Annotated in this window: 54 protein-coding genes (2 of these 54 only partly in view); 28 read left to right on the top strand and 26 right to left on the bottom strand. The window is 71.5% G+C overall.

What is annotated here, in order from left to right:
* Positions 1-72 carry the 5' portion of an ATP-binding protein gene (locus IE108_RS02390; RefSeq protein WP_064728744.1) on the bottom strand. It extends 393 nt beyond the left edge of the window, so only the first 72 of its 465 coding nucleotides appear in the window; the start codon lies at positions 70-72; its stop codon lies off the left edge, out of view.
* Positions 73-327: 255 nt separating this feature from the next.
* On the opposite strand from IE108_RS02390, the gene IE108_RS02385 reads away from it, so the two are divergent.
* The 9 genes from IE108_RS02385 (at position 328) to IE108_RS02345 (ending at position 10,400) form a co-directional block, all read left to right on the top strand.
* Complete coding sequence (locus IE108_RS02385; protein ID WP_064728745.1) at positions 328-1,155, top strand: hypothetical protein; 828 nt, start codon at positions 328-330, stop codon at positions 1,153-1,155.
* A gap of 141 nt (positions 1,156-1,296) precedes the next feature.
* Entirely contained in the window at positions 1,297-2,058 is a 762-nt protein-coding gene (locus IE108_RS02380; protein ID WP_064728746.1) for a YcnI family copper-binding membrane protein, read from the top strand.
* A gap of 132 nt (positions 2,059-2,190) precedes the next feature.
* Positions 2,191-2,841: an SCO family protein gene (locus IE108_RS02375; protein ID WP_064728747.1), complete on the top strand. Its 651-nt coding sequence runs from the start codon at positions 2,191-2,193 to the stop codon at positions 2,839-2,841.
* Positions 2,838-3,344, top strand: coding sequence for a copper chaperone PCu(A)C (locus tag IE108_RS02370; protein WP_064728748.1), 507 nt, complete (start codon positions 2,838-2,840; stop codon positions 3,342-3,344). Before IE108_RS02375 ends, IE108_RS02370 begins: the two co-directional genes overlap by 4 nt.
* A 24-nt stretch (positions 3,345-3,368) precedes the next feature.
* A complete protein-coding gene (locus tag IE108_RS02365) occupies positions 3,369-5,453 on the top strand; it encodes a copper resistance CopC/CopD family protein (protein ID WP_064728749.1) in 2,085 nt (694 codons plus the stop codon).
* Positions 5,454-5,461: 8 nt separating this feature from the next.
* Positions 5,462-6,736, top strand: a complete 1,275-nt coding sequence (gene efeB / locus IE108_RS02360) for an iron uptake transporter deferrochelatase/peroxidase subunit (RefSeq protein WP_189397562.1) — start codon at positions 5,462-5,464, stop codon at positions 6,734-6,736.
* A gap of 97 nt (positions 6,737-6,833) precedes the next feature.
* A complete protein-coding gene (gene pheA, locus IE108_RS02355) occupies positions 6,834-7,766 on the top strand; it encodes a prephenate dehydratase (RefSeq protein WP_064728751.1) in 933 nt (310 codons plus the stop codon).
* A 517-nt stretch (positions 7,767-8,283) separates the two neighbouring features.
* The gene (gene serS, locus IE108_RS02350) at positions 8,284-9,561 is read left to right on the top strand and encodes a serine--tRNA ligase (protein WP_064728752.1); all 1,278 of its coding nucleotides are present in this window, start codon (positions 8,284-8,286) and stop codon (positions 9,559-9,561) included.
* Positions 9,558-10,400 carry an HAD family hydrolase gene (locus tag IE108_RS02345; RefSeq protein ID WP_064728753.1) on the top strand — a complete coding sequence of 281 codons (843 nt, stop codon included), beginning with the start codon at positions 9,558-9,560 and terminating at the stop codon, positions 10,398-10,400. The genes serS and IE108_RS02345 overlap by 4 nt, the downstream gene beginning before the upstream one ends.
* 240 nt (positions 10,401-10,640) lie before the next feature.
* Here the strand turns inward: IE108_RS02345 and IE108_RS34730 are convergent, their stop codons facing one another.
* The 5 genes from IE108_RS34730 to IE108_RS02320 form a co-directional block, all read right to left on the bottom strand.
* Positions 10,641-10,940, bottom strand: a complete 300-nt coding sequence (locus tag IE108_RS34730; RefSeq protein ID WP_229851565.1) for an SGM_3592 family protein — start codon at positions 10,938-10,940, stop codon at positions 10,641-10,643.
* A 128-nt stretch (positions 10,941-11,068) separates the two neighbouring features.
* The gene (locus IE108_RS02335; protein ID WP_064728754.1) at positions 11,069-11,788 is read right to left on the bottom strand and encodes an ABC transporter permease subunit; all 720 of its coding nucleotides are present in this window, start codon (positions 11,786-11,788) and stop codon (positions 11,069-11,071) included.
* A gap of 11 nt (positions 11,789-11,799) precedes the next feature.
* The gene (locus tag IE108_RS02330) at positions 11,800-12,711 is read right to left on the bottom strand and encodes an ABC transporter ATP-binding protein (protein WP_064728755.1); all 912 of its coding nucleotides are present in this window, start codon (positions 12,709-12,711) and stop codon (positions 11,800-11,802) included.
* A complete protein-coding gene (locus IE108_RS02325) occupies positions 12,708-13,616 on the bottom strand; it encodes an ABC transporter permease (RefSeq protein ID WP_064728756.1) in 909 nt (302 codons plus the stop codon). The genes IE108_RS02330 and IE108_RS02325 overlap by 4 nt, the downstream gene beginning before the upstream one ends.
* On the bottom strand, positions 13,606-14,568 hold the full coding sequence (locus IE108_RS02320; protein ID WP_064728757.1) for an ABC transporter ATP-binding protein: 963 nt from the start codon (positions 14,566-14,568) through the stop codon (positions 13,606-13,608). The genes IE108_RS02325 and IE108_RS02320 overlap by 11 nt, the downstream gene beginning before the upstream one ends.
* Before the next feature lie 250 nt (positions 14,569-14,818).
* Here IE108_RS02320 and IE108_RS02315 point away from each other — a divergent pair, with 250 nt between their 5' ends.
* The 5 genes from IE108_RS02315 (at position 14,819) to IE108_RS02295 (ending at position 20,123) form a co-directional block, all read left to right on the top strand.
* Positions 14,819-15,661: a M24 family metallopeptidase gene (locus IE108_RS02315; protein ID WP_064728758.1), complete on the top strand. Its 843-nt coding sequence runs from the start codon at positions 14,819-14,821 to the stop codon at positions 15,659-15,661.
* A complete protein-coding gene (locus IE108_RS02310) occupies positions 15,658-17,415 on the top strand; it encodes an SDR family oxidoreductase (protein WP_064728759.1) in 1,758 nt (585 codons plus the stop codon). The genes IE108_RS02315 and IE108_RS02310 overlap by 4 nt, the downstream gene beginning before the upstream one ends.
* Positions 17,416-17,600: 185 nt before the next feature.
* The gene (locus IE108_RS02305) at positions 17,601-18,149 is read left to right on the top strand and encodes an RNA 2'-phosphotransferase (protein ID WP_064731852.1); all 549 of its coding nucleotides are present in this window, start codon (positions 17,601-17,603) and stop codon (positions 18,147-18,149) included.
* A 132-nt stretch (positions 18,150-18,281) separates the two neighbouring features.
* A complete protein-coding gene (locus IE108_RS02300; protein WP_064728760.1) occupies positions 18,282-19,187 on the top strand; it encodes an LLM class flavin-dependent oxidoreductase in 906 nt (301 codons plus the stop codon).
* A 48-nt stretch (positions 19,188-19,235) separates the two neighbouring features.
* Positions 19,236-20,123, top strand: a complete 888-nt coding sequence (locus tag IE108_RS02295) for an HAD family hydrolase (RefSeq protein ID WP_079163575.1) — start codon at positions 19,236-19,238, stop codon at positions 20,121-20,123.
* Positions 20,124-20,141: 18 nt separating this feature from the next.
* Here IE108_RS02295 and IE108_RS02290 read toward each other — a convergent pair whose 3' ends face one another.
* The 5 genes from IE108_RS02290 to IE108_RS02270 form a co-directional block, all read right to left on the bottom strand.
* Entirely contained in the window at positions 20,142-21,185 is a 1,044-nt protein-coding gene (locus IE108_RS02290) for a M23 family metallopeptidase (protein WP_064728762.1), read from the bottom strand.
* A 122-nt stretch (positions 21,186-21,307) separates the two neighbouring features.
* Positions 21,308-22,990, bottom strand: a complete 1,683-nt coding sequence (locus tag IE108_RS02285; protein WP_064728763.1) for a sensor histidine kinase — start codon at positions 22,988-22,990, stop codon at positions 21,308-21,310.
* A gap of 92 nt (positions 22,991-23,082) precedes the next feature.
* Positions 23,083-26,628 (bottom strand): thiol reductant ABC exporter subunit CydD, encoded by a 3,546-nt coding sequence (gene cydD, locus IE108_RS02280; RefSeq protein ID WP_064728764.1) that lies wholly within the window; start codon positions 26,626-26,628, stop codon positions 23,083-23,085.
* 73 nt (positions 26,629-26,701) lie between these two features.
* Positions 26,702-27,706 carry a cytochrome d ubiquinol oxidase subunit II gene (gene cydB, locus IE108_RS02275; protein WP_064728765.1) on the bottom strand — a complete coding sequence of 335 codons (1,005 nt, stop codon included), beginning with the start codon at positions 27,704-27,706 and terminating at the stop codon, positions 26,702-26,704.
* Between the two features lie 20 nt (positions 27,707-27,726).
* Complete coding sequence (locus IE108_RS02270; protein ID WP_064728766.1) at positions 27,727-29,232, bottom strand: cytochrome ubiquinol oxidase subunit I; 1,506 nt, start codon at positions 29,230-29,232, stop codon at positions 27,727-27,729.
* 210 nt (positions 29,233-29,442) lie between these two features.
* Here IE108_RS02270 and IE108_RS02265 point away from each other — a divergent pair, with 210 nt between their 5' ends.
* Complete coding sequence (locus IE108_RS02265; protein WP_064728767.1) at positions 29,443-29,817, top strand: cyclophilin-like fold protein; 375 nt, start codon at positions 29,443-29,445, stop codon at positions 29,815-29,817.
* 1 nt (position 29,818) lies between these two features.
* Here IE108_RS02265 and hisC read toward each other — a convergent pair whose 3' ends face one another.
* On the bottom strand, positions 29,819-30,898 hold the full coding sequence (gene hisC / locus IE108_RS02260) for a histidinol-phosphate transaminase (RefSeq protein WP_064728768.1): 1,080 nt from the start codon (positions 30,896-30,898) through the stop codon (positions 29,819-29,821).
* 401 nt (positions 30,899-31,299) lie between these two features.
* Between hisC and IE108_RS02255 the strand changes: the two genes are divergently transcribed.
* From IE108_RS02255 to IE108_RS02245, 3 genes are all read left to right on the top strand, one after another.
* Positions 31,300-32,412, top strand: a complete 1,113-nt coding sequence (locus IE108_RS02255; protein WP_079163576.1) for a LacI family DNA-binding transcriptional regulator — start codon at positions 31,300-31,302, stop codon at positions 32,410-32,412.
* 409 nt (positions 32,413-32,821) lie between these two features.
* Positions 32,822-33,928, top strand: coding sequence for a metallophosphoesterase (locus tag IE108_RS02250; RefSeq protein WP_107420221.1), 1,107 nt, complete (start codon positions 32,822-32,824; stop codon positions 33,926-33,928).
* A 182-nt stretch (positions 33,929-34,110) separates the two neighbouring features.
* Complete coding sequence (locus IE108_RS02245) at positions 34,111-34,980, top strand: hypothetical protein (protein WP_064728771.1); 870 nt, start codon at positions 34,111-34,113, stop codon at positions 34,978-34,980.
* Positions 34,981-35,004: 24 nt separating this feature from the next.
* On the opposite strand, the gene IE108_RS02240 is transcribed toward IE108_RS02245, so the two are convergent.
* Both IE108_RS02240 and thiC read right to left on the bottom strand, forming a co-directional pair.
* A complete protein-coding gene (locus IE108_RS02240; protein WP_189397561.1) occupies positions 35,005-36,420 on the bottom strand; it encodes a VWA domain-containing protein in 1,416 nt (471 codons plus the stop codon).
* An 89-nt stretch (positions 36,421-36,509) separates the two neighbouring features.
* Positions 36,510-38,303, bottom strand: a complete 1,794-nt coding sequence (thiC, locus tag IE108_RS02235) for a phosphomethylpyrimidine synthase ThiC (protein ID WP_064728773.1) — start codon at positions 38,301-38,303, stop codon at positions 36,510-36,512.
* 253 nt (positions 38,304-38,556) lie between these two features.
* Between thiC and IE108_RS02230 the strand changes: the two genes are divergently transcribed.
* Positions 38,557-40,053 (top strand): YibE/F family protein, encoded by a 1,497-nt coding sequence (locus IE108_RS02230; RefSeq protein ID WP_064728774.1) that lies wholly within the window; start codon positions 38,557-38,559, stop codon positions 40,051-40,053.
* Between the two features lie 51 nt (positions 40,054-40,104).
* Here IE108_RS02230 and IE108_RS02225 read toward each other — a convergent pair whose 3' ends face one another.
* The 4 genes from IE108_RS02225 to IE108_RS02210 form a co-directional block, all read right to left on the bottom strand.
* Positions 40,105-40,542 carry an SsgA family sporulation/cell division regulator gene (locus tag IE108_RS02225; protein WP_064728775.1) on the bottom strand — a complete coding sequence of 146 codons (438 nt, stop codon included), beginning with the start codon at positions 40,540-40,542 and terminating at the stop codon, positions 40,105-40,107.
* A 99-nt stretch (positions 40,543-40,641) separates the two neighbouring features.
* Positions 40,642-41,367 carry an IclR family transcriptional regulator gene (locus IE108_RS02220; protein WP_064731853.1) on the bottom strand — a complete coding sequence of 242 codons (726 nt, stop codon included), beginning with the start codon at positions 41,365-41,367 and terminating at the stop codon, positions 40,642-40,644.
* A gap of 325 nt (positions 41,368-41,692) precedes the next feature.
* Positions 41,693-41,905: a DUF5326 family protein gene (locus tag IE108_RS02215; protein WP_064728776.1), complete on the bottom strand. Its 213-nt coding sequence runs from the start codon at positions 41,903-41,905 to the stop codon at positions 41,693-41,695.
* A gap of 176 nt (positions 41,906-42,081) precedes the next feature.
* Positions 42,082-42,399, bottom strand: coding sequence for a cupin domain-containing protein (locus IE108_RS02210; protein ID WP_064728777.1), 318 nt, complete (start codon positions 42,397-42,399; stop codon positions 42,082-42,084).
* Positions 42,400-42,458: 59 nt separating this feature from the next.
* On the opposite strand from IE108_RS02210, the gene IE108_RS02205 reads away from it, so the two are divergent.
* The 6 genes from IE108_RS02205 (at position 42,459) to IE108_RS02180 (ending at position 47,119) form a co-directional block, all read left to right on the top strand.
* A complete protein-coding gene (locus IE108_RS02205; protein WP_064728778.1) occupies positions 42,459-42,845 on the top strand; it encodes a phage holin family protein in 387 nt (128 codons plus the stop codon).
* Entirely contained in the window at positions 42,842-43,336 is a 495-nt protein-coding gene (locus IE108_RS02200) for a low molecular weight protein-tyrosine-phosphatase (protein WP_064728779.1), read from the top strand. The genes IE108_RS02205 and IE108_RS02200 overlap by 4 nt, the downstream gene beginning before the upstream one ends.
* Positions 43,333-44,511, top strand: coding sequence for a cystathionine gamma-lyase (locus IE108_RS02195; protein ID WP_064728780.1), 1,179 nt, complete (start codon positions 43,333-43,335; stop codon positions 44,509-44,511). The genes IE108_RS02200 and IE108_RS02195 overlap by 4 nt, the downstream gene beginning before the upstream one ends.
* Before the next feature lie 196 nt (positions 44,512-44,707).
* Positions 44,708-45,613, top strand: coding sequence for a LysR family transcriptional regulator (locus IE108_RS02190; protein ID WP_064728781.1), 906 nt, complete (start codon positions 44,708-44,710; stop codon positions 45,611-45,613).
* Between the two features lie 71 nt (positions 45,614-45,684).
* The gene (locus IE108_RS02185; RefSeq protein WP_064728782.1) at positions 45,685-46,167 is read left to right on the top strand and encodes an NUDIX domain-containing protein; all 483 of its coding nucleotides are present in this window, start codon (positions 45,685-45,687) and stop codon (positions 46,165-46,167) included.
* An 85-nt stretch (positions 46,168-46,252) separates the two neighbouring features.
* Positions 46,253-47,119 carry a GNAT family N-acetyltransferase gene (locus IE108_RS02180; RefSeq protein ID WP_064728783.1) on the top strand — a complete coding sequence of 289 codons (867 nt, stop codon included), beginning with the start codon at positions 46,253-46,255 and terminating at the stop codon, positions 47,117-47,119.
* Between the two features lie 129 nt (positions 47,120-47,248).
* Here IE108_RS02180 and IE108_RS02175 read toward each other — a convergent pair whose 3' ends face one another.
* Both IE108_RS02175 and IE108_RS02170 read right to left on the bottom strand, forming a co-directional pair.
* Positions 47,249-47,668 (bottom strand): GlcG/HbpS family heme-binding protein, encoded by a 420-nt coding sequence (locus tag IE108_RS02175; protein WP_064728784.1) that lies wholly within the window; start codon positions 47,666-47,668, stop codon positions 47,249-47,251.
* A 129-nt stretch (positions 47,669-47,797) separates the two neighbouring features.
* Positions 47,798-49,012: an MFS transporter gene (locus IE108_RS02170; RefSeq protein ID WP_064728785.1), complete on the bottom strand. Its 1,215-nt coding sequence runs from the start codon at positions 49,010-49,012 to the stop codon at positions 47,798-47,800.
* Positions 49,013-49,152: 140 nt separating this feature from the next.
* Between IE108_RS02170 and IE108_RS02165 the strand changes: the two genes are divergently transcribed.
* Complete coding sequence (locus IE108_RS02165; RefSeq protein ID WP_064728786.1) at positions 49,153-49,617, top strand: MarR family winged helix-turn-helix transcriptional regulator; 465 nt, start codon at positions 49,153-49,155, stop codon at positions 49,615-49,617.
* Between the two features lie 29 nt (positions 49,618-49,646).
* Complete coding sequence (locus IE108_RS02160; protein ID WP_064728787.1) at positions 49,647-50,099, top strand: GNAT family N-acetyltransferase; 453 nt, start codon at positions 49,647-49,649, stop codon at positions 50,097-50,099.
* 80 nt (positions 50,100-50,179) lie between these two features.
* On the opposite strand, the gene IE108_RS02155 is transcribed toward IE108_RS02160, so the two are convergent.
* Both IE108_RS02155 and dnaB read right to left on the bottom strand, forming a co-directional pair.
* On the bottom strand, positions 50,180-51,565 hold the full coding sequence (locus IE108_RS02155; RefSeq protein WP_064728789.1) for a serine hydrolase domain-containing protein: 1,386 nt from the start codon (positions 51,563-51,565) through the stop codon (positions 50,180-50,182).
* A gap of 52 nt (positions 51,566-51,617) precedes the next feature.
* A complete protein-coding gene (gene dnaB, locus IE108_RS02150) occupies positions 51,618-53,096 on the bottom strand; it encodes a replicative DNA helicase (protein ID WP_064728791.1) in 1,479 nt (492 codons plus the stop codon).
* Between the two features lie 459 nt (positions 53,097-53,555).
* Here dnaB and IE108_RS02145 point away from each other — a divergent pair, with 459 nt between their 5' ends.
* Positions 53,556-54,893, top strand: a complete 1,338-nt coding sequence (locus IE108_RS02145) for an MATE family efflux transporter (RefSeq protein ID WP_189397560.1) — start codon at positions 53,556-53,558, stop codon at positions 54,891-54,893.
* Between the two features lie 114 nt (positions 54,894-55,007).
* Here the strand turns inward: IE108_RS02145 and rplI are convergent, their stop codons facing one another.
* The 4 genes from rplI to rpsF form a co-directional block, all read right to left on the bottom strand.
* Positions 55,008-55,454 (bottom strand): 50S ribosomal protein L9, encoded by a 447-nt coding sequence (rplI, locus tag IE108_RS02140; RefSeq protein WP_064728793.1) that lies wholly within the window; start codon positions 55,452-55,454, stop codon positions 55,008-55,010.
* Positions 55,455-55,472: 18 nt separating this feature from the next.
* Positions 55,473-55,709, bottom strand: coding sequence for a 30S ribosomal protein S18 (rpsR, locus tag IE108_RS02135; protein WP_003949403.1), 237 nt, complete (start codon positions 55,707-55,709; stop codon positions 55,473-55,475).
* A gap of 44 nt (positions 55,710-55,753) precedes the next feature.
* A complete protein-coding gene (locus tag IE108_RS02130) occupies positions 55,754-56,356 on the bottom strand; it encodes a single-stranded DNA-binding protein (protein ID WP_064728794.1) in 603 nt (200 codons plus the stop codon).
* 76 nt (positions 56,357-56,432) lie between these two features.
* Positions 56,433-56,688: the 3' portion of a 30S ribosomal protein S6 gene (rpsF, locus tag IE108_RS02125; RefSeq protein WP_003975025.1), read on the bottom strand. Its footprint extends 35 nt past the window's final position; 256 of the gene's 291 nt are visible here — the last part of the coding sequence; the start codon falls outside the window, past its right edge; it ends in the stop codon at positions 56,433-56,435.

Here is a 56,688-nt window from a genome sequence, read left to right as displayed (position 1 = left end):
GATCAGCAGGCGGCGGGCCAGGGGCACGCTCGCAGCCTCGCGCCGCAAATGGAGTGACCACCAGATGCTCATGCTCCAGCCTCCCGGCCGCGGCTCGACATACCGTTACGTATTGCCCCTCACACCCCGGTGTAAGCGCGTTCGGGCCGTGACACCGCTCATCTGGCGGATGCGCCCCCGTCGCGCGCCGGTGTATGCGTAACGGCTCGCGGCGCCGTGCGGTACGGCTCGCACCAGAGGGTGATCTTCCGGTTCACTTCGGGTCGTACGGCACCTTGTGGACCTGCCGTACGGAGCGGGGGAGGTCAGTGCGATGATGAGCCCGCCATGACTGCCCCCCACCCGCCAACGGCGCGCTCCGGAAACGATCTCCGGGTCCTGCGGGCCGCGGTGTTCGCCGCGGTCTGCGTCGTGCTGGCCGCGGCGGGTCACACCCTCGCCTCCTGCGCCACCGTTCCGCTGTGGTCGCTGGGCGCGGGGTTCCTCGGGGCGGTCGTGGTCGCCGCGCCCCTCGCCGGGCGGCTGCGCTCGCTGCCCGGCATCGTGGCGCTGCTCGCCGTCGGACAGACCGCCCTGCACGTCGTGTTCGGGCTGGGCCAGCACGGCTCCACCGTGGCCGCGGCCTCCGGCTCGACGGCCGCACCGTCCGACGCCTCCCTGGTCCAGCAGGCGGCACGGCTGGTCTGCGGGACCACGGCGGCGGCGATCAGCCCCGCCCAGGCCCAGCGGATCCTCGACGACGCACGGGTCTCCCCGGACTCGGCGGCCGGCGCCACGCACCACTCCGCCGACGCCCTGACCGGCACCGGCGACCCGGCCGCACTGCTGCCGTCGCTGCCGATGCTGCTCGGGCACGTGATCGCGGCCGTCGCCGCCGGCTGGCTGCTGCGCCGCGGCGACCTCGCACTGGCCCGGCTCGTCGAACTCTCCGCCCACTCGGCGCACTCGATGGCGGAGGCCGCTTTCGTACGCGCCCTGCGCGCGGCGCTCGCCCTGGTGTGCGCCCTGCACGCCGGGCTCGCCGGCGCCCCCGGCACCGGACCGCGCCCGCCGCGCCCCTCCCAGGCGCCGCCGCCGCGGCCCCGTACCGCCGCACTCCAGCACTCGGTGATCAGGCGCGGACCGCCCGCCGACGCGTACTCCCTCGCCGCCTGACACGGCGCGACCACCACCCCGCTTCCGCCCAGGGAGTACGGAGGGGGCCGTCGTCGTGCGGCACGCGCGTGTGCGCGCTTCCCTCTCCTCACCCGTCACCGGTGCAGACACCGGTGCCCACTCGAAGCGGAGTGCTCGTCCATGAAGGCTTCCCGTATCGCCGCCGCCGGCGCCGTCTCCGGCCTCGCCGTCCTCGCCCTGTCCGCCCCCGCGTTCGCGCACGTCAGCGTGCAGCCGGAGGGCACGGCAGCCAAGGGCGGTTACGCGACCGTCAACTTCAAGGTCCCCAACGAACGGGACAACGCCTCCACCACCAAGCTGGAGATCAACCTCCCCGCCGACCAGCCGCTCGCGTCCGTGATGCCGCAGCCGGTCCCGGGCTGGAAGGCCGAGGTCACCAAGTCCAAGCTGGACAAGCCGATCGACTCCCACGGCAAGCAGCTCACCGAGGCCGTCTCCAAGGTCACCTGGACCGCCGAGGGCAAGGGCGTCGAGCCCGGCTACTTCCAGAAGTTCCCGCTCTCCATCGGCGCGCTGCCCGAGGACGCCGACCAGATGGTCTTCAAGGCCATCCAGACGTACTCCAACAAGGAGGTCGTCCGCTGGATCGAGGTGCCGCAGGAGGGCCAGGAGGAGCCGGAGAACCCGGCGCCCGTGCTGGAGCTGGCCGCCGCCGAGGACGACGCCCACGGCGCCGCGGGCTCGTCGGACGAGAAGGCCGGGGACGACGCCGAGTCGGCTGCCCAGAACACCGCCGCCGACTCCTCGGCGGACTCCGGCTCCGGTGACGGCAGCGACACCACCGCGCGCGTCCTCGGCATCGTCGGCATCGTCGTCGGCGCCGCCGGCGTCGGCTACGGCGTGCTGGCCGGCCGCCGCCGCGACTCCGGCGCGTCCGCGTAACGACGCGGCCGCGCGCACGCCGGTGCGCCGGTGCCATACCGCCGGCGCATCCTCACGTCCGGTGCGCGCCGTCCCGTCGGTCCGACGGGTCCCGGCGCGCACCGGTGCACCTCACATCTGGGACATTTCTCTATGCGCAAGAAGACGTTCGCCGCGGCGGCCCTGCTCGCCGCCGCCTCCCTCACCCTGTCCGCCTGCGGCAGCGGCGCCGACAGCGACAAGCCCGTCACGATGGTCTCCGAGGACACCGCACAGCAGGCCGCCACCGTCCTCGACAAGCCCTTCGACAAGCCCGACCTGGTCCTCACCGACACCCAGGGCAAGAAGTACGACCTCCGCGAGCAGACCGCCGGGCGGCCCACGCTGGTCTACTTCGGCTACACGCACTGCCCCGACGTCTGCCCCCTGACCATGAACAACATCGCCGTGGCCAAGAAGCAGCTGTCCCAGGCCGAACAGGACAAGCTCCGGGTCGTGTTCGTCAGCACCGACCCGGAACGGGACACCCCGGCCGCGCTCGGCAAGTGGATCAAGGGCATCGACCCGCAGATCGTCGGCCTGACCGGCGACTTCGACACCGTCCAGGCCGGCGCCCGCACCCTCGGCATCTCGATCGACCCGCCGACCAAGGACAAGAACGGCAAGATCGTCTCGACCCACGGCACCCAGGTCGTCGCCTTCTCCCCGAAGTCCGACGCGGGCTACGTGCTCTACGGCGAGGACGCCACGGTCGACGACTACACCGAGGACCTCCCCAAGCTGGTGAAGGGGGAGAACCCGTGAGCGGCCGCGGGTCCCGCCCCGCGCTCGCGGTCCTCGCGGCGGCCGCCGTCCTGGCGCTGGCCGGCTGCGGCGGCTCCGACTCGGGCTCGGACTCCGGCGCGTCCGGCTCCTCCGGGGCCGAACTCTCGGTCGGCGCCGCGTACATACCGCAGCCGGTCTCCGCCTCCATGGCGGCCGGGTTCCTCACCATCACCAACGAGGGCGACGCGGACGACGAACTGACCTCGGTCACCAGCGAGGCCGGCGACGTCACCGTGCACGAGACCGTCGACGGGACGATGAAGGAGGTGGACCGCCTCGAGATCCCCGCGCACGGTCGCCTCGTCTTCCGGAGCGGCGGAAACCACCTGATGTTCGAGAAGCTGAAGCGACAGCCGAAGCAGGGCGAGTCGGTCACCGTCGAACTGCACTTCGCCCAGTCCGAGCCCGTCACGGTCGAGGTGCCCGTGAAGGCGGCCACCTACCAGCCCGGTGACGGACACTCCGCCCACACCGGAAACTGACCGGACACCGAGGGAGGGACCACCTTGACGCAGACCATCGCCCCGCGCTTCCGGACCCTGGTGCTGCTGCTCCTGGCCGCGGCCTGCGCGCTGCTCGCCGGCGCCGGACCGGCCTCCGCGCACGCCGCCCTGACCGGCAGCGACCCCCAGCAGGGGGCGGTGGTCGACCGGGCTCCCGCCCAGGTGTCGCTCACCTTCTCCGAGTCGGTCTCCGTCGACGACGACGCGCTGCGCGTCCTGGACCCCAAGGGCAAGCGCGTCGACGCGGGCAGCCCGTCCGGCATCGGCGGCACGACGTACTCCGTCAAGCTGCACGCGGGCCTGCCCGACGGCACCTACACCGTGACCTACCAGGTGGTGTCCGCCGACAGCCATCCCGTCGCCGGCGCCTACACCTTCTCCGTCGGCGCCCCCTCCGACACCACGGTCTCCGCCTCCCCGCAGGCGGCGGGCGGCGGTTTCGTCGGCGGCCTCTACGGTGTCGGACGCTACGTGTCGTACGCCGGCTTCGCCGTGCTGGTCGGCGGCGCCGCCTTCGTCCTGGCCTGCTGGCCGCGCGGCTCCGGTGTCCGGGTCGTGCAGCGGGTCGTCGTCTCCGGGTGGCTGGCGCTGACCGCGGCCACCCTCCTGCTGCTCCTGCTGCGCGGCTCCTACACCGGCTCCGGGAAGCTCGGCGACGTCTTCGACCTCAACCTGCTCGGTGAGGTCCTCCAGACCAAGACCGGTGCCGCGCTGGTCTCCCGGCTGCTGCTGCTCGCGGCGGCCGCCCTCTTCGTCGCCGTGCTCTTCGGCGCCTACGACAAGCGGGAGGACGAGGAGAAGCGGGACCTCACCTTCGGGCTCGCGGTGGGCGGCACGGTCGTGGCGGCGGGCCTCGCCGCGACGTGGGCCATGTCCGAGCACGCCTCCGTGGGCCTCCAGGCCGGGCTCGCCATGCCGGCCGACGTCGTGCACATGATCGCCGTGGCCACCTGGCTCGGCGGACTCACCGCCCTGCTCGCCGCGCTGTACCGCGGCCCCGCCGACGCCCCGGTCCCGGCCGAGGCCGTGCACCGGTTCTCGCGCCTCGCCTTCGGCAGCGTGATCGCGCTGGTCGTGACCGGCACCTACCAGTCATGGCGCCAGCTCGGCTCCTGGAGCGCCTTCACCGACACGCGCTACGGGCAGCTGCTCCTGGTCAAGATCGCGCTCGTCGCGGTGCTGGTCGGCATCGCCTACCTGTCGCGCCGCTGGACCGCGCAGCTGGCGCAGGCCGCGACCGCGGGGGTGGTCCGGCAGCGGGAGAAGCACGAGAAGGGGGACAAGGGCGAGAAGCGGGACAAGGGCGAGAAGGCGCCCGTTGGCGCGTCGGCCGCCCGCAAGAACGGAAAGGCGGCGGCCTCCGGGACGGCGGCCAAGGGCTCGAAGAGTGCCGAGGGCGGCAAGACCTCCGGTACGAGCGCCAAGGCGGGCGGCGCGAAGGCGGGCGGCGCCAAGGGGGCCGGGTCCGCCAAGAAGTCCGGGGCCTCGAACGGCGCCGGCACCTCCCAGCGCGCCGCGCAGCTCGCTCGGCAGCGCGCGGCCGTGGACGCCGCCCGGCAGAAGCGGCAGCGCGACGCCGACCCGAACCGCTTCGGACTGCGCCGCTCCGTGCTCGCCGAGGCGGGTGTCGCGGTCGTCCTGCTGGCCGTCACCACCGTGCTGACCCAGACGGAACCGGGCCGGACCGAGGAAGAGGCCAAGGCCACCGGCGCCTCCTCCTCCGCCACCGCGCCCGAGGCGTCCACCGGCGCGGTGACCCTGGACATGCCCTTCGACACCGGCTCCCAGAACGGCAGGGGCGTCGTCCGGGTCGAACTCGACCCCGCCCGCACCGGCGCCAACGACCTGCACCTCTACGTCGAGCGCCCGGACGGCACCGCCTTCGACATACCCGAGGTGAAGGTCGCCCTGACCCAGAAGGCGAAGGACATCGGACCGCTGCCCGTCGCCCCGGACCACATCACCACCGGACACTGGTCGGCGAGCGCGGTGCAGATCCCGATCGGCGGCGACTGGGAGGTCGCCGTGACCGTTCGGACCTCCGACATCGACCAGGTGACCGTCTCCAAGAACGCGCAGATCGGCTGAACCGCACCATGCCTGACCAGTCCACCCCGCACGTCCCGGACCCCGAGGCCGCCGCCCGCGAGGGCATCTCGCGCCGGCGGCTGCTCGGCACCGCCGGTGCCACGGGACTCGTACTCGGCGCGGCCGGCGGCGCCACCGGCTACGCCGCCGCCCCCACCTCGGCGGCCGACCCGCTCACCTCGCTGGGCAGCGCGCGGGCGATGTTTCACGGGAAACATCAGCCCGGCATCACCGACCCCATGCAGGCCTGCGGTCATCTCGTCGCCTTCGACCTGGCGGCGGGCGCCGGCCGCAAGGAGGCCGCCGCGCTGCTGCGCCGCTGGTCCGACACGGCCCGGCGACTCATGGCGGGCGAGCCGGCCGGCACCCGTGACACGGACGTGGCGCGGGACTCGGGCCCCTCCTCGCTGACCGTCACCTTCGGCTTCGGGCACAGCTTCTTCGGCCGGACCGGCCTGGACGGACAGCGTCCCGTCGCCCTCGACCCGCTCCCCGACTTCTCCTCCGACCACCTCGACAAGAACCGCAGCAACGGCGACCTGTGGGTGCAGATCGGGGCGGACGACTCCCTGGTCGCCTTCCACGCCCTGCGCACCATTCAGCGCGACGCCGGATCCGCCGCCCGTCTCCGCTGGCAGATGAACGGCTTCAACCGGTCACCGGGCGCCACCGCCCGCCCCATGACGACACGCAACCTCATGGGCCAGATCGACGGCACCCGCAACCCGAAGCCGTCCGAGGCCGACTTCGACCGGCGGATCTTCGTCCCCGAGGAGCCGGGGAAGGGCGAGCGGGACTGGATGGCCAACGGCTCCTACGCCGTCGTACGCCGCATCCGGATGCTCCTCGACGACTGGGAGAAGCTCTCCCTCAAGGGCCAGGAGGACGTCATCGGCCGCCGGAAGTCGGACGGCGCGCCGCTGTCCGGCGGCGGTGAGACGACCGAGATGGACCTGGAGAAGACGGACGCGTCCGGGAGCCCGGTCGTTCCGATCAACGCGCACGCCCGCATCACCCGCCCCGACCAGAACGGCGGCGCGGCCATGGTCCGGCGCCCCTTCTCGTACCACGACGGCTTCGACGCGGACGGCGTCCCGGACGCGGGCCTGCTCTTCATCTGCTGGCAGGCCGATCCGCTGCGCGGCTTCGTCCCCGTGCAGCGCAAACTGGACCGGGGCGACGCGCTGTCGCAGTTCATCCGGCACGAGGCGAGCGGCCTGTTCGCGGTGCCGGGCGGGGCGGCGGAGGGCGAGTACGTGGGGCAGCGGCTGCTGGAGGGATAGGAACGGGCCGGGCCGGAAAGTCGGCGGTTCTCACCCGCGCGAGGGGCCCTCGTGAGACACGTGAGCCGCGTCTCCCCGGTCGCATTAGGGTGAGGACATGCCAGCCAGTTACGCGTATCTCGGCCCTGAAGGCACCTTCACCGAAGTCGCCCTGCGCACACTTCCGGAGACGGCGACCCGGGAACTCGTTCCGTACGTTTCCGTGCAGTCCGCGCTCGACGCGGTGCGCACCGGCGAGGCCGAGGCCGCGTTCGTGCCGATCGAGAACTCGGTGGAGGGCGGCATCACCACCACCCTCGACGAACTGGTCGCCGGCCAGCCCCTGATGATCTACCGCGAGGTGCTGCTCTCCATCACCTTCGCCCTGCTGGTCCGCCCCGGCACCAAGCTGTCCGACATCAAGACGGTCACCGCCCACCCGGCCGCCCAGCCGCAGGTCCGCAACTGGCTCAAGGCCCACCTCCCGGACGTCGCCTGGGAGTCCGCCGCTTCGAACGCGGACGGCGCCCGCCTGGTCCAGGAGGGGCGGTACGACGCCGCCTTCGCCGGCGAGTTCGCCGCGGCCCGCTACGGTCTCGAGGTGCTGGAGGCCGACATCCACGACGCGGAGAACGCGCAGACGCGCTTCGTGCTGGTGGGCCGCCCGGCCCGGCCCGCCGCGCCGACCGGCGCGGACAAGACGTCCGTGGTCCTCTGGCAGCGGGACGACCACCCCGGCGGCCTGCGCGACCTGCTGGGCGAGTTCGCCACCCGGGGCGTCAACCTGATGCTGCTCCAGTCCCGGCCCACCGGCGCGGGCATCGGCAACTACTGCTTCTGCATCGACGCCGAGGGCCACATCTCCGACCGCCGGGTGGCCGACGCGCTGATGGGCCTGAAGCGGAGCTGCCTCCAGGTGCGCTACCTCGGCTCGTATCCGCGCGCGGAGGTCGAGGTCTCGGACGTGGACGCGCTGCGGCCCGGCACCTCGGACGAGGCGTTCGTGGCGGCCGCGGACTGGGTGGCGCGCTGCCAGGACGGCCGGTTCTGAGGACGGACCGACCGGTCCTACCTGCTGATTTTCGTTGTCCACAGAAGTTATCCACAGGTCAGCTTCTCGACCTGGGGACAAGTCGACAACAGATGGGCATTCAGTCGACAAATCCCCCTACAGCCCCTTAGTCCGTCCACAGGGGACCAGATCACCCCTCGTCCACCTGTTTCTCGCACCCCATACTCCGGAGTGACACCCGGTGCCCCGTTTCCACTCGAAAGGGCGGACGTGGAGGGTTTGGGGAGCCCGCCTCCAGAAATCAGGAATGATCACTTCCCTGAGTCCACAGATCTTTCGCACAGCCTGTGGATAACTTTTCCCGGCTGTGGATTCCTGTGGACAGCGCCGCCCCAAGTCCCGTTCTCCACAAGGGAATCGGGTCAACTCGACGTCACCCCGGTGCCTCGTTCCGGGGATCCCGCGGCTTTTCATTGACCGGCCCGGCGAAGCCCGGGGCGGGCGTTCGGCAATAGTGGGTCGAGACCCGTCACCGCACACCGGTAGCCTTGACCGCGTGATTGACCTTCGCCTGCTCCGTGAGGACCCCGACCGTGTGCGCGCCTCCCAGCGTGCCCGTGGAGAGGACGTCGCGCTCGTCGACTCCCTCCTCTCCGCCGACGAGCGGCGCAGGTCGTCCGGCGTCCGCTTCGACGAGCTGCGCGCCGAGCAGAAGGGCCTCGGCAAGCTCATCGGCAAGGCCTCCGGCGACGAGAAGGCCGAGCTGCTGAAGCGCGCCGAACAGCTGAAGACCGACGTCAAGACCGCCGACGCCGAGCGCGACGCGGCCGACGCCGAGACCCAGCAGCTGCTCCAGCGACTCGGCAACCTCGTCCACCCCGACGTCCCCGTCGGCGGCGAGGAGGACTTCGTCACGCTGGAGACCCACGGCACGCACCGCGACTTCGCGGCCGAGGGCTTCGAGCCCCGCGACCACCTGGAGCTGGGCCAGCTGCTCGGCGCCATCGACGTGGAGCGCGGCGCCAAGGTCTCCGGCTCGCGCTTCTACTTCCTGACCGGCGTCGGCGCGCTCCTGGAGCTGGCCCTGGTCAACGCGGCGATCGCGCAGGCCACGGCCGCCGGCTTCACGCCGATGCTGACCCCGGCCCTGGTCCGCCCGCAGTCGATGGCCGGCACCGGCTTCCTCGGCCAGGCCGCCCAGGACGTCTACCACCTCGACAAGGACGACCTGTACCTGGTCGGCACCTCCGAGGTCCCCCTCGCCGCGTACCACATGGACGAGATCCTCGACGCCGAACGCCTGCCGCTGCGCTACGCCGGCTTCTCGCCCTGCTTCCGCCGCGAGGCGGGCTCGCACGGCAAGGACACCCGCGGCATCTTCCGCGTGCACCAGTTCGACAAGGTCGAGATGTTCTCCTACGTCCTCCCCGAGGACTCGCAGGCCGAGCACCAGCGCCTGCTGGAATGGGAGAAGCAGTGGCTGACGTCACTGGAGCTGCCGTTCCGCGTCATCGACGTCGCCTCCGCCGACCTGGGCTCCTCGGCCGCGCGCAAGTACGACTGCGAGGCGTGGATCCCGACCCAGGGCAAGTACCGCGAGCTGACCTCGACCTCGGACTGCACCGAGTTCCAGTCCCGCCGGCTGTCGATCCGCGTCCGCGAGGACCGGAAGGTGCGCCCGCTGGCCACGCTCAACGGCACGCTGTGCGCCGTCCCGCGCACGATCGTGGCGATCCTGGAGAACCACCAGCTGGCCGACGGCTCGGTGCGCGTACCCGAGGTGCTCCGTCCGTACCTGGGCGGCCGGGAGGTCTTGGAGCCGGTGAAGAAGTGAGCGACACCGCCTCCGCCACGGGTCCCGTCACCGGGGCCGCCGGCACCTTCCCGTACCGGCTGGTCGCGACCGACCTCGACGGCACGCTGCTGCGCGGCGACGACACGATCTCGGGGCGCACCCGGGACGCGCTCGCCGCCGCCACCGCGGCGGGCGCCGCCCACATCGTGGTGACCGGCCGCGCGGTCCCGTGGACCCGGCACATCCTCGACGACCTCGGCTACGACGGCCTCGCCGTCTGCGGCCAGGGCGCGCAGGTCTACCACGCCGGGGAGCACCGGCTGCTGACCTCGGTCACGCTGGACCGCCAGCTGGCCGGGGTGGCACTGGCCAAGATCGAGGCGGAGACCGGGCCGCTGTACCTGGCGGCGAGCCGCGACGGGCTGGACGGCGACGTGCTCGTCGGCCCCGGGTACGAGGTCGGGGGCGACCTCCCCGCGGTGCCCTTCACCGACGCCTCCGACCTGTGGTCGGCGCCGCTGAACAAGATCTACATCCAGCATCCGACCCTGTCGGACGACGAACTGGCCGAGGCCGCCCGGCGCACCGCCGGCGGTTTCGTCACGGTCACCATGGCCGGCGCGGGCATCGTCGAGCTGCTCCCCCTCGGGCTCTCCAAGGCGACCGGGCTGTCGCTGGCGGCCCGTCGGCTGGGACTGAAGGCGGCGGACACGATCGCCTTCGGCGACATGCCCAACGACATCCCGATGTTCGGCTGGGCCGCTCACGGCGTGGCGATGGCCAATGCCCACGAGGAGCTGAAGTCGGTGGCCGACGAGGTCACCTCGTCGAACGACGACGACGGCATCGCGGTCGTCCTGGAGCGCCTGTCGGCCTGACCCGGAGCCATGGGCCCGAGGCTCCACGGAGGTCTGAGCCCGAGAGCCGGCAGGTAGGTCCGGCCCCGGCCGGAGCCACGAGCCGGACGGCGCCGACGTCCCCGTCGGTCGGCCCACGCGAGGCGTCCCGCGTGCTCGAAGCGGCCGCCCGATGCGCCGGCGCCGCCCGGCCTCGTGCATCCACCACCATGCCGCCGCGGAAAGCCGGGCGCCACCGAATAAAGCCGGACATACGCCTCGTCAGCCGCGGCGCCACCTGCGGCGTCTGCCCTTGCTGAAGAACCAGCCGGCGGGCGGCTCGTCGGAGCGCCACGGCTGCGGCTCCGGCTTCTCGCGGCGCCAGCGGGCCGCCAGCATCCGGGCGCGGGCAGAGGGCTCGGCGGTGCCGGCCTCGCGCACGAACTCCTCGTCCAGGACCAGGCCGTCCCAGGCGTCGTCACCGGAGCTCCGCCCGGTGTGTCCCGAGTCGTCCCGGGTGGCTTCACCGGCGTCGTCCCGCGGCCGTCCGTGCCCGTCCTGCTGAGGTGTCTGGCCCGTCATTCCGGTCCTCCCGATCCGCCGCTTCCTCCGTCTGGTTCCCGTGCTCCTACCGGCCCAGTGTGCCCGGGCCGGGGTGAAGGCCTCGTCAGGTCATGTCCCGTCTGAGGCCCGCCGGCTCCCGGGTGGGCTCACTCCTCCCCGGCGAGCGTCAGCGACCTCAGCTTCTGGCCCGCGTACCAGGTGGCGAGCACGGTCACGCCCACCAGCAGTGCCGTGGCCGTCGGCAGACCGACGTCGGAGGTCACCAGGTTTCCGTCGGCGACCTTCTGGGCGACCGCCAGGGACCACTGCTGGACGCTCAGCGTGCGGGCGCCCGGCACCAGGGAGCCGAACAGCGCCTCCCAGACGAGGGCGTAGACGAGCCCGAAGACCACCGCGTGCCGGGACACCGTGCCCAGCAGCAGGAACAGCGCGGCGTACGCGATGGAGGCGACCAGCGCGGCGATCGTGTAGGCGACGGCGACCTGCTGGCCGTTGCCGTTGAGGATCAGGCCGGCGAGGAGCGTGGGCACGGCGGAGAAGACCATCGTCACCGCTATGGCGACGATCAGCTTGGTGAAGATGATGGTCGGCCGCTTGATCGGCTTGGACAGCAGGTACACCACCGAGCCGTCGTCGATCTCGGGACCGATCGCACCGGTACCGGCGATGACGCCGATGATCGGCACCATGGTGGCCAGGGCGAACCCGCCCAGCACGTCCGCCGCGGTCTGGTCGTCGGCCCCGGCGAGCGCGCGCACCGCCACGGCGATGACGAGCAGCAGCAGGGGGAGCGCGCCGAGGATGAGGGCCCGGCGCCGGCCGAGCAGGGCCCGGTAGGTGAGCCGGGCGACTGTGGGGTCGTACATTCTTCGGCCTCCTACGCCGCGACGAGATACGAGAAGACGGACTCGAGGGACTCGTCGGACGGCGAGACCGTGAGCAGCCGGATGCCGTGGTCGCGGGCGACCTTGGGCAGCAGGGCGGTGAACCGTCCGAAGTCGACGGCCTGCACGCGCAGCGCGCCCTCGGCGAGGTCGACCTCGATGCCGGACGTCGACGGGTCGGCGATCAGCGCCGCGGCGAGGGCCCGGTCGTCGCTGGAGCGCACCAGGTAGCGGTGGGGCCGGTCGGTCATCAGACGGCGGATCTTGCGGAAGTCGCCGCTGGCCGCGTGGCGTCCGGCGACGATCACCTCGATGTGCCAGGCGAGCTGCTCCACCTCTTCGAGGATGTGCGAGGAGAACAGCACCGTGCGTCCCTCGTCGCCCATGCGCCGCAGCAGGTCCATCAGCTGCATGCGCTGCCGCGGGTCCATGCCGTTGAACGGCTCGTCGAGCAGCAGCAGCGACGGCTGGTGCACGAGGGCGGAGGCCATCTTGACGCGCTGCCGCATGCCCTTGGAGTACGTGGCGATCTTCCGGTCCTGCGCGTACTCCATCTCCACCGTGGCGAGTGCCTCCTGGGCGGCCTTGGCGCCCAGGCCGTGCAGCTCGGCGTTGGCCAGGACGAACTCGCGGCCGGTGAGGAAGTCGTACATCGCCTCGCGCTCGGGGACGATCCCGATGTGCTTGTAGATGGCCTCGTTGCGCCAGACCGGCCTGCCGTCGAGGGTGACGCTGCCGGTGGAGGGGGCGAGGAAGCCGCCCATCATGTTGATGAGGGTGGACTTGCCCGCGCCGTTGGGGCCGAGGAGGCCGGTGACGCCGGGGCCGATCGTCATGGTGATGTCGTTGACCGCGACCACGTTGCCGAACCAGCGCGAGACGTGGTCGATGCTGAGGGTGCTCACAGTCCCACCTTCTTGTAGCGGCGCATCAGCAGGCCGTAGGTGCCGGCGATCAGGCCCAGGGTGACGAGGACGAAGACCAGTCCCTCGCCGTTGCTCGGGCCGACGCCGCCCGGGAAAGCCGAGGTGGCGCCCAGGAAGGCGGACTGCACCCCGTCGATGAGGGTGATGGGCGAGAAGAGCCCGATCCAGGCGACGGCTCCGGAGCTGCCCTGGACGTCGGCGATGGCCTGGAGCGTGGAGACCGCGCCGTAGGTGATGGTCAGGACGGCGATGACGGCCGCGATGCCGAAGCCGCGGCGCGGCGTGACCGAGGCGACGACCAGGCCGAGCCCGGCGAAGAGCAGCGAGAGCAGTGCCACGGAGACGAGTCCCTGGGCGAACCCCTTGGTCTGGTCCGCGAAGTCGAGTTTGGCGAGCAGCGCGCCGACGTAGAGCACCAGCAGCGGTGCCGCGGTGAGGATGAACAGGGCCGAGGACAGCGCCGCGTACTTGGCGCGGACGTAGTCGGCGGTCTCGATCGGCCGCGAGAAGTACAGCGGCACGGTCTTGAAGCGCAGGTCGCGCGAGACGGACTGCGGGGCCTGCGAGGCGACGTAGAGGCTGATGACGGCCTGGAGGACGATCGCGTAGCGGGTGTAGTCCAGCGGCAGGTCGTTCGCCTTGGTCGCGACGGCGACGGCGACCATGATGGCCGCGGGCAGGCACATCACCACGAACAGCAGCATCGGCAGCACCTTGGACTTGGCCGAGCGGCCGAGGCCGTAGGCGCCGCGCAGGGACTGCGAGTACAGCGACCGGCGGGCGTAGGCGCGGCCGAGGCGGGGGCCGTCGTAGTTGCGGTAGCCGATGTTGTGGATGCGGGTCTGGTCACCCGGGACCGTGGCTGTGGGCTGTTCAGCTGCCATGGCCGACCGCCTCCTTCCGTGCTTCGTCGCTGTCCTTGAAGACCTCCGCGATGTGGTGCCGGCGCTGCTCCATGCGCACCAGGCCGAGGCCGAGGTCGGCGATGACGTCCCGGACCAGGTCGTAGGTCTCCTCGCCGGTCGCCGTGAGCAGCAGGACGTGGCCGGCGCCGGGCAGGCCGCTGCCGTCCTGGACGGCCACTCCGCGGGCGTCGAGCGCCTCGCGCACCGCGCGGGTGCCGTCGGGGTGCTCGTCGGTGTCGGTGACCTCGATGGCGAGGGTCGTCGTGCTCTGCGTGAAGTCCGTCGTGGAGCTGGAGCGCAGCAGCTTGCCGCCGTCCACGACGACGACGTGGTCGCAGGTGCGTTCCAGCTCGCCCAGCAGGTGTGAGGTGACCAGGACGGAGATGCCGAAGTCGGTGTGGATGCGGCGGATGAGGCCGAGCATCTCGTCGCGGCCGACCGGGTCGAGGCCGTTGGTCGGCTCGTCCAGGAAGACCAGCTGGGGGTCGTGCACCAGGGCCTGGGCGAGCTTCACGCGCTGCTTCATGCCGGTCGAGTAGCCGCCGATGGGCCGGTAGCGCTCCTCGTACAGGCCGACGTGGCGCAGGGTGTCGGCCGTGCGTTCGCGGGCGGCGGTGGGCGGCAGGCCGGACATCCGGGCCATGTGCACGACGAACTCGGTGGCCGAGACGTCGGGCGGCAGGCAGTCGTGCTCCGGCATGTAGCCGACCCGCTCGCGGATGGCGGCGCCCTTGGTGGCGACATCGAGTCCGAGCACTTCGGCCCGGCCCTCGGTGGCGGGAGACAGACCCAGAAGGATCTTGATCAGAGTGGACTTGCCGGCGCCATTGGCACCGACGAGTCCGGTCACACCGGGTCCGACATCCACGGAGAGCCGGTCGAGCGCGGTCACCCGGGGGAACCGCTTGCTCAGGCTTTCGGTCGCGATCACAGTCACATCCACGACAGTAGTGACGCGCACCACTGGGGTCGTCAGACCGCAGAGCCGTCTTGGCGTCAGACTCCAGTAGTACGGGCCCGTAGGGAATGCCGTACTTGAGAGCCACGCGGACCGGCCGATGCGGCACGCTCCGACCACGCTATTGACGATGGGTCTAACAACTGGGAGATTCAGCGCGTCACGTTACGAGCGAGTAGCACTCCCGGCGCGGACCGCGCCGGGACGGCTGGAACGGGGTGGCATGGCGACGGCAGTGGCGGCGGAGATCGGCACGGAGCTGCGGGGTTTCCGGGAGGTGCAGCGGCTCGCGTACGCGTGCGCCGAGGCGGTGGCCGCCCGGCTGGCGCCCGGGGTGACCGAGCGCGAGGCGGCCCGCATGCAGCGCGAGTGGCTGCGCGAGCGGGGTGTGCGGGACTGGTTCCACCTCCCCTTCGCCTGGTTCGGCGACCGCACCGCGTTCACGGACTTCCGCGTTCCGCTCCAGTTCTTCCCCACCGGCCGCCGGCTGGAGCCGGGGATGCCCTTCATCCTGGACATGGCCCCGGTGTACCGGGGTTTCACCGCCGACGTCGGCTACTCCGGCTCGCTCGGCGCCAACCCGGTCCAGCACCGGCTGGCGGCCGACCTGGCCGCGCACCGCGAGCTGATCATGCGCGAGGTGCGCGAACGCCGTTCGCTGCGGGAGATCTACGAGGACGTCGACCGGCTCATGATCCGCCAGGGCTACGCCAACCGGCACCGCGCCTACCCCTTCGGCGTCATCGCCCACAAGGTGGACCGGGTGCGGGAACGGCGCCTGTCCCCACGCCTGTTCGGCTTCGGCACGCAGTCGCTCAAGGGCCTGGCGGGCGACGCTCTGCACGGCCACCGCGAGGGCTGGTCCCCGCTGTGGTCGCCCCACCGCTTCTCCGACCACCCGCCCCGTCCGGGGCTGTGGGCGGTCGAACCACACCTCGGTTTCCGGGGTACCGGCGCGAAGTTCGAGGAGATCCTGGTCGTCACCGACTCCGCGGATCCCGAGGAGAGCGCCTTCTGGCTGGACGACGATCTGCCGCACGTGCGGCGCTGGGCGGAGGCGACATGACGGTGCTGGACGGAGCGCGGGAGCGCTGGGTGCGCACGGGCGGGGTCGAGCTGTGCGTGGCCGAGCTGGGCGACGAGCGGCAGCCCACGATCGTGCTGGTGCACGGCTACCCGGACAGCAAGGAGGTCTGGTCCGAGGTCGCCGGCCGGCTCGCCGACCGCTTCCACGTGGTCCTCTACGACGTCCGGGGCCACGGCCGGTCCACGGCGCCGAGCCCGCTGCGCGGCGGGTTCACCCTGGAGAAGCTGACGGACGACTTCCTGGCCGTGGCGGACGCGGTCAGCCCGGACCGGCCGGTGCACCTGGTGGGCCACGACTGGGGCTCGGTGCAGTCCTGGGAGTTCGTCACGGTCGACCGCACCGAGGGGCGCATCGCCTCCTTCACCTCGATGTCCGGTCCGTCGCTCGACCACTTCGGCCACTGGATCAACAAGCGTCTGCGGCGGCCCACCCCGCGCCGGGTCGGCCAGCTCCTCGGCCAGGGCGCCAAGTCCTGGTACGTCTACCTGCTGCACACGCCGGTACTGCCCGAACTGGCCTGGCGCGGCCCCCTCGGCAAGCGCTGGCCGCGCATCCTGGAACGCGTCGAGCAGGTACCCGGCGGCGACTACCCGACCCCGTCCCTGCCCTCGGACGCGGCGCACGGGGCGTGGCTGTACCGGGACAACGTCAGGCCCCGGCTGCGGCGCCCGCGCGAGGACGCCTACGCGCACGCGCCCGTGCAGCTCGTCACGCCCCTCGGTGACGCCTTCCTGTCGGAGCGCCTCTACGACGGGCTGGAGCAGTGGGCGCCCCGGCTGACCCGCCGTACGCTCCCCGCCAAGCACTGGGTGCCGCGCACCCGGCCGGACCGGCTCGCGGACTGGATCACGGAGTTCGTCATCTCCACCGAGGACGGCCGGCCCGGAACGGCGCCCGGGGGCAGGCACGCCGACCGCTTCGGCGGACAGCTGGTGCTGGTCACCGGGGCGGGCAACGGCATCGGGCGGGCGACGGCGTTCGCCTTCGCCGAGGCCGGTGCGCGCGTGGTCGCCGTCGACCGGGACGCGGAGGCCGCCGCCCGCACCGCCGAGCTGTCCCGGCTGATCGGGGCGCCGGACGCCTGGGCCGAGACCGTCGACGTCTCCCACGAGCAGGCCATGGAGAAGCTGGCGGCCAAGGTCGCCGCCGAATACGGCGTGGTGGACGTGCTCGTGAACAACGCCGGCATCGGACTGTCGGGTTCCTTCCTCGACACCACCGCGGAGGACTGGCGGAAGGTCCTCGACGTCAATCTGTGGGGCGTGATCCACGGCTGCCGGCTGTTCGGCAGGCAGATGGCCGAGCGCGGGCAGGGCGGCCACATCGTCAACACCGCGTCGGCGGCCGCCTTCCAGCCGTCCCGGGTGCTGCCCGCGTACAGCACGTCCAAGGCGGCCGTGCTGATGCTGAGCGAGTGCCTGCGGGCCGAGCTGGCGGGGCAGGGCATCGGTGTCACGGCGATCTGCCCCGGCATCGTCAACACCGGCATCACCTCGACGGCGCGCTTCGCGGGCGTGGACGCCGAGGAGGAGGAGCGGCGTCAGCGGCGCAGCGCGCGGCTGTACGGGATGCGCAACTACCCGCCGGAGAAGGTGGCCGACGCGGTCCTGGAGGCGGTGGTGCACAACAGGGCCGTGGTCCCCGTGACGCCGGAGGCCCGTGGCGTCCACCTCATGTCCCGTTACACCCCAGGGGTGTTGAGGCGTCTCGCGCGAGTGAAGCCGCCGCTCTAGTTTCCACAGGAATCCCCAACCAGCCTGTGGATAACCGAACTTGACTGTGGATCAAACCTCGGAGGCAAAATCGATCGCGTGAAGCGCGTCTCTCTCGGCAAGCTTGGGCCATGGAGCACGAACGCGGACACGAATACGGACGCGACCAGGGACAGGAGCCCGTGGGCGCCCGCACGGACGCGCACATGGACGACAGACGCATCGTGAAGGTGTCCAAGTACCTGTCCAAGCATCTGCGCCACCAGCCGGAACGCATCGGGCTCACCCTCGACGAGGCCGGCTGGACCGAGATCGACACCCTGATCGCCGCGGCGGCCGCGCACGGCTTCCGCTTCACCCGTGAAGAGCTCGACCACGTGGTGGCCACGAACGACAAACGGCGCTTCGCCGTCGAGGGCACCCGCATCCGCGCCAGCCAGGGGCACAGCGTCGACGTGGATCTCGGACTGCCCGAAGCCGCTCCGCCGCCGTACCTCTACCACGGCACCGTGGCCCGCAACCTGGACACGATCCGGGCCGACGGGCTGCGCCCGATGAACCGGCACGACGTCCACCTCTCCCCGGACCGCGAGACCGCCACCCGGGTCGGGGCCCGCCGCGGGCGTCCGGTCGTCCTCTCCGTGGACAGCGCCGCCATGCACCGCGACGGTCACGTCTTCCACGTCAGCGCGAACGGCGTCTGGCTGACCCGGGCCGTACCCCCGAGCTACCTGCGCTTTCCCGCCGGCCACTGAAACCGGATACTGACCCGCATGACCGGCGGCGCGAAGCACCTGCCGCACGCTGCTCCGTGTCGGAGCGGTCGCTTTCGGTGACGCCGACCGATGTTTCACGTGAAACGGGGTCGGCCGCTTAGGCTCGGAGACATGAGTCTGCGTCTGAGCACCGTGATCCTTCCGTACCGCCGCTGGCACGAGGGCGGCCGTTCCACCTGGACACGTGCCGAGCAGCTCGGCTTCCACACCGCTTACACCTACGACCACCTGTCCTGGCGGAGCTTCCGCGACGGGCCGTGGTTCGGTGCAGTACCGACCCTCACCGCCGCGGCGGCGGTCACCGAGCGGCTGCGGCTGGGCACCCTGGTGACGTCCCCGAACTTCCGGCACCCGGTGACGCTCGCCAAGGAACTGATCTCCCTCGACGACATCTCCGGCGGCCGGATCACGCTGGGCATAGGAGCGGGCGGTACCGGTTTCGACGCCACCGCGCTCGGCCAGGAGGCGTGGACGCCGCGTGAGCGGGCCGACCGTTTCGGCGAGTTCATCCCCCTGCTCGACCGGTTGCTGACGGAGGACGCCGTCTCCTACGAGGGCGACTTCTACTCGGCCCACGAGGCCCGGAACATCCCCGGCTGTGTCCAGCGGCCCCGGCTGCCGTTCGCGGTGGCCGCGACCGGTCCCCGGGGGCTGAAGCTGGCGGCCCGGTACGGGCAGGCGTGGGTGACCACCGGCGACCCGAAGCTCTACGAGGAGGGCACCCCCCAGCAGTCCGACCGTGCCCTGCGGCAGCAGGGCGACCGGCTGGCCGACGCCTGCGCCGCGATCGGCCGCGACCTGGACGAGGTGGAACGGGTCCTGCTCACCGGCTTCACCCCGGACCGCAGCCGGCCGCTGGAGTCCGTCGACGCGTTCGTGGACTTCGCCGGCCGCCACCGCGACCTGGGCTTCACCGAGCTGGTCGTCCACTGGCCCATCGCCGACTCGGACTTCACCGCGGACGAGAAGATCTTCGAGCGGATCGCCATGGAGGCGCCGGCCCAGCTGAAGGGATGAGAGCCGTAACTCACAGATGTGCGGACCGGCGCACGGGCGTGCACGCCTGTGCGTGACAATGACCCGGTGACCTCAGCGACCCGACAGCCCGAGCCCCCGGCCGCCACCATCCGCCCGCGCCTGATCGCCACCGACCTCGACGGCACTCTGCTGCGCGACGACAAGTCGGTCTCCCCGCGCACGGTCGCCGCGCTGGCCGCCGCGGAGAAGGCGGGCATCGAGGTCTTCTTCGTCACCGGCCGCCCCGCCCGCTGGATGGACGTGGTCAGCGCCCACGTCCACGGCCACGGGCTCGCCATCTGCGGCAACGGAGCCGCCGTCGTCGACCTGCACGGCGGCCCCGGCGCGCACCGCTTCGTGAAGGTGCGCGAGCTGGCCCGGGAGAACGCGCTGGACGCCGTACGCCTGCTGCGGGAGGCCGCGCCCGGCACGGTGTACGCGGTCGAGCAGACCTACGGCTTCCACCAGGAGCCGGCGTACCCGAAGCTGCACATGGAGGTTCCCGACGACCTCCTGCCCGCCGAGGAGATCCTGGCCCCGGGCGGGCGCGCGGGGGACGAGCCCGTCCTCAAGATCCTCGCCTTCCATCCGGAGCTGGACCCCGACGGCTTCCTCACCGTGGCCCGCCTCGCGATCGGCGACCGTGCCAACGTCACCCGCTCCAGCCCCAGCGCCCTGCTGGAGATCAGCGGGCCTGAGGTGTCCAAGGCCAGCACGCTCGCCCTGTGCTGCGCCGAGCGCGGCATCTCCCACGAGGAGGTCGTCGCCTTCGGTGACATGCCGAACGACGTGGAGATGCTGACCTGGGCCGGCCGGTCCTACGCCATGGGCAACGCGCACCCGGACGTCATCGCCGCCGCGTCCGGACGGACGGTGGCCAACAACGAGGACGGAGTGGCCGTCGTCATCGAACGGCTGCTGGCCGACCTGGACTGACGCCCGCCGCGTGCCGCCTCACAAGGGCACACCGCGCTGCGAGAGCCACGGCACGGGGTCCAGCGCGGAGCCCGTCTCCGGCGTCACCCGCACCTCGAAGTGCAGATGGGGTCCGGTGGAGTTGCCGGTGCTGCCCGACTGCCCGATCCACTCGCCCGTCCGGACCCGGTCGCCCTGGTCGACGGCGGCCGAGGCCAGGTGGGCGTACTGCGTGTAGTAGCCGCGCGCGTGCTCGACGACGACCTGGATGCCGAAGGCGCCCCCGCAGGCCACCTGCACGACCCGGCCCGCGCCGACCGACCGCACCGGTGTACCGACGGGCACCGCGAAGTCCTGGCCGGTGTGCCGGTTCGCCCACCGCGAGCCGCCGCTGCCATAGGCCGCCGACAGCTCGTACGCCTCCACCGGCGCCACCCAGGAGCGGCCGGCGGGCAGGTCCTGCTGGTCGAGGCGGACCGCGCCCGGGCACGAACCGGCCGCGACGGAGGCGTCGGCCCGCCCCTCCAGCCGCGCACGCGCCGCCTCCAGCTTCGCCTCGATGCCGGTCTTCAGCCGTGCCAGTTCGGTGGTGCGCTTCTCCAACGCCCGCCAGGCCGCCCGGGCCTTCGCCTCGTCGGCGGCGAGCCGGGACTCGGCCCGCAGACTCCTGCCGATGGCCGTGTTCACGGCGAGATCCGCCCGGGTGTGGGCACGCTGACCTCGCATCAGTTCCTCGGGGTCGTCGGCGAGGAACATCCGCGCGGTGAGGGGGAGCCCTCCGCCGCCGCGGTACTGCGCACGCGCGATCCGCCCCAGGTCCTCGTGCATGGCGTCGATCTTCCGCCGCTGCTCGTCGAGCCGCTTCTCATACGCGAGCGCCTTCGAGCGCTGCGCCTCGGCCTCGCGCCGGCCGTCCTCGTATCGCTGCGTCGCCCTCGCCGCGTCCTCGTACAGGCGGGCCACCTCGGGGCCGAGGGCGGTGCCGGAGCCGTCCTCCGTGCCGTCGGTGGGCCGGGCGGCGAGCACGGCGAGCGCGCACAGCAGCACCGGAACGAGCAGCGGATGTCGGCGGGATGAGCGCATGTCAGCGATCGTGGACCGTGCCAGGGCGCCGGGTCTCGTTCGCGTCGTACGAGTGGGGGAACCGTTGCTGCACACGGCTCAGCGCGGTTGCTGCAACCGGGGCAACGGCGCCTCGGCGACGCTCAGTACGGTGCCTCCCACCACACCGTCGTGCCGGCACCGTCGGCGCCGATGCCCGGGCCGGTCCGGCTGGCACCGCCGACGGTCTCGGCGCGGCGCTCCAAGTTGTGCAGGCCGCTGCGCCGGCCGCCCTCGGGGATGCCGACCCCGTCGTCCGCGACGGTCAGCCGCACCCCGGGACGCCCGTCGGGCAGGGTCGCCGTCGCGTCCACGGACACCTCGATCCGCGTGGCGTGGGCGTGCCGGAAGGCGTTGGACAGGGTCTCGCGCAGCGCGGCGATGAGGTTCTTGCCGGTCGCTTCGCCGACGGCGGTGTCGACCGGGCCGGTGAACCGGTGCGCGGGAGTGAAGCCCAGCGGGACGGCGGCCATGGTGATCTCTCGCAGCAGGCGGGTGCGCAGGCCGGTGGGTGCCTCGGTGGGCTGCTGGAGGGCGAAGATCGCCGAACGGATCTCCTGGATGGTGACGTCGAGTTCGTCGACCGCCCCGCCGACCCCGTCGCGCACTTCGGGCACCGCCGCCGCGCGCTGGGCGCTCTCCAGCATCATGCCCGTCGCGAACAGCCGCTGGATCACGAGATCGTGCAGGTCGCGGGCGATGCGGTCGCGGTCCTCGTACACGGCGAGCCGTTCCCGGTCGCGCTGCGCGTCGGCCATCATCAGCGCCAGCGCGGCCTGGGAGGCGAACTGGTCGCCGAGCGCGCGCTCCGTCCGGGTGAAGGGGCGCTCCCCTCGGGCCCGGGGCATGACGAGGCCGCCGAGGACCCGCCCCTCCCTGCTCAGCGGCAACAGCATGATCGGCCCGTAGGCGCGCACCGGTCCGGTGTCCAGGCGGGGGTCGGTGGCGGCGTCGTCCACGAAGACGGGCCGTCCCGCGAGGAGTTCGGCGACGATGCCGTTGTCCGGTGGGATGACCTTGCCGAGGGCCTGCGTGCGGTGTTCGGCGGCGACCGCGACGATCTCCAGGCCGCCCCCGTCGGCGGGCAGCAGCACGATCCCGGCGGCGGCGCCGGAGAGCCTGCGGGCCTGCTCGGCCACGGCCTGGAGGGCGTCGTCGGTGTCGCCGCCCGACAGCAGGGCGGTGGTCACCGCGACCGACCCGTCGATCCACCGCTCCCGCTGCTGCGCGGCCTCGTACAGCCGCGCGTTGCCGATGGCGATGCCGGCCTCGGTGGCCAGGACGCGGACCATGGCGAGATCGTGGTCGTCGAAGGGCTCGCCCGCGTGCTTGTCGGTCAGGTAGAGGTTGCCGAAGATCTCCCCCTGCACCCGGATGGGCACCCCGAGGAAGCTGCGCATCGGTGGGTGGTTCTCGGGGAAGCCGCAGGCGCGCGGCTCCTCGGCCAGGTCGGTGAGCAGCAGCGGCTGTGGATCGCGTATGAGCGCGCCGAGCAGGCCCTTGCGGCCGTCGGGAAGGTGGCCGATGCGCCGGACGGTCGCCTCGTCGAGCCCGTGGTGGACGAAGTCGGCGAGTCCGTCGCCGTCCTCGTCGCGGACCCCGATGGCCGCGTAGCGGGCGTTCGCCAGGTCGGCCGCGGTCTCGCAGATCCGGTTCAGGGTGGAGTGCAGTTCCAGGCCGCTGCCGACGGACCGCATCGCCTCCAGCAGTTTCGGCACCCGTGCCAGGAGGTCGGCCGAGGCGCCTTCGCCGGGCGGCTGCGGGCCGGGGGGCGGTGCTGGGTGCATGAACCGAGCCTAATGAGACCCTTTTGTCGAGGAAAGTCGGATTACCGAAGAATTTGCCGGCCGCGGCCGCCCCCGGAGCCGGGGCGGGGCGGTCATTCCGCTCCCACCAGCAGTTCCGCGGCCGCCTCGCGCCCGGCCATCTCCCGCAGCGGACCCGGCACGGCCTCCAGTTCCGCGTACGTCCCCCGCTGCACGACCCGGCCCCGGTCCAGGACCAGCACCTCGTCCACGGCCCGCAGACCGGCCAGCCGGTGCGTGATCAGCAGGGTGGTCCGGCCCTCGGTGGCGGCCAGCAGATCGGCCGTGAGCGCGTCGGCGGTCGGCAGGTCGAGGTGCTCGGCGGGTTCGTCCAGCACGAGGACCGGGAAGTCGGCGAGCAGCGCGCGGGCCAGTGCCAGACGCTGGCGCTGCCCCCCGGAGAGCCTGGCCCCGTGCTCGCCGACCAGGGTGTCCAGGCCGTCGGGCAGGCTGTCCGCCCAGTCCAGCAGCCGGGCCCGGGCCAGCGCGTCGCGCAGCTCGGTCTCGGTGGCGTCCTTCTTGGCGAGCAGCAGGTTCTCCCGCACCGAACTGTCGAAGAGGTGCGCGTCCTGGGCACACAGTCCGACCAGGCGCCGCACGTCGTCGCCGGCCAGGGCGTACGCGTCCACACCGGCCAGCGTGTAGGACCCGGCGTCCGCGTCGAGGAAGCGCAACAGGGTCTGGGCGAGCGTGGTCTTGCCGGAGCCGGACGGTCCGACCACGGCGACCCGGCGGCCCTCGGCGAGCGTGAGGTCCAGGCCGGCCAGGGCGTCCCGGTCCTGGCCCGCGTGCCGTGCGGCCAGCCCCCTGAGGACGACCGGGAACGGCGAGGAGGGTGCCGGCCGGGGGGCCTCCGGCTCCCTCACCGGCTCGGGGGCGTCGAGGACCTCGTGGACGCGCTCGGCGCTCCGGCGCACCCGCTGCCGGTACTGCACCGCCAGGGGAAGCCCGAGTACGGCCTCGAAGGCGGCCAGCGGTGTGAGGACGACGACGGCCATGGCCACGCCGGCGAGCCGTCCGTCGGCCACCGCCTGCACCCCCACGAGGGCCGCGCCCGCGACGGTCAGGCCGGAGATCAGCGCGGTCAGCCCGTCACCCAGCGCGGTGGCAGCGGCGGCCCGCGAGGCGATCCGGGTGAGCGTCCCGTCGGCCCGGCGTGCCTCCGCGGCCCGGCCGGGCAGGGCTCCGGCGACGGTCAGTTCGGCGGTACCGGTCAGCAGGTCGGCCACCCGGGTCGCCAGCACGCCCCGGGCGGGGGCGAGCCTGCGCTCGGCCCGCCGTGCCACGGCGCCGGTCACCAGCGGGACACCGACTCCGGCCGCCAGCAGCCCGGCCGCGAGCACCGCGCCCGCCTCCGGCAGCAGCCAGGCCGTGAACCCGACGGAGGCGGCGGACACGACGGCCGCCCCGGCGGCGGGCAGCAGCCACCGCAGCCAGTAGTCCTGCAAGGCGTCGACGTCGGCGACGAGCCGGGACAGCAGGTCGCCCCTGCGGCTGCGACGCAGCCCGGCGGGGGCCAGCCGCTCCAGCCGCCGGTACACGGCGACCCGGGTGTCGGCCAGCATCCGCAGCACGGCGTCGTGCGTCACGAGCCGCTCCGCGTAGCGGAACACGGCGCGGCCGATACCGAAGGCGCGGGTGGCCGTGACCGCCACCATCAGGTACAGCACCGGCGGCTGCTCGGAGGCCCGCGAGATGAGGTATCCGGAGGTGGCCATCAGGCCCACGGCGCTGCCCAGCGCCAGGCTGCCCAGCAGCAGCCCCAGGACGAGCCGTCCGCGCCGGGCGCCGGACATCGCCCGGACCCTGGCGAGGACGCCGCCCCGGGCCCGCACCGCGGCGGCCGGGGCATCGGGCGAGGAAAGGGGGGAGAGGGAAGCGGCGGAACCGGCGCCGGAGACCGAGGCCTCCTCGGCGGCGCGGGCGGCCGGCACCGGAAGCGTGCCGTCGGAACCGGGCGCCGGAAGCGTGCCGTCGGCGGCCGGCACCGGCTCCGTGAGCCGCACCACCCGGTCGGCCACCTCCAGCAGCGCCGGACGGTGCACCACGAGCAGCACGGTCCGCCCCTCGGCCAGCCTGCGTACGGCGGACACGACCTCGGCCTCGGTGGCGCCGTCGAGGGCCGCCGTCGGCTCGTCCAGGAGCAGCACCGGCCGGTCCGCGAGGAACGCCCGTGCCAGCGCCAGCCGCTGCCGCTGCCCGGCGGACAGCCCCGTCCCGTCCTCGCCGAGCACGGTCCCCGCCCCGTCGGGCAGCGCGTCCACGAACTCCAGCGCGCCCGCGTGCCGCAACGACCGGCGCACCTCGGCGTCGTCGGCACCGGGCCGGGCCAGGCGTACGTTCTCGGCGATGGTCCCGGCGTACAGGTGCGGGTGCTGCGGCACCCAGGCGACCTGGGCGTGCCACTGCGCCGGGTCGAGCGAGGAGAGGTCGCTCCCTCCGACCCGGATCCGTCCCGCGCTCGGGGTGACGAAGCCGAGCAGGGCACTGAGGAGCGTCGTCTTGCCCGCACCGCTCGGACCCACGAGCGCGACCGTCTCGCCGGGCTCGACGGTGAGGTTCACGTCCCGGACCGCGTCCACGGAACGTCCGGGGTGGCGGACCGTGACACCCTCGAAGGACAGGGCGACGTGCGCGGGGACCGGGGCGGCCCCCGGCGCCGGGACCGGCCGTTCCAGGACCTCGAAGATCTCCTCGGCGGCCGCGAGCCCTTCGGCGGCCGCGTGGTACTGGGCGCCCACCTGGCGCAGCGGCAGATAGGCCTCCGGAGCGAGGACGAGGACGACGAGGCCGTCGTACAGCGTCATGTCCCCGTGGACGAGCCGCATGCCGATGGTGACCGCCACAAGGGCCACGGACAGGGTGGCGAGCAGTTCCAGCGCGAAGGACGACAGGAAGGCGATCCGCAGGGTCCGCATGGTCGCCTGCCGGTACTCGCCGGTGATCCTCCTGATCGACTCGGCCTGTGCCTTGGCCCGCCCGAAGACCTTCAGCGTCGGCAGCCCCGCGACGACGTCCAGGAAGTGTCCGGACAGCCGGGACAGCAGGCGCCACTGGCGGTCCATCCGGGACTGGGTGGCCCAGCCGATCAGGACCATGAAGACCGGGATGAGCGGCAGGGTCCCGACGATGATGGCCGCCGACACCCAGTCCTCGGTGACGATGCGGGCCAGCACGGCCACGGGCACGACCACCGCGAGCCCCAGCTGCGGCAGATAGCGCGAGAAGTAGTCGTCGAGGGCGTCGACGCCCCGGGTGGCCAGGGCGACCAGCGAGCCGGTCCGCTGTCCGCTCAACCAGCCGGGGCCGAGCGCCGTGGCCCGCGCCAGCAGCCGGCCGCGCAGCTCGGACTTCACCGCCGCGCTCGCCCGGTGGGCGGCCAGTTCGGTGAGCCAGCCGACCAGCGCGCGACCACAGGCCACGGCGATCAACAGGAGCAGGGGAGTGCGGAGTTCGGTGGCCGTCATGGACTGCTGGAAGGCGCCCACCACCACCTCGGCGATGAGCATCGCCTGGGCGACGAGCAGTCCGGCTCCCACGGCGCCCAGAGCGACGACGGCCGTGAGGAAGACCCGGGTGGCGCGGGCGTACCGCAGAAGACGTGGATCGATGGGTTTCACGTGAAACAGGCCTTCCTGCCCGGTGTGGTGGCTTTCCGTGTTTCACGTGAAACGCGGGAAGCCACCACGGGACTCAGTGAGCGGCGTCGGCGAGGTGCTGGGTGCCGATGCGCTTGCGGAACACCCAGTACGTCCAGCCCTGGTAGAGCAGGACGACGGGCGTGGCGATCACGGCTAGCCAGGTCATGATCTTCAACGTGTAGGGGCTGGAGGAGGCGTTGGTGACGGTGAGGCTCCAGTCCGCGTTCAGCGTGGACGGCATGACGTTCGGGAAGAGCGTCAGGAAGAGCATCGCCACCGCGGCGACGATGGTGACGCCGGACAGCGCGAACGACCAGCCTTCCCGCCCGGCCTGATTCGCCACCAGCGCGGCGACCAGGGCGGCGACGGCCACCACGAGCGCGACCAGGCTCTTGCCGTTGCCGCTGTGGGCCTGCGTCCAGACGAGGAAGACCAGGGCCAGCACGGCCGTGGCGAGTCCGACCCTCAGGGCCAGGGCCCGCGCCCGCTCCCGGATCTCACCGACGGTCTTGAGGGCGGTGAACACCGTTCCGTGGAAGGTGAACAGGGTCAGCGTGACCAGTCCGCCCAGCAGTGCGTACGGGTTGAGCAGGTCCCAGACCGAGCCGACGTACTCCAGGTCCCGGTCGATCTTCACGCCGTGGACGATGTTGCCGAAGGCCACGCCCCACAGGAACGCCGGGATCACCGAGGTCCAGAAGATCGCGGTCTCCCAGTTGCGCTGCCAGCTCTCCTCGGGCCGCTTCACGCGGTACTCGAAGGCGACACCCCGGACGATCAGGCAGACCAGGATGACCAGCAGCGGCAGGTAGAAGCCGGAGAAGAGCGTGGCGTACCACTCGGGGAAGGCGGCGAAGGTGGCGCCGCCGGCCGTCAGCAGCCACACCTCGTTGCCGTCCCACACGGGGCCGATGGTGTTGATCAGCACCCGCTTCTCGGGCCGGTTCCGGGCGAGCAGCTTGGTGAGCACGCCGACCCCGAAGTCGAAGCCCTCCAGGAAGAAGTAGCCGGTCCACAGGACGGCGATCAGTACGAACCAGACGTCGTGCAGTTCCATGACTGTGCAGCTCCCTCGGCCTAGTACGAGAAGGCCATCGGCTTGTCGGCGTCACGGAGGTCGCCGCCGATCTTCTTGGGCGGGTTGAGGTCGGCCTCGGACAGCTCGGGCGGGCCGGCCTTGACGTACTTCACCAGCAGCTTGACCTCGATCACGGCCAGGACGGCGTAGAGCAGGGTGAAGACGGTCATCGAGATGATGACCTCGGCCGTCGAGACACCGGGGGAGACCGCGTCCCGGGTCTGCATCACGCCGTAGACGACCCACGGCTGGCGGCCCATCTCGGTGAAGATCCAGCCCCACGAGTTGGAGATCAGCGGGAAGGCCATCGTCCAGACCGCCAGCAGCCAGTACATGCGGGTGAGCCTCGCCCCCAGCGGCTTCCTCAGCAGCACCAGTCGGGGCACTTCGTCCTCGCCGGTGCGCAGCGAGGCCGGCAGCAGGAACCTCTTACGGGTCAGCCACAGGCCCAGCAGGCCGAGGGAGAAGGAGGCCATGCCGAAGCCGATCATCCACCGGAAGCCCCAGTAGGCGACGGGGACGATGGGCTTGTAGTCACCCGGGCCGTACTTCTCCTGGAGGGCCTTGTTGGTGTCGTTGATGCCGGGCACGTAGGACTCGAAGTCGCTGTGCGCCAGGAAGGACAGCAGCCCGGGGATCTCCAGGGCCACCTCGTTGTGTCCCTTGTCGACGTCCCCGTAGGCGAACACCGAGAAGGGCGCCGGCTTCTCGCCGTCCCACAGGGCCTCGGCGGCGGCCATCTTCATCGGCTGCTGCTCGTACATGACCTTGCCCAGCGTGTCGCCGCTGACCGCGGTGAGTAGACCGCCGACGGCGAGGGTGACCAGGCCGAGGCGCAGCGAGGTCCGCATCACCGGGATGTGCTTCTTGCGCATCAGGTGGAAGGCGGCGATGCCGACCATGAAGGCGCCGCCCGTCAGGAAGGCCGCCGAGAAGCTGTGGAAGACCTGGTTGAGCGTGGTGTTCTGGGTGAGGACCTGCCAGAAGTCGGTGAGCTCGGCGCGGCCCTTCTCCTCGTTGATCCGGTAGCCGACCGGGTGCTGCATCCAGGAGTTGGCCGCCAGGATGAAGTACGCCGACAGCAGGGTGCCGATCGAGACCATCCAGATGCACGCCAGGTGGATCTTCTTGGGCAGCTTGTCCCAGCCGAAGATCCACAGTCCGATGAAGGTGGACTCGAAGAAGAAGGCGATCAGCGCCTCGAAGGCGAGCGGGGCGCCGAAGACGTCGCCGACGAAGCGCGAGTAGTCGGACCAGTTCATGCCGAACTGGAACTCCTGCACGATGCCGGTGACGACACCCATGGCGATGTTGATCAGGAACAGCTTGCCCCAGAACTTTGTCGCCCTGAGGTACTTCTCCTTCTCCGTGCGGACCCAGGCGGTCTGCAGCCCGGCCGTGAGGGCGGCCAGTGAGATCGTCAGCGGGACGAACAGGAAGTGGTAGACGGTCGTGATGCCGAACTGCCACCGCGCCAGGGTCTCCGGCGCCAGAGCCATGTCCACGTCGTCACTCTCCTTACCTCGCCACATCGCCGTGCTCGGCGGCGTTTTGCGCCTGTATGTCACACCCATTGCGGGCGCAATCAGGACGCGCTTGTGAACGCGTTCACATTCACAAGCAATTATGACCTACCGCTTTTCGGCGATGGAAGGGGGGTCCCCTGTGACGTCAACCCCTTGGCAGGAACTTCAACATATTGTTGAATCCGCGGCATGCAGATACGGATCTCATGGCCCGCGGGACACCTCACCGCGACCCTCGACGACACCCCGACCACGCAGGCGCTGCTCAAGGCGCTGCCTCTCACCGCCTCCGCCCACACCTGGGGCGAGGAGGTGTACTTCGACACAGGTATGTCGGTTTCACGTGAAACGGACGCCCGGCAGGTCGTCGAGCCGGGCACGGTCGCCTTCTGGACCGACGGGGATGCCCTGGCGCTCCCCTACGGACCGACACCGATCTCGCGGGGCGACGAGTGCCGCCTCGCGAGTCCGTGCAATGTCATGGGCCGCCTCGACGGGGACCCTCGCCTGCTGGCGACGGTCCGCGACGGCGACCCCGTACGCGTCGAGCGCGTCGACGCCTGACCTACAGCTCCTTGCGGAACGCTTCCGACACCTTCAGGAAGATGTCGTTCGCCTCGCTCTCCCCGACCGTGACCCGCACACCCTCGCCCGGGAACGGTCGGACGACCGCGCCGGCCTGCTCGCAGGCCTCGGCGAAGGCGACCGTGCTCTCCCCCAGCCGCAGCCACACGAAGTTGGCCTGGGTCTCCGGCACCGTCCAGCCCTGTGCGCGCAGCGCGTCGACCACGCGCGTGCGCTCGCACACCAGCGAACCGACCCGGCCGATCAGCTCGTCCTCGGCCCGCAGCGAGGCGATCGCCGCCTCCTGAGCGATCTGACTGACCCCGAACGGCACCGCCGTCTTGCGCAGCGCGGCCGCCACCGGCTCGTGGGCGATCGCGAACCCGACCCGCAGTCCCGCGAGGCCGTACGCCTTGGAGAAGGTGCGCAGGACGCAGACGTTGGGCCGCGTGCGGTAGATCTCGACGCCGTCCGGCACCTCGGGATCGCGGATGAACTCGCGGTAGGCCTCGTCCAGGACCACGAGCACATCGCTCGGCACCCGGTCGAGGAAGCGCTCCAGCTCCGCCCGTCGCACCACCGTGCCGGTCGGGTTGTTGGGGTTGCAGACGAAGATCAGGCGGGTCCGGTCCGTGATCGCGTCCGCCATCGCGTCCAGGTCGTGCACGTCACCCGGGGTCAGCGGCACCTTCACGGACGTCGCGCCGCTGATCTGGGTGATGATCGGATACGCCTCGAAGGAGCGCCAGGCGTAGATCACCTCGTCGCCCGGGCCCGAGGTCGCCTGGATCAGCTGCTGGGCCACACCGACCGACCCGGTGCCGGTGGCCAGGTGGGCCAGCGGCACACCGAAGCGGTCCGACAACTCGTTCATCAGGGACGTACAGGCCATGTCCGGGTACCGGTTGAAGGAGGCGGCGGCGGCCGTCACCGTCTCCATGACACCCGGCAGGGGCGGATAGGGGTTCTCGTTGGAGGACAGCTTGTAGGCCACCGGGCCGTCGGCCGCGGCGGGCTTGCCCGGCTTGTAGGTGGGAATTCCCTCCAGCTCGGCGCGCAGCTTGGGGCTCGTCTCGCTCACCGCAGTCCTCCTCGTGACCACCACCGGCATCGAATACTTCTCACCTTATGAGGATTCGCCGCCACTGCGTATAGGGGAGGCCGGACCTCCTCCGTCACACTGGCAACAGGGGCATCAGGGCACGAAGGCGCACGTATCGGGGGGCGCGCTGCACATATATCTACGCGCCGGTGGCTCGCGCCGTGGCGCGCATCCCCCGTGCAGGTGAGTTGAGACCTCTTCGCAACATCCGCCCCATGGCAGGCCCTCACTCGTCGGCACACCAGGTACTGGGATGGTGGGGCCCAACTAGCTTGCTTTCCATGGCCGTTCCACGTTAATGATCTTGCAGAAACGTGACTGTCAACGCGTGCATATGCGTCCGCCCTACCCCACCCCATGAGCCCTACTATCGGCTCGCCATGACAGCAGCAGGGAAGCACCAGGTGAGCCGCGCGGAAACCTCACGCCGAGGCAGCCGGCCGGGCCGGGCGGGCATCAGGGACGTGGCCGCCGCCGCCGGAGTATCCATCACTACCGTCTCCGACGCACTCAACGGCAAGGGCAGACTCCCGGACGCCACGCGCCGCCACGTCCGCGAGGTCGCCGACCGGCTGGGCTACCGGCCCTCGGCCGCCGCCCGCACGCTCCGCACGGGCAAGTCCGGACTCATCGGCCTGACCGTGACGACGTACGGGGATGAACCTTTCACCTTCACCGAGTTCGCGTACTTCGCGGAGATGGCGCGCGCCGCCACCTCGGCCGCGCTCGCCCGCGGCTACGCGCTCGTGATCCTGCCGGCGACCTCCCGCCACGACGTGTGGTCCAACGTCGCGCTCGACGGCACCGTCGTCATCGACCCCTCGGACCACGACCCGGTCGTCAGCGAACTGGTCCGCCAGGGCTTACCCGTGGTCTCCGACGGCCGCCCGGCCGGCACGCTCCCCGTCACGGCGTGGGTCGACAACGACCACGAGGCGGCCGTCCTCGGCATCCTCGACCACCTCGCCGACGCCGGCGCCCGCCGGATCGGCCTGCTCACGGGCACCACGACGGACACGTACACGCATCTGTCCACCACCGCCTACCTGCGCTGGTGCGAGCGCGTCGGACAGGACCCCGTCTACGAGGCCTACCCCGCCCACGACCCGTGCGCCGGCGCGGTCGCCGCGGACCGGCTGCTGGCCCGCCCCGACCGGCCGGACGCCGTCTACGGCCTCTTCGACCCGAACGGCACCGACCTGCTCGCCGCCGCCCGCCGCTACGGACTGCGCGTCCCCGAGGACCTGCTGCTGGTCTGCTGCAGCGAGTCCACCGTGTACGCGAGTACCGAGCCGCCCATCACCACCCTCTCGCTCAAGCCCCGGCGCATCGGCACGGCCGTGATCCAGGTGCTGATCGACGCGATCGAGGGGCTGCACTCGGACCAGCCGGTCGAGCAGGTGATACCGACGGAACTGATCGTGCGCACGTCTTCGCAGCGTCGGCCGCCCCGCACGACGGTCAGCCCGCCCCGGTCGCCGGAGAGCGACTAGCAGCGCGGACTGGACGCTCGCCGGGAGCCCGGGATGCGTGCGGGGCAGGCGGGCCGGGTGCCGTCGCGGGGCGGAACCCGTGCGTCGGGCCGACGCACGGCCCGGCCGGTGGGGCGCGCGCCGGTCCGAACCGGGGCACGGTGAGGGCGCACCGGGGGCGCGAGGATGCGGCCAACGGGGCGCACGGAACGCGGCGAACGCCACACCCGGCGCATTCGCACCACCCTCGGAGGGCGTCGACGGACGGGCGAAGCCGGGACCAATCGGGGCGAAAGCCGCGGTGAACCGGAGTCCTGTTCTGATTCACCACCCCTGGGTCATCACACAGCGCGATCCGCATTCCTATGATGGGCCCACACACCGCGGGCCGCTGCGACCAGGCAGTCCGAAGCGGTGCAGATGCGGCGCGATGGTGGAGGGGTCGATGACTCAGGGGGCCGGTCAGGGACCCGAGGTGGAGCGGACCGCGACGGTGCGCGACTTCCGGGTGCCCGCGTACGTCCACGAGACCGCTCCGTACGCCGGCCCCGGCACGCAGGCCGGCGAGCCCGCGCCGCGCTCCGAGGAGGGCTTCGAGGAGCCCTACCCCGAGGGGTACACGCCCACCCAGCGCGACCTGCCCGTCATCCGGCGCGGTGACACGGTCCAGGTGCCGGTCGACCCCGAACCGCTCCAGGTGGGGCAGGCCGTCACCGGCCAGGGCCCCCTGTTCGTCGTCGGCGACGTGCACGGCTACCTCGACGAGCTGCTGGCCGCACTGCGCGAGAAGAACCTCGTCGACGCCGACGGCCAGTGGTGCGCGGGCACCTCACGCCTGTGGTTCCTCGGCGACTTCACCGACCGCGGCCCGGACGGCATCGGCGTCATCGACCTGGTGATGCGGCTGTCCGCCGAGGCCGCGGCGGCCGGCGGCTACTGCAAGGCGCTGATGGGCAACCACGAGCTGCTGCTGCTCGGCGCCAAGCGGTTCGGCGACACGCCCGTCAACTCCGGCGCCGGCACCGCGACCTTCCAGGCGGCCTGGCTGCTGAACGGCGGCCAGAAGACCGACATGGACCGCCTCCAGGACCACCACCTGCAGTGGATGGCCCGGCTCGACGCCCTCGAAGAGGTCGACGACCACCTCCTCGTCCACTCCGACACCACCACCTACCTGGACTACGGCCGCTCCATCGAAGAGGTCAACGACACGGTCCGCGAGACGATCACCCGCAACGACGCGGAGGAGGTCTGGGACCTGTTCCGCAAGTTCACCAAGCGCTTCTCCTTCCGCGACGAGGGCGGCGCCGAGGCCGTGCGCTCACTGCTGGATACGTACGGCGGCACCCGGATCGTTCACGGCCACAGCCCCATCCCGTATCTGCTGGGCGAGGTCGGCTCCGAGGACGGCGAGGACGACACCCGTACGGCCGTCGAGGGACCCCACGTCTACGCGGACGGGCTGGCCATCGCCATGGACGGCGGTGTGACCATGGCCGGAAAGCTGCTGGTCCAGCAACTTCCGCTGGACGTCTGACCGTTCACCCGGCGGGTGCTCCGGCGGGGCGACCCGTGCGGTGCGGCACCCAATTTCCGGAAACCCCCTGTCACCCTGCACGGTCACCGCTCTACCATCGGCTTATCCGTAGCAGGCTCCCCTCCGTTTCTGCCCGACGGCTCGTTGGCATGCGAGCCCCAAGCCCTACGGAGCATCGGGGGATGCACATGAACAGCGTTCCGCAGCATCTGTCGAACGAGGACCGCCAAGAGTACGAGCGGATCCTCGACGAGGCGCTGCGCTCCGCACCACACCGCCCGGAACTGGCCGCTGTCGGACAGCGGCTCAACTCCGAACAACTGCGCACCATGGCACTCAACGCGACCGCGCTGATAACGGCCGCGGCCACCACCGAGTACCAGCACTACGTGAAGGTCCGCGAGGAGCTGCGCCATCCCGCGTCGTCCCCCGCGTCGCCCGCCACGCGCGAGTCCGGCTCCGAGGAGCAGGGCAGGGGCGCGGTGGGACTGGCCGCCACCATGGGGGAGGTGGCCGAGGCGACCGGTGCGGGGGCCGTCGCCGTCGTCGCCGTCCTGGCACCCGTCCTGGCCGGCACCGCCGCGGCGATCTTCCTGCTCGTCGGCTACATCCTGAAGATGCTGGATCCGGGGCAGGACTTCGCGCGGACCATGCTCACGACGGGATGGGTGTTCGGCGCCCTGACCGCGGTGGCGATCCTCGTCGCCGGGGTCGGACTGCTGATCACCGCGCTGCGCAACCGCCCCTTCGCCGAGTCCGGCTCCTACGGACTGCTCGACGAGGAGGTGGCGCGGGCCCGGGACGCCTGGCACGACGCCCTGCTCGAACGGGGCATCCTGCCCTTCCTGCGGGAGGCGCTCGTGGACCCGGGCGGGGCGGCCCTGCACCGCGCGGGGCCGACGGCCCCGAGCAGCCGCATGCCGCACCTCGGCTACGGCCGGCCCGGTTTCACCAGCCCCGACGGCGGCGCCGGGACCGGCCACCGGCCGAGGTACTCCAGCCCGGACTACAGCAGCCCGGACTTCGGGGGTCCGGAACACCGGCCCGAATAGCCACCGGTCCGGGCGGGCGGCGCGTCAGAGGATGCCCGCCCGGCCGGCGGCTGTGATCCAGGACGGGAACTCGGACAGCAGGCGGTCGTAGAGCTCCGGGTCCGGCACGGTGGCGATGTCGTCCACGGCGAAGAAACCGACGTTGTCGACACGGCGGCCCGTCAGGGTGTCGAACCGCTCCAGCACCCCGTACTTCGCCCGCCCGAGCCCCACGAACTGCCAGAAGACCGGCTCCTCCACCGCCTCCCGCAACTCCCGCTCGATCTCGGCGTCGCGGTAGACACCGCCGTCGGAGAAGAACAGGACCAGGGTCGGGACCGGTGCCGGGTGCTCCCGGACGAAGGCCCTGACCTCAGCGATCACCTTCTGCTCCTCGTTCTGGATGCCGACCGCCCGCATGTCGACCTGCTGAGGGTCCAGGCCCTTCTTCCGGCCGCGGCGGAACAGGCTGATCTCCCCCACCCGCACGTGCAGCCGCAGCCACTCGGGCAGGTCGCCCAGGCGCAGGTCGGGCAGGCGGGCCGGGTTCGAGGCGAAGGTCCAGGCCTGCATCTCGCCGTCGTCGTCCAGTTGCGCGGCGACGGCCGCCATCCGCTCCACGACGTCCGCGACGACGCCCTTCGAGTACAGGAACGACATGGAGCCCGACGCGTCGAGTACGAGGACGACGCGCGCGGTGACGCCGGCCGCCCCGTGCTTGCGCAGACTGACCGCGACCTGCTCCTTGCGCAGGGAGAGCCGTTTGCGCATGTCCACGGGCAGCTGTTCCTCACCCTTGGTGAGGCGGGGGCGCCCGGCGGTAGGTGACGGGGACACCGACGGCGGCGCGGAGGGCTGGGGCGGCGTCGGCGTCGGCGTCGGCGTCGGCGTCGGCGTCGGCGTCGGCGTCGGCGTCGGGGGAGCGTCGTCCACGGTGATGCCGAAGTCGGTGGCGAGCCCCGCGAGTCCGGTGGCGTATCCCTGCCCGACCGCACGGAACTTCCACTTCCCCTGCCGCCGGTACAGCTCTCCGCCGACCAGGGCCGTCTCCGTCCCGGCGGTCATGTCGAAGCGGGCCAGCTCGGTGCCGGAGGCCGCGTCCAGCAGGCGCAGCGACAGCCCCGGCACGTTGCCGAACGTCCCGCCGTCCGCCGAGGCGCACAGCACGATGCGGTCGACGGCCGGCTCCACCGAGAGAAGGTCGACCTCCACCGCGTCGACGGTAACGCCGGGGTGCGCGCCCGTCCGCTTGCTCAGGTGCCCCACCGCACCGGACGTGTGCCGGGGCTGGTTGTAGAAGACCAGGTCACCGTCGTCCCGCACCCGCCCGGCCGAGGTGAGCAGCAGCGCGGAGACGTCGATGTCGGGAACGCCGGGCCCGGCGGTCCACACGAGTTCGGCCCGCACGGCGGGGGAGTCGACGGCGAGGTTGGCACCCTTGCTCAGAGAGGTGGCTGTCATGCCCCCAGTCTGCCGAGCCGGGCCCCTCGGCGGGGAGAGGACGGACCGGCCGTCCGCCCCCTCCCCACCGCAAGGCGGCGCGCGACGGGTCAGTCCGCGAGCGGCAGGTACACGCGGTTGCCGGCGGCCGCGAACTCCTTGGACTTCTGGGCCATGCCCTCCTCGATCTCGGCCGCGCTCCCCCCGTGTTCGCGGCGGATGTCGTGCGAGATCTTCATCGAGCAGAACTTCGGCCCGCACATGGAGCAGAAGTGGGCCGTCTTGGCGGGCTCGGCCGGCAGGGTCTCGTCGTGGAACTCCCGTGCCGTGTCCGGGTCGAGGGCCAGGTTGAACTGGTCCTCCCACCGGAACTCGAACCGGGCGTCGGACAGCGCGTCGTCCCACTCCTGCGCACCCGGGTGCCCCTTGGCGAGGTCCGCGGCATGGGCGGCGATCTTGTAGGTGATGACGCCGGTCTTGACGTCGTCCCGGTTGGGCAGGCCCAGGTGCTCCTTGGGCGTGACGTAGCAGAGCATCGCCGTGCCCCACCAGGCGATCATCGCGGCACCGATGCCGGAGGTGATGTGGTCGTACGCCGGCGCGACGTCCGTGGTCAGCGGGCCGAGCGTATAGAACGGAGCTTCATCGCAGATCTCCTGCTGAAGGTCGATGTTCTCCTTGATCTTGTGCATCGGGACATGCCCCGGGCCCTCGATCATGGTCTGGACGTTCAAACGCTTGGCGGTGCGGTTGAGTTCCCCGAGCGTGCGCAACTCGGCGAACTGCGCCTCGTCGTTGGCGTCCGCGATGGAGCCCGGCCGCAGACCGTCGCCGAGGGAGTACGTGACGTCGTACGCGGCGAGGATCTCGCAGAGTTCCTCGAAGTTCTCGTACAGGAACGACTCCCGGTGGTGCGCCAGGCACCAGGCCGCCATGATCGAGCCGCCGCGCGAGACGATGCCGGTCTTGCGGTTGGCGGTCAGCGGCACGTAGGCGAGGCGCACGCCCGCGTGGACGGTCATGTAGTCCACGCCCTGCTCGGCCTGTTCGATCACGGTGTCCTTGTAGACCTCCCAGGTCAGCTCCTCGGCCCGGCCGTCGACCTTCTCCAGGGCCTGGTAGAGCGGCACGGTCCCGATGGGGACGGGGGAGTTGCGCAGCACCCACTCGCGGGTGGTGTGGATGTTGCGCCCGGTGGAGAGGTCCATGACCGTGTCGGCGCCCCACCGGGTCGCCCAGGTCATCTTGTCGACCTCCTCCTCGATGGAGGACGTCACCGCCGAGTTGCCGATGTTGGCGTTGACCTTCACGAGGAACCGCTTGCCGATGATCATCGGCTCGATCTCGGGGTGGTTGACGTTGGCCGGCAGTACGGCGCGGCCCGCCGCGATCTCCTCGCGGACGACTTCCGGCGAGACGTTCTCCCGGACGGCCACGTACTCCATCTCCGGGGTGATCTCGCCCCGGCGGGCGTACGCGAGCTGGGTGACTGCGGTACCGCCGCGTCCCCGGCGGGGCTGCCGGGGCCGTCCGGGGAAGACGGCGTCGAGGTTGCGGAGCCCGCCGCGCGGCGAGGTGTGCTTGATGCCGTCGTCCTCGGGACGGACGGGACGGCCCGCGTACTCCTCGGTGTCTCCGCGGGTGATGATCCAGTTCTCCCGCAGCGGCGCCAGTCCCCTGCGGACGTCCGTGTCGACGAGCGGATCGGTGTACGGGCCGGACGTGTCGTACAGGGTGACCGATTGCCCGTTGGTGAGGTGCACCTGACGGACCGGCACCCGCAGGTCGGGGCGCGAGCCCTCGACGTACGCCTTGTGCCAGCCGATGGACTTCCCGGCCTCCGCGGGCTCCTCCTGGGCGGAGTTCTGCGTGGAGGCAGGCGTGCGTGCGTCCTTGATGGTCATGAGACCTACTCCCTACGCCGGCATTACCCGGTAACAGGTTCGGCGGTCGACGCAGCGTTTTCCGTCCGCCGACGTTTCGTGGGATACATCACTCGACTTCGGTGATGTTTCCCGTGAAACATCGCTGGGACGGAGGTCAGCGCCCTCTCAGCCCGGTGCTCCGAGCTCCCGCGTGTACAAAGGTGCCTCCACGCTAGCGCCCATTCGGGCGCGGTGAACAGAGGGCCCCCCTTGTTCTTGCGATGATCGGTCGGTGACCACACCGCAGCATCCCCCCTTCCCACCGCACGACCCCCGCCGCGGGCCGCACTCCGACGCGGGCACCGGCCGCGAGGCCGGCCACGGCGCCGGACCCGGTGGCGGCCATGGAAGCGGGCCGGGGGGCGGACACCACGGCGGTGGTGGTCACGGCGGCGGTAGTGGTCACGGCGGTGGCGGTCACGGGCACTCGCACAGCCACGGCCCCGCCGCGCCCGTCTCCCGGCATCTGCGGAAGGTCATCGCCGCGATCCTGATCCCGTTCGCCGCCGCGGTCGTGGTCGGGCTCGCGGTCCTGTGGCCGGGCGGCGCACCGTCGCACGAGCGCACCGGCGTCGGCTTCGACCGGCAGACCCAGCAGGCCACCGTGACCAAGGTGGAGGAACTGAGCTGCCAGTCCGTCAACGCCTCGGGCTCCACGCCGACCGGTGACACCTCCACCGCCGAGGGCTCGTCCGCCGTGCAGCAGGCGAACGGCGACTGCAAGCGGGCGACGATCCGCGTCGACGGCGGCAAGGACAAGGGCCGTACGTTCCAGGAGGTCGTACAGCCGGACCAGTCGCGGCAGTTGCACGAGGGCCAGAAGGTCGTGGTCGCCTACGAGCCCTCCGCTCCGCGGGACCTCCAGTACTCGGTGACCGACATCAACCGCCGGCTCCCCCTGGCCCTGCTGGCCGGCATCTTCGCGGTGGCCGTGGTGGTCGTCGGACGGCTGCGTGGCCTGATGGCGCTGATCTCGCTGGCCATCAGCTTCCTGCTGCTGAACTTCTTCATCCTCCCCGCGATCCTGCAGGGGTCGAACCCGCTGCTCGTCGCGGTGATCGGGTCCAGCGCCATCATGCTGATCGCGCTGTATCTGTGCCACGGCCTGTCGGCGCGCACGTCCGTTGCCGTGCTGGGCACGCTGATCTCCCTGCTGCTGATCGGCGTCCTCGGCTCACTGTTCATCGGCTGGGCGGCGCTGACCGGCAACACGGACGACAACACCGGGCTCATCCACGGGCTGTATCCGTCGATCGACATGAGCGGCCTGCTGCTCGCCGGAGTCATCATCGGTTCGCTCGGTGTCCTCGACGACGTGACGGTCACCCAGACCTCGGCGGTGTGGGAACTCCACGAGGCGAATCCCACGATGGGCTGGCGGGGGCTGTACCGCGCGGGCATCCGCATCGGCCGCGACCACATCGCCTCGGTAGTCAACACGCTCGTCCTCGCCTACGCGGGCGCCGCGCTGCCGCTGCTCCTGCTGTTCTCCATCGCGCAGAGCGGGGTGGGGACGGTCGCCAACAGCGAGCTGGTCGCGGAGGAGATCGTGCGCACGCTGGTCGGCTCGATCGGCCTGGTGGCGTCGGTGCCGGTCACGACGGCCCTCGCGGCTCTCGTCGTCTCGGCCGACCGGACGGCCGCGGCACCCGCCGGAACGGGTGGGACGGCTCCGGGCGGGGAGGCCGCCCCCGCACGCGGCGGGCGAGGCCGGCGCCGCAAGCGCTGACCCGTCCCCGCGCCCGGCGTCCCGCCCGGCCCGCGGGGCTGCCGTAACGGTTCAGCCGGCGCTCTGCTCCTCCGCCAGGATGCGGTCCAGCGCCTCGTCGAGGTGGGTGTCGAAGTCCTCGAGCGCGCCCTCCTGGCCCAGGGGCACCAGCTTGTCGGTGCGGTCGAGGAACGCCACCAGGGGCGCCGCCGAGGACCGGAACAGAGCCTGGTCGCCGCCGACCTGGAGGCGGATCAGCACCTCGGCGAGCGGTTCCGGCTCGACCGGCGCGATGCGCACGTCCCCGTCGCCGCACGGCCGGCCCACCCCGTCGACCAGCAGCTCCCGCCCGAAGGCCCAGGTCACCGGCGCATCGCCGGGAAGGTGGAAGGTCAGGCGCACGGCATACGGATCACAGGTCGCGTAGCGCAGCTCCACCGGGATGCGGAAGGACAGCTCCTCGGACACGAGAAAGCTCATCATGACCTCTGCCTGTACGGACTCGCCCATCGCACACCCGTCATTCGCCGTCGACTGTCCGGGAATCAAACCTCTGACACTGGTTGGCATCTTGCTCAACGTACACACCAGATCACAAGGAGTGAGTTTTCAGATACTGATAGAGAGCGCGAGTGACCCCAGGAGACGCCCCACCTCGTCCTGCAACCGCTCCGCCGCGATCAGCAGGCGGTCGGCCTGGTGAACGGGCAGGGAGACGGCCATCGTGGCCACCGTGGTGCCGACGCTGATCGGGATCGCGGCGCAGACCGTACCCAGGGCGTAGGCCTGCCGTTCGGTCACCGGAGCCGTCCGGCGGGTGCGTTCCAGGCGCCTCAGCAGGGCATTGCCATCACGCACCGTGTACGGCGTGAGGGACTGCACCGGATACCGGTCGAGGTGGTCCCGCCGGGCGTGCTCGTCCAGTTGCGAGAGCAGGCACTGCCCGACGGCGTGGGCGTGCCCGGTCTCGCGGAAGTCCGCCCACTCCTCGACCGCCGGGTTGCCCGGGGTGTCGGAGACGCCCACGACCTCGATCTCGCCGTCGCGGTACATGGCGTAGTACACGGGGGCGCCGAGCGCGTCGCGCACGCGTGCGAGGGCGTCGGCCACCGTGCTGCGACGTTTCTGCGCGGCTCCACTGCTGCTCAGCCGCTCGGCCGCCTCGCCGAGGAAGAACAGCCCCTTCTCCCGGCGCAGATAGCCCTCGTGCACCAGGGTGCGCAGCAGGTGGTACGCCGTGGGGAGGGCCAGCCGGGTCTCGCGGGCCAACTGCTTGGCGGGGGCTCCGTACTCGTGTTCCGCGACGCGCTCCAGGAGCCGCATCGCCCGCTGCACGGAGCCGATGAGGGTCGCCGAGGGCGGGTCGGCGGCGGGCGGCGGATGCGAGGGCGGCGTCCTGGGCGTCGGGCAGGGCTGCACGGGCAGGGCGTGCAGCGGTGCGAATGCGGTGTCAGCCGTGGGCAAGGGTCACTCCCGGGAACGCGAGGAGGCCGTCCGTGCGGGGAACACGGGTGGGGGTGTGCGCCGTTCGCGAGGTCGCCCCCGCTTGGAGTTCCGGACTCTAATCGCCGGTCACCGCCCGCCGACGGCCCCTGCGGGAAACTTCCCCCGCGCGAGGGAACCCGCGGCCCCGCTTACCCCCACCCGTGTCCCGCGGCCCTCACCAGTCGCCGCGCGAGGAGGAGTTCGACATGAACTTGCGGACCACGTAGATCAGCCCGCCGACGAGTGCGACGAAGACGAGCAGCTTGAACAGCAGTCCGATCACGAATCCGACCACGCTGGCGATCAGTCCGCCGAACACGACCAGGGCGATGACGGGCACCGCGATCCACTTCACCCACCACGGCAGTCCCGTGAAGATCTCTCGCATCGTCCTGGTCCTCACCCTTCGACCCGTTCGGGGACCGCGCCCTTCGGGGGCGCGGTCTTCCGCCGGGAATCCTCTGAATGTCCTGCACCCGATGCTAGGGCCGCGAAGGCCCCGGCAGGACGCACGGACCCCTTGTCTCCCCCTGAGCGTTCCCCTAGGGAACCCCGGGCCGGGACTCAGCTCTCGGGCGGAGAGAACACCACGAGGACCCGCAGGTCCTCGCTGATGTGGTGGAACTTGTGGGCGACGCCGGCCGGGACGTAGACCACGCTGCCGCGGGCGACCTGGGTGGTCTCCATGCCCACGGTGATCGCGGCGCGGCCGCTCACCACGAAGTAGACCTCGTCCTGCGCGTGCGGGTTCTGCGGATCGGACGCCCCCGCGTCCAGGGCGTACAGGCCGACCGACATGTTCCGCTCGCGCAGGAACTGCAGGTAGGCACCGTCGTTGGCGGCGCGCTCCGCCTCCAGTTCGTCCAGCCGGAATGCCTTCATCGCCTCGTCCGCCCCTGCCTCGCCGTTCGTTCCCGATCGCGTCTGCCACGATCAGACACATGATGAATTTCCTAGTCAAGACGATCGCCAACGCGGGTGCCCTCGCGGTGGCCGTGTGGCTGCTCGACAAGATCACCCTGACTGGGGGCAGCACCGGTGAGAAGGCCGTCACGCTGATCGTGGTCGCGCTGGTCTTCGGCCTGGTGAACATGCTGGTGAAGCCGATCGTGCAGGTCCTCACCTTCCCCCTGTTCATCCTGACGCTCGGCCTGTTCACGCTAGTGGTCAACGCGCTCATGCTGCTGCTCACCTCGTGGGTGGCCGACAAGCTCGACGTGAGCTTCCACGTCGAGGGCTTCTGGACCGCCGTCCTGGGCGGCCTGATCATCTCGATCGTCTCCTGGGCCCTCAACGCGTTCCTGCCCGACGGGGACCGGGCGCGATGACCTACCGCGTCTGCTTCGTGTGCACGGGCAACATCTGCCGTTCCCCGATGGCCGAGGCCGTCTTCCACGCGCGCGTGGCGGACGCCGGGCTGGTCGACGTGGTGGTGGCCGACAGCGCCGGCACCGGTGGCTGGCACGAGGGCGAGGGCGCCGACCCGCGCACCCTGGACGTCCTGGCCGGACACGGGTACGAGCTGCGCCACACCGCCCGCCAGTTCCAGCAGGCCTGGTTCTCGCGCCTCGACCTCGTGATCGCCCTCGACGCCGGCCATCTGCGGGCCCTGCGGCGGCTCGCGCCCACGGAGGAGGACGCGGCCAAGGTGCGCCTGCTGCGGTCCTACGACCCCGCCGCCGACGCCGGGGACCTGGACGTGCCGGATCCGTACTACGGGGGCGTGGACGGCTTCGAGGAGTGCCTTGAGATGGTGGAGGCGGCGAGCGGCGGACTGCTCGCCGCGGTACGCGAGCAAGTGGAAGGACGGGCGGCATGAGTGACCCCGCTACGAACGACGGTCCCGGCGGGCACGGCCCGGGGGCGCCCCACCGCACCGGTGACGGCACGCGCGCGGTGCGGGCCGGGCTGCCCGAGCCCGTCAAGCACGAACCGACCCTGCCCGGTCCGGTGTTCGCCGCCCACTTCCACCTGCCCGGCGAGCCGACCGGACCGTACACGTACGGCCGCGACGAGAACCCGACCTGGACGCACCTGGAGCGGGCCATCGGCGAGCTGGAGTCGCCGGGGCGGGACGGCGTCGAGACCCTGGTGTTCGCGTCCGGCATGGCCGCGATCTCGTCGGTGCTCTTCTCCCAGCTGCGCGCCGGGGACGTGGCGGTCCTGCCCGAGGACGGCTACCAGGTGCTGCCCCTGGTCCGCGCCCAGCTGGAGGCGTACGGCATCGAGGTGCGCACCGCGCCGACCGGAGGGGACGCCCAGCTCGACGTCCTGGACGGGGCGAGGCTGCTGTGGATCGAGACGCCCTCCAACCCCGGCCTCGACGTGTGCGACGTACGACGGCTCGCGGAGGCGGCCCACGCGCGCGGCGCCCTGGTCGCCGTCGACAACACCCTGGCCACACCGCTGGGACAGCGCCCGCTGGAGCTGGGGGCCGACTTCTCCGTCGCCAGCGGCACCAAGCAGCTCACGGGCCACGGAGACGTCCTCCTGGGGTACGTGGCCGGCCGCGACGCCGAGGCGATGGCCGCCGTACGCCGCTGGCGCAAGATCGTCGGCGCGATCCCCGGCCCGATGGAGGCCTGGCTGGCGCACCGTTCGATCGCCACCCTGCAGCTGCGGGTCGACCGGCAGAACGCGACCGCGCTCAAGGTCGCCGAAGCCCTCCGGGCCCGCCCCGAGGTGTCCGGCCTGCGGTACCCGGGGCTGCCCGACGACCCCTCGCACAAGATCGCCTCGCGGCAGATGCTGCGCTACGGATGCGTCGTCTCCTTCACGCTGGCCGACCGCGCGCGTGCGGACCGCTTCCTCGACGCCCTGCGGCTCGTGGAGGGCGCGACCAGCTTCGGCGGGGTGCGATCCACGGCCGAGCGGCGCGGACGCTGGGGCGGCGACGCGGTGCCGGAGGGCTTCGTGCGGCTCTCGGTCGGCGCGGAGGACCCCGAGGACCTGGTGGCCGATCTGCTGCGCGCCCTGGACGAGACGGCGGACTGACCGCGCCGTACGACGGACGGTCCGAGCCTCCCCCCTCGTGGCTCGGACCGTCCTCCGGTTCCGCGCGCGAAGAACCGCGCGACCAAGGCTAGTTGACTGTGTGTCAGTGTCCAATCACAGTAGCGACAGCGACCTATCGACATATTTATAGTTGGGCGCGCCGGGGGCTGGAGACGGACCGACGAGGGGGCATCACGTGGATCTGGCCTTGCTGCGCACCTTCGTCACCGTGCACCGGGCCGGTTCCTTCACGCGCGCGGCAGCGCTGCTCGGGCTCTCCCAGCCCGCCGTCACCTCGCAGATCCGCACGTTGGAGCGCCAGCTCGGCCGCCCGCTGTTCCTGCGGCAGGCCCGCGGCGTGACCCCGACGACCATCGGCGACGAACTCGCGCACAAGGCCGCCCCTCATCTCGACGCCCTCGTGGAGATCGCGGAGACGGGTCTGGAGGACGACTCGTCCCTGCGCACCCTGCACCTGGCCGGGCCGCCGGAGTTCACCGCGGAGCGGGCGCTGCCCGCGCTCACCGAGCTCACCGGCGAGGACGGGCAGGCCTTCGCGCTGCGCGCCTCGTTCGGGAACGCCGAGGCGGCTCTGGAGGGGCTCGCCGCCGGGCACCATGATCTGGCCATCACCACGACGCGGCCCCGGGGCGCCCTGCTCACGGCGACCGCGCTCTGCGACGAGGAGCATGTCCTGGTCGCGGCGCCGGACTGGGCGCGCCGGGCGGGCGCCGAGAAGCCCCGCAGCACCGACGCGTCCGCGCTGGAGGGCGTGCCCGTGGTCGAGGTGCACGAGTCGCTGCCCTTCGTGGCCCGCTACTGGGCCTCCGTCTTCGACGGCCGCCCGGCCGCTCCCGGCACGGTCGTCGCGCCCGACCTGCGCGCCGTTCTCGCCTGCGCGGTCGCCGGCGCGGGCCTCGCCGTACTGCCCCGCTATCTGTGCGCGCCGGCTCTGGCCCGCGGCGACGTGGTCGCGCTGCACGATCCGGCGGTACCGCCGCTGCGGACGTACTTCCTGGTGGTGCGGACCGGCACACTGGCGCTGCCGCACATCGCCCGGGCGCACGAGTGGCTGCTGCGCGCGGCCGTCGACTGGAACTGAGCCCGCCGGGCGCGCGATCCGCGGGCGCGTGGACATGTTTCACGTGGAACCAACCGGGCCACATTTCTCCCATGACCGTCCGACCCGTGGTCAAGCGCACCGCTCGCGCCGTTCTCCTGGACCGCGAGCACCTGATCCTGATCAAGCGCACCAAGCCCGGCGTCGATCCCTACTGGGTCACGCCCGGCGGCGGGGTCGAACCCGAGGACGCCACCGTGGTGGACGCCTTGCACCGCGAGGTGTACGAGGAACTCGGCGCGAAGATCACCGATGTCGTCCCCTGCTTCGTGGACACCGTCGAGCACATCGGCGAGGACGGCGGCGCGACGGGTGTGAAGGTGCAGCACTTCTTCGTCTGCCGTCTCGGTTCCATGGACCCCGCCCTGCGGCACGGCCCCGAGGTCGCCGAGCCCGCCGGCGAGTACGAGATCGTCCGGGTGCCGTTCACCCGGGTCGGGATCGCCTCCGTCCACCTGGTCCCGCTGTCGCTCCGGCATTACCTGGACGGCAACATCGAAGGGGTGCGGGCCCTGCACGCCCCCGACCTCGGCTGAGCGGCGCCGCGGACGTGGCCAAAAGCCTGCCCGTTCCTCGGAAACGGGTGGACGCGGACGCCCCCCGTCGGACAGCCTGACCTGCGTGCCGACACCTTCGCCCGCCTCCGCACCGATCCGCCGTCTGACGCTCCGCGATCTCACCGCCTGCGCCGACCTGTCCGAGGACCGGGGGTGGCCGCGCGAGGAGCACAAATGGGGGTTCCTCCTCACCGCCGGAAAGGGGTACGGCATCGACGACCCGGGCGGCGGTCTCGTCGCCGCCTGCACGGTCACCGAGTACGGCCCGCACGAACAGCCCTCGCTGGCCGCCATCGGCATGGTGCTGGTCGCCGAGCGGCACGCCCGCCGGGGCATCGGACGCAGGCTGATGCGGCACGTCGTCGCCGCGCTGGGCACCACCCCGCTGACCCTGCACGCGACCCCCTTCGGCCGGCCGCTCTACGAGGAGCTGGGCTTCAAGGTCACCGGCCGGGCTCTGATGGTCCGCGGCCGTTTCGCACCGGCCGGATCCGGGTCCGGCATCGCCACGCGGGCGGCCACCGCCGAGGACCTCACCGCGATCGTCCGGCTGGACGAGGAGGTGTTCGGCGCCGACCGCACCCACATCGTCACGAGGCTGCCCGCCTTCGCGGACCAGCTGCGCGTGGCCGAGGGCGGCGGCCGGATCATCGGGTACGCCGCGGCCTGGCCGAACATGGACACCCACGTGGTGGGCCCGCTCATCGCCCGGGACACCGAGACCGCCAAGGCGCTGATCGCGTCCCTGGCCGCCCGCACCGACCGGCCGCTGCGCACGGACATCGACGCACGGCACGAGGAGTTGCTGGCCTGGGTCCAGGAGCGGGGTCTCGCGGTGATCGCGCCGAACGCCGTCATGACGTACGGCATCACCGACCTGCCCGGGGACTGGAACCGCCGGTTCGCACCGGTGACGGTGGCGGCGGGCTGAGCCGCGGCGCGCCGACCGCGCATACGCACGATGCCGGTTCCCGGAGACCCGGGGACCGGCATCGTGCGTACGGGGCCGTTGACGGCCGAGGGCGGGCGTCCGTGACCGCCTGTCGTCAGGCGAGGGCCGTCAGGAGAGCGCCGTGACGGCGGCCGAGGCGAAGCCGTGGTCCTGCTCGGGCGCGCCGCCGCCCACTCCGATCGCGCCGATCAGCCGGCCGTCCCGGTGCACGGGCACGCCTCCCGCGATGAACAGCAGGGGCCGGTCGAGCGCCGTCGGGAGGGTGTGGAAAAGGCCTCCGGGCTGCACCGCGTCGACGAGGTCGGCGGTGGGGGCGTCCAGCTGGAGCGCGGTGTAGGCCTTGCGCGTGCTGGTCTCGCCGGAGATCAGGACGGCACGGTCGTCGCGGCGGAAGGCGAGCAGGTGGCCGCCCGCGTCCAGGACGGTGACGCTGACCGTGACTCCGGCGGCCTCGGCGGCGCGGTGGGCGGCGGTGACGAGGGCCTCGGCGTCCTGGATGGTCAGCGGGGCGACAGCGGTGGTGCTCATGGGGTTCTCCTTGATCGGTGCCCGGTGGGGCGGTGGTGGTGCGACTCGGCGCCGGAGCGGTGCTCGGGTGGACGCCGGGCGGGGTGGGGCGCGGGTGCGAGGACGGTGCCGGACCCGCGCCCGGGATGGTCAGTGGTGGACTGCCGCGGCTCCCCGCTCCGCGGCCGCGGGGACCGCCTCGTCCGCGGCCGGGGCGGCGGACTGCCGCCGTTCGAGAGCGGAGGAGAGGACGGCGAGGAGCAGGGCGGCGGCGGCGAGTACGGCTCCGACCCAGTTCGGAGCGGTGTAGCCGAGGCCGGCGGCGATGACGACGCCGCCGAGCCAGGCGGACAGCGCGTTGCCGAGGTTGAAGGCGCCGATGTTCACGGCGGAGGCCAGCGTCGGGGCGCCGTGCGCGTGGTCCAGCACCCGCTTCTGCAGCGGCGGCACGGTGGCGAAGCCCAGGGCGCCGATGAGGAAGACGGTCACGGCGGAAGCGATCTTGTCGTGCGCGGTGAGGGTGAACAGGGCCAGTACGACGGCCAGAGCGCCCAGCGAGATGTACAGCATCGGCATCAGGGCGCGGTCGGCGAACTTCCCGCCGACGAGGTTGCCGCCGACCATGCCGAGGCCGAAGAGGACCAGGAGCCAGGTGACGGAGCCGTCCGCGAAGCCCGCGACGTGGGTCATCATCGGCGCGATGTAGGTGATGGCCGCGAAGACGCCGCCGAAGCCGAGGACGGTCATGGCCATCGCCAGCAGGACCTGGACGTTGGTGAACGCGGCGAGTTCGTGCCGCAGCCGCACACCCTCGGGCTTGGGCACGTCGGGGACCAGCTTGGCGACGCCGGCCAGACCCACGACGCCGAGCGCGGCGACGACGGCGAAGGTCACGCGCCAGCCGGCGGACTGCCCGATGAGGGTGCCCAGCGGGACGCCGACGACGTTGGCGACGGTGAGGCCGGTGAACATCATCGCGATGGCGCCGGCCTTCTTGTGCGGGGCGACGAGGTCGGCCGCGACGACCGAGCCGATGCCGAAGAAGGCGCCGTGGGCGAGGGAGGCGACCACGCGGCCGATCAGCATGACGGAGAAGGCGGGGGCGACGGCGGAGAGCAGGTTGCCGACGATGAACAGGCCCATCAGCAGCATCAGCATCCGCTTGCGCGGGATTTTGGTGCCGAGCACGGTCATCAGCGGGGCGCCGAACATCACGCCGAGCGCGTATCCCGTCACCAGGAAGCCCGCGGTGGGGATGGAGACCCCGTAGTCACTCGCGACCTCGGGCAGCAAGCCCATGATCACGAACTCGGTCGTTCCGATACCGAAGGCCCCGATCGCGAGGGCCAGAAGCGCGAGAGGCATGGAGGGGTACACCTTCCCAGACGATTGCAGGAGCGCTTTGCGTGCGTTCACAATAGTTGCAGACGCGGGCTATATGCAAACGCCGTCTATTGCGCTTCTGGTCTACCCTGGTGTCAGCCGCTCCGGGACGGAGGAACCACATGACAGCGACGGACCCCGCGCTCACCGCCCTCTCCCAGGGCTGGTGCGCACTCTCCCTGCTGCACGGGAGGATCGAGGCCCACATCGAGCGCGCCCTGCAGGCCGGACACGGCCTGAGCGTGCGCGAGTACTCCCTGCTCGACGTGCTCAGCCGGCAGCACGAGGGCGAGGGCGGGCATCTCCAGATGAAGCAGGTGGCCGACGCCGTCGTCCTCAGCCAGAGCGCGACCACGCGCCTGGTCACCCGGCTCGAGGACCGCGGCCTGCTCGAGCGCTACCTGTGCCCGACCGACCGGCGCGGCATCTACACCAACGTCACCGCGGCCGGTCAGAAGCTGCTGGACGAAGCCAGGCCCTCCAACGACGCCGCGCTGCGCGAGGCCCTCGACGGGGCTGCGGCCAACCCCGACCTGGCTCCACTGGTCCGGGCCGTGGAGACCCTGAAGGCACCGGTGCCCGCCTAGGCCACGGCTCCCGGACCTAGAGTGCGGTCATGGCAGATCTTGAAATACGCCGGACCACCGCCGCCGACGTCCCCGCGGTCGTCGCGATGCTCGCCGACGATCCGTTGGGCGCCGAGCGCGAGTCCCCCGACGACCTGGCCCCGTACGTGGCGGCCCTGGAACGGCTCGACGCCGATCCCAATCAGCACGTGGTCGTCGCCGTCCGCGACGGCCGGGTCGTCGGCACCCTCCAGCTGACGATCGTGCCCGGCCTGTCCCGGCGCGGCGCCACCCGGTCGATCATCGAGGGCGTGCGCATCCACGCCGACGAGCGCGGCGGCGGCTTGGGCACCCAGCTCATCGAATGGGCGGTCGACGAGTCCCGGCGGCAGGGGTGCCATCTGGTGCAGCTCACGTCGGACAAGTCCCGCACCGATGCCCACCGCTTCTACGAGCGTCTGGGCTTCTCGGCGTCGCACACGGGGTTCAAGCTCCAGCTGTGAGCTGTGCCCGGTCCGGTGCGCGGAACATCCATGGGGCCCTGTTTCACGTGAAACAGGGCCCCATGGACTGTGGCTGACGCCTAGCCGATCCCGCGCCAACCCTCGGGGTCCACCCCGCCCGGCACGGATGCCCCCGCGTCGTACGGCTGCCGGGTGAAGACGAACGACCCCAGGTCCAGGTGGCTCACGCTCCCGTCCGGACGTCGCACCGCCCGGAGCAGTTCCCCCGCGTAGTAGCCCTCCAGACCCGTCCAGCTCCCGTCGGTGTTGGCCCGGAAGCGCGAGCGGCGCCCCTGACCCGACAGGGGCTCCAGCGAGACTCCCCCGTCCGGGGTGAGCCGCAGGGCGAAGGCGTGGGTACCCCAGTACCACTGCCCGGCCAACTCCAGCACGGCGGCGTCGGCCTCGGGCAGCGGGCGCCACGGTTCGGGGATCCGCGGTTCCGCCTCCGCGACGATGCGCACGAGGTCGGCGCCCACCCCGCCGAGCAGCGGCCCGGACGTGCAGTTGGTCAGCACCACCGCGGCGATGTCGTCGTCCACGGAGAGGGTGAGGTTGGCCAGGAAGCCGGGCAGGGAGCCGGAGTGCCCCACGAGCAGACGCCCGTCCCGGTGCTGGATCTGGAGTCCCAGTCCGTACGCCGCGCCGTCCGCGACGTCGGCGGCCTCCATCGCGGCGGCGGGCGCGCGCATCTCCCGCACGGTGTCGGCGCCGAGGACGCGGTCGTCCCCCTTCGCCAGGAAGACGGCGAACCGCGCCAGATCTCCGGTGGTGGACCAGAGTTGACCGGCCGGAGCCATCCTGCCGAGATCCTCGGCCGGCTCGGGCAGCATCACGTCCGCCCACGGATGCACGGCCCAGCCGCCCGCGTGCGGATCGCTCGGGCGCGTGCTCGTGCGGTGCAGACCCAGCGGCTCCAGCACCTCACGCCGGAGCACCTCCTCCCACGAGGCACCGCGCACCTGCGCGACCAGCGCGCCGAGGAGGGTGTAGCCGGGGTTGGAGTAGTGGTGCCGCCGCCCCACCGGGTGCAGGAACGGCTGCTTGCCCAGCACGTCGGCGAGTTCGGGCCGCAGAGACCCCGGCGTCCGCTCCCACCACGGTGCGGGCGACTCGGCGGCCAGCCCGCCGGAGTGGGCCAGCAGTTCGGCGATGGTGGCCTCGCCGGCTCCGGTGCCCGGGAGGTGCTTCTCCAGCGGGTCCCCGAGGTCGAGCAGGCCCTCGTCGCGCAGCCGAAGGACGAGGACGGCCGTGAAGGTCTTGGTGATCGAGCCGATGCGGTACTGCACGTTCTCGTCGGGACCGTGCCCCTCCACGGAGGTCCGCGCACCGTGCCAGACCGTCCGCCCGTCCCGGACGACCGCCGCCACGAGTGAGGGCGTGCGCCCCTCGGCCTGGGCCACGGCGATCCGGTGCAGCAGCTGCCGGCGGGTGGCGGGAAGCAGCTCATCCTGAGATGTCGTCATGGCCCCAGTCCACCGTCCGGGACGGCCCGCGTCGAGCCGATTTGGCCGGGGATCAGGTCTGAGCCATGTCCACGAACCGCGAGTAGTGGCCCTGGAAGGCGACCGTGATCGTCGCCGTCGGGCCGTTGCGGTGCTTGGCCACGATCAGGTCGGCCTCGCCCGCGCGCGGGGACTCCTTCTCGTAGGCGTCCTCTCGGTGCAGCAGGATGACCATGTCGGCGTCCTGCTCGATCGAACCGGACTCACGCAGGTCGGAGACCATCGGCTTCTTGTCGGTGCGCTGCTCGGGGCCGCGGTTCAGCTGGGAGAGGGCGATGACCGGGATCTCCAGCTCCTTGGCGAGGAGCTTCAGGTTTCGCGACATGTCCGAGACCTCCTGCTGACGGCTCTCGGCGCGCTTGGATCCGCCGGACTGCATCAGCTGCAGGTAGTCGATGACCACGAGCTTGAGGTCGTTGCGCTGCTTGAGCCGGCGGCACTTGGCGCGGATCTCCATCATCGACAGGTTCGGCGAGTCGTCGATGTAGAGCGGAGCGGCGGACACGTCGGGCATCCGGCGGGCCAGCCGGGTCCAGTCGTCGTCGGTCATCGTGCCGGACCGCATGTGGTGCAGCGCCACCCGCGCCTCGGCGGACAGCAGACGCATCGCGATCTCGTTGCGCCCCATTTCGAGCGAGAAGATGACGCTCGGCAGGTTGTTCTTGATCGACGCCGCGCGCGCGAAGTCCAGCGCGAGCGTCGACTTGCCCATGGCCGGTCGCGCGGCGATGACGACCATCTGACCGGGGTGCAGGCCGTTGGTCAGTGAGTCGAAGTCCGTGAAGCCGGTGGGCACACCGGTCATCTCGCCGCTGCGCGAGCCGATCGCCTCGATCTCGTCGAGCGCGCCCTCCATGATGTCGCCGAGCGGCAGGTAGTCCTCGCTGGTGCGCTGCTCGGTGACGGCGTAGATCTCGGCCTGCGCGCGGTTGACGATCTCGTCGACGTCGTCGTCGGCCGCGTATCCCATCTGCGTGATGCGGGTGCCGGCCTCCACCAGGCGGCGCAGGACGGCCCGCTCGTGCACGATCTCCGCGTAATAGGCGGCGTTCGCGGCCGTGGGCACGGTCTGGACGAGGGTGTGCAGATACGAGGCGCCGCCGACCTTGTTGATCTCACCGCGCTTGGTGAGCTCGGCGGCGATCGTGATGGGGTCGGCCGGCTCGCCCTTGGCGTAGACGTCGAGGATGGCCTGGTAGACGGTCTCGTGGGCCGGCTTGTAGAAGTCGTGGCCCTTGAGGATCTCGACGACATCGGCGATGGCGTCCTTGGACAGCAGCATGCCGCCGAGGACGGACTGCTCGGCGTCCAGGTCCTGCGGGGGGACGCGCTCGAAGGCCGGTCCGCCGCCGTCCCAGGAGCCGTTGTCCGAGCCGCGTTCGTGCTGGTCCTCGCGGCTGCGACCGCTGTCACCGCGGCGCCGGGAGGCAGGCAGACGATCGCTGGGGCCGCTGTCGGCCCACGGGTCGTCCAAGGGCTCGGAAATGCTCACCGAGCCACCTCCTCCCGTCCGCCGAGCGGACCTCGCCGTGCCCCTCATTTCTACGGCACGGCACTGACAAATAGGACGCCCAACTCCGGTTCTGGCGCGTCGGTTTTGTGACGATTCACAGGGCGACGGACGGAGCGGGCGCCGGACTACCGTAGGCCTCCCGGCACCGTCAGCCAATCTGGTTATCCACAGGCCATGTGGACGACGGGCCAGATGCTGTGGAGAACTCCGGAAAACCTGTGCACGACCCGGTGGACAGCCCTGTGAACAAGCCCGCCCACCCCTCAGGCAAACCCCGGTGACCTGCTATTTCACCGTCCACCGCCTGTGCAGGAGAAAAACTTTCCCGGTCAGCCCAAGATCACTTCGAACCGTGCCCAGAAGTGCACGGGGTGAGACGACGAGTAAGGGACACAATGGCGTTGCATCTCTTACCTGTGGACGATTAGATTGGTGCTCATGACACAGGCCCCCGCGCGTCCCCGAACCGTCCGGCGCCGGCACGACCGCGAGATCGTCGCGCTGGCCGTCCCGGCCTTCGGTGCGCTCGTCGCCGAGCCGCTCTTCGTGCTGGCCGACAGTGCGATCGTCGGCCACCTCGGCACCGCGCAGCTCGCCGGCCTCGGGATCGCCTCGGCCCTGCTGACCACCGCCGTCAGCGTCTTCGTCTTCCTCGCGTACGCCACCACGGCGGGCGTCTCCCGTCGGGTGGGGGCGGGTGACCTCCAGGCCGCGATCCGCCAGGGCATGGACGGCATCTGGCTGGCGCTGCTGCTCGGAGCGGCCGTCATCGCCGTCGTCCTGCCCACCGCTCCCTCCCTGGTGGAGCTGTTCGGCGCCTCGGACACCGCCGCTCCGTACGCCATCACCTACCTGCGCATCTCTTCCCTCGGCATTCCCGCGATGCTCATCGTGCTCGCCGCGACCGGCGTCCTGCGTGGACTGCAGAACACCCGGACCCCGCTCTATGTGGCCGTCGGCGGTTTCGTCGCCAACGCCCTCCTCAACGTCCTGCTCGTTTACGGCGCCGGCCTCGGTATCGCCGGCTCCGCCTGGGGCACCGTCATTGCCCAGTACGGCATGGCCGCCGTATATCTGTGGGTCGTGGTGCGTGGAGCCCTGCGCCACGGGGCGTCCCTGCGACCCGACCGTGCCGGCATCCGGGCCTCCGCGCAGGCAGGCGCTCCGCTGCTCGTGCGCACGCTCTCGCTGCGGGCGATCCTCATGATCGCGACGGCTGTGGCCGCCCGGCTCGGCGACGCCGACATCGCCGCCCATCAGATCATCCTGTCCCTGTGGAGCCTGATGGCCTTCGCCCTCGACGCCATCGCCATCGCCGGCCAGGCCATCATCGGACGCTATCTCGGCGCGGGAGACGCCCAGGGTGCCCGAGAAGCCTGCCGGAGGATGGTCGAGTGGGGTGTCGCGGTCGGCGTCGTACTCGGACTGCTGGTGGTGCTCTCGCGTCCCGCGTTCCTGCCCCTGTTCACCGGCGACTCCGCGGTGAAGGACGCCGCGCTTCCCGCCCTGGTCATCGTGGCGGTCGCCCAGCCGATCTGTGGCGTGGTCTACGTCCTGGACGGCGTGCTCATGGGCGCGGGCGACGGACCGTATCTGGCGTGGGCGATGCTGCTGACCCTGGCGGTCTTCACTCCCGCGGCGCTTCTCGTCCCCGCGATCGGCGGAGGGCTCACCGTGCTCTGGGCGGCGATGACGTTGATGATGACGATGCGGCTCGTGACGCTGTGGCTGCGGACCAGGTCGGGGCGGTGGATCGTCACGGGCGCGACGCGCTGAGCGTTTCACGTGAAACCGGCCGTGAACCCGCCGTTTCACGTGAAACAGAAACGGGGCCGTATCTCCCGGGTCGGGAGATACGGCCCCGTCTCATCGCTTCAGCGAGAGCCGAGCTCAGGCAGCGACGACCTCGACGCTGACCTTGGCGTCAACCTCGGGGTGCAGACGCACGGACGTCTCGTGGGCGCCCAGGGTCTTGATCGGCGAACCGAGCTCGATGCGGCGCTTGTCGACGTCGGGGCCACCGGCAGCCTTGATCGCCGAGGCGACGTCGGCCGGGGTGACGGAACCGAAGAGACGACCGGCGTCGCCGGAGCGGACGGCCAGACGGACCTTCACACCCTCGAGCTGGGCCTTCACCTGGTTGGCCTGCTCGATGGTCTGGATCTCGTGGATCTTGCGAGCACGACGGATCTGCTCGACGTCCTTCTCGCCACCCTTGGTCCAGCGGATAGCGAACTTCCGCGGGATCAGGTAGTTGCGAGCGTAGCCGTCCTTGACGTCGACGACGTCGCCCGCGGCACCGAGGCCGGAGACCTCGTGGGTGAGGATGATCTTCATGTGTCGGTCACCCTTCCCTTATCGCGCGGTGGACGTGTAGGGCAGCAGCGCCATCTCACGGCTGTTCTTCACGGCCGTGGCGACGTCACGCTGGTGCTGGGTGCAGTTGCCGGTCACGCGGCGGGCACGGATCTTGCCGCGGTCGGAAATGAACTTCCGCAGCATGTTCGTGTCCTTGTAGTCCACGTACGTGACCTTGTCCTTGCAGAACGCGCAGACCTTCTTCTTCGGCTTGCGCACAGGCGGCTTAGCCATGATGTTTCTCCTGTGTGATCAAGAAGTGTGGGGTGGAGCCCGCCCTAGAAGGGGGGCTCGTCCGAGTAGCCGCCACCGCCGCCGCCGGAGCCGCCGGAGCCACCGCCCCAGCCGCCGCCCTGACCGCCGCCACCCTGCTGGCCACCGGCGGGAGCGCCGGTCGCCCAGGGGTCGTCGGCCGGAGCGCCGCCGCCCTGCTGGCCGCCACCGGGGCCGCCGCCCCAGCCGCCGCCACCCTGGCCGCCACCGCCGCCGTAACCGCCCTGGCCTCCGCGGCCCTGGCCCGAGGTCTTGGTGACCTTGGCCGTGGCACTGCGCAGGCTGGCGCCGACCTCGTCGACGTCCAGCTCGTAGACCGTGCGCTTGACGCCCTCACGGTCCTCGTAGGACCGCTGCTTCAGCCGGCCCTGCACGATGACGCGCATGCCTCGCTGGAGCGACTCGGCGACGTTCTCCGCCGCCTGGCGCCAGACCGAGCAGGTGAGGAACAGGCTCTCGCCGTCCTTCCACTCGTTGGTCTGGCGGTCGAAGGTGCGGGGGGTCGACGCGACACGGAACTTCGCGACGGCCGCACCGGACGGGGTGAAGCGCAGCTCGGGGTCGTCGACAAGATTGCCGACGACCGTGATGACGGTCTCGCCTGCCATGGGGGTACCTCTCGGCGGGTTTGCTCTGGCTGCTTGCTTGCTGCTACTCGAATCCCGGGATCGGCTGAGCGGAAGCTCAGTGCATCTCGGGACGGAGGACCTTGGTCCGGAGGACCGACTCGTTCAGGTTCATCTGGCGGTCGAGCTCCTTGACGACCGCAGGCTCGGCCTGCAGGTCGATGACCGAGTAGATGCCCTCGGGCTTCTTCTTGATCTCGTACGAGAGACGACGACGGCCCCAGGTGTCGACCTTCTCGACCTTTCCGCCGCCGTCACGGACGACAGAGAGGAAGTTCTCGATCAGCGGGGAGACAGAACGCTCCTCGAGATCG

Origin of the sequence: Streptomyces parvulus (genome assembly GCF_014648855.1) — a bacterium.
Classification (GTDB): domain Bacteria; phylum Actinomycetota; class Actinomycetes; order Streptomycetales; family Streptomycetaceae; genus Streptomyces; species Streptomyces parvulus.
This window is presented reverse-complemented; position numbering and strand designations above follow the sequence as displayed.

Coding starts and splice junctions, on each gene's coding strand:
- IE108_RS02385 (WP_064728745.1), top strand. CDS start 328: ATGACTGCCCCCCACCCGCCAACGGCGCGCTCCGGAAACGATCTCCGG.
- IE108_RS02380 (WP_064728746.1), top strand. CDS start 1,297: ATGAAGGCTTCCCGTATCGCCGCCGCCGGCGCCGTCTCCGGCCTCGCC.
- IE108_RS02375 (WP_064728747.1), top strand. CDS start 2,191: ATGCGCAAGAAGACGTTCGCCGCGGCGGCCCTGCTCGCCGCCGCCTCC.
- efeB (WP_189397562.1), top strand. CDS start 5,462: ATGCCTGACCAGTCCACCCCGCACGTCCCGGACCCCGAGGCCGCCGCC.
- pheA (WP_064728751.1), top strand. CDS start 6,834: ATGCCAGCCAGTTACGCGTATCTCGGCCCTGAAGGCACCTTCACCGAA.
- IE108_RS34730 (WP_229851565.1), bottom strand. CDS start 10,940: ATGACGGGCCAGACACCTCAGCAGGACGGGCACGGACGGCCGCGGGAC.
- IE108_RS02335 (WP_064728754.1), bottom strand. CDS start 11,788: ATGTACGACCCCACAGTCGCCCGGCTCACCTACCGGGCCCTGCTCGGC.
- IE108_RS02325 (WP_064728756.1), bottom strand. CDS start 13,616: ATGGCAGCTGAACAGCCCACAGCCACGGTCCCGGGTGACCAGACCCGC.
- IE108_RS02315 (WP_064728758.1), top strand. CDS start 14,819: ATGGCGACGGCAGTGGCGGCGGAGATCGGCACGGAGCTGCGGGGTTTC.
- IE108_RS02310 (WP_064728759.1), top strand. CDS start 15,658: ATGACGGTGCTGGACGGAGCGCGGGAGCGCTGGGTGCGCACGGGCGGG.
- IE108_RS02305 (WP_064731852.1), top strand. CDS start 17,601: ATGGACGACAGACGCATCGTGAAGGTGTCCAAGTACCTGTCCAAGCAT.
- IE108_RS02300 (WP_064728760.1), top strand. CDS start 18,282: ATGAGTCTGCGTCTGAGCACCGTGATCCTTCCGTACCGCCGCTGGCAC.
- IE108_RS02290 (WP_064728762.1), bottom strand. CDS start 21,185: ATGCGCTCATCCCGCCGACATCCGCTGCTCGTTCCGGTGCTGCTGTGC.
- IE108_RS02285 (WP_064728763.1), bottom strand. CDS start 22,990: ATGCACCCAGCACCGCCCCCCGGCCCGCAGCCGCCCGGCGAAGGCGCC.
- cydB (WP_064728765.1), bottom strand. CDS start 27,706: ATGGAACTGCACGACGTCTGGTTCGTACTGATCGCCGTCCTGTGGACC.
- IE108_RS02265 (WP_064728767.1), top strand. CDS start 29,443: ATGCAGATACGGATCTCATGGCCCGCGGGACACCTCACCGCGACCCTC.
- IE108_RS02255 (WP_079163576.1), top strand. CDS start 31,300: ATGACAGCAGCAGGGAAGCACCAGGTGAGCCGCGCGGAAACCTCACGC.
- IE108_RS02250 (WP_107420221.1), top strand. CDS start 32,822: ATGGTGGAGGGGTCGATGACTCAGGGGGCCGGTCAGGGACCCGAGGTG.
- IE108_RS02245 (WP_064728771.1), top strand. CDS start 34,111: ATGCACATGAACAGCGTTCCGCAGCATCTGTCGAACGAGGACCGCCAA.
- IE108_RS02240 (WP_189397561.1), bottom strand. CDS start 36,420: ATGACAGCCACCTCTCTGAGCAAGGGTGCCAACCTCGCCGTCGACTCC.
- thiC (WP_064728773.1), bottom strand. CDS start 38,303: ATGACCATCAAGGACGCACGCACGCCTGCCTCCACGCAGAACTCCGCC.
- IE108_RS02225 (WP_064728775.1), bottom strand. CDS start 40,542: ATGGGCGAGTCCGTACAGGCAGAGGTCATGATGAGCTTTCTCGTGTCC.
- IE108_RS02215 (WP_064728776.1), bottom strand. CDS start 41,905: ATGCGAGAGATCTTCACGGGACTGCCGTGGTGGGTGAAGTGGATCGCG.
- IE108_RS02210 (WP_064728777.1), bottom strand. CDS start 42,399: ATGAAGGCATTCCGGCTGGACGAACTGGAGGCGGAGCGCGCCGCCAAC.
- IE108_RS02205 (WP_064728778.1), top strand. CDS start 42,459: ATGATGAATTTCCTAGTCAAGACGATCGCCAACGCGGGTGCCCTCGCG.
- IE108_RS02200 (WP_064728779.1), top strand. CDS start 42,842: ATGACCTACCGCGTCTGCTTCGTGTGCACGGGCAACATCTGCCGTTCC.
- IE108_RS02195 (WP_064728780.1), top strand. CDS start 43,333: ATGAGTGACCCCGCTACGAACGACGGTCCCGGCGGGCACGGCCCGGGG.
- IE108_RS02185 (WP_064728782.1), top strand. CDS start 45,685: ATGACCGTCCGACCCGTGGTCAAGCGCACCGCTCGCGCCGTTCTCCTG.
- IE108_RS02175 (WP_064728784.1), bottom strand. CDS start 47,668: ATGAGCACCACCGCTGTCGCCCCGCTGACCATCCAGGACGCCGAGGCC.
- IE108_RS02170 (WP_064728785.1), bottom strand. CDS start 49,012: ATGCCTCTCGCGCTTCTGGCCCTCGCGATCGGGGCCTTCGGTATCGGA.
- IE108_RS02165 (WP_064728786.1), top strand. CDS start 49,153: ATGACAGCGACGGACCCCGCGCTCACCGCCCTCTCCCAGGGCTGGTGC.
- IE108_RS02160 (WP_064728787.1), top strand. CDS start 49,647: ATGGCAGATCTTGAAATACGCCGGACCACCGCCGCCGACGTCCCCGCG.
- IE108_RS02155 (WP_064728789.1), bottom strand. CDS start 51,565: ATGACGACATCTCAGGATGAGCTGCTTCCCGCCACCCGCCGGCAGCTG.
- IE108_RS02145 (WP_189397560.1), top strand. CDS start 53,556: ATGACACAGGCCCCCGCGCGTCCCCGAACCGTCCGGCGCCGGCACGAC.
- rplI (WP_064728793.1), bottom strand. CDS start 55,454: ATGAAGATCATCCTCACCCACGAGGTCTCCGGCCTCGGTGCCGCGGGC.
- rpsR (WP_003949403.1), bottom strand. CDS start 55,709: ATGGCTAAGCCGCCTGTGCGCAAGCCGAAGAAGAAGGTCTGCGCGTTC.
- IE108_RS02130 (WP_064728794.1), bottom strand. CDS start 56,356: ATGGCAGGCGAGACCGTCATCACGGTCGTCGGCAATCTTGTCGACGAC.